Origin of the sequence: Paenibacillus terrae (genome assembly GCF_000943545.1) — a bacterium.
Lineage (GTDB): Bacteria > Bacillota > Bacilli > Paenibacillales > Paenibacillaceae > Paenibacillus > Paenibacillus terrae_A.
This window is the reverse complement of the sequence record NZ_JTHP01000023.1, coordinates 1-57,671: the sequence shown is the minus strand read 5'-3', so window position 1 is coordinate 57,671 and position 57,671 is coordinate 1. Positions and strand designations below refer to the sequence as shown.

Below are 57,671 nucleotides of genomic sequence, written 5' to 3'. Positions count from 1 at the left end.
CTGGTCCTTTACGGTGTATGCAGGAGATGAATTGCACTCCTTCTAAACTCAAATGAGAACTACTCTGCTTATATGCGAAATGGCGAGGGTATCCCCTACAGGTTGGAACATATCCTGTTGATCCCACTGCGCCCATCCTTCTTATGGCTGTCATTATCCGCGTGTTTCTGAGCGTGAGCTAAACCGGCAACAGAACAGTCTTGCGGCGCTCATCCTGAGTGAGCTACATATATGGCGGAGTACGCTTGTTGGGTTATAGTAAACGGTAAAATAAGCCACCTGTGTAGAGGTGGCTTAGGTGAAATCCTCACTCTTATATTGAGTGTTGCAGGAGCAATATACAAAAGTCTCAGGGCGAATGGGTGCTTCCAATCCACATTAAACTCATGCTGTTTAAGAACTCATAACAGGCTGCATCACTATAGCCTATCGAGCCCTACTATTTCAATTGCCTTCTTCACGTGCGACACTACATTGTCCACCGTAAAGCCATACTCCTGAATCAGTCGGTCACCCGGGGCCGACGCGCCAAAGCGGTCAATGCCCAGCATGGTGCCACGATCTCCCGTATAGCGTTCCCAGCCGAAGGAAGACGCCATTTCCAATGCAATTCGCGCCTTCACATCAGGAAGGATGACGGAATCCTGATAAGCCTGCTCCTGCTGTGTGAACAGCTCCCAGCTCGGCAGGCTGATGACGCGCACATGAATACCGTCTGCTGCCAGGGCAGCCTGAGCCCGTACCGCCAGTTGCACCTCGGAGCCTGTAGCCAGCAATTGTGCCACGGGACAGCCGTCCTGTGCTTCTGCCACTACATAGCCTCCGCGCCCGATACCTGTTCGGGCCTTCTCTAGATCAGGCACGGTCAAGGGTAGGTTTTGCCGGGTCAGCACCAGAGCGACGGGGCCTTCGTTGTGCTCCATGGCGTAAGCCCACGCTGCCGAGGTCTCATGGGCATCGGCAGGGCGAATGACCGTAAGCCCTGGAATAATCCGCAGGGAAGCCAGCTGCTCAATCGGTTCATGGGTCGGACCGTCCTCTCCGACGGCTATGCTGTCATGCGTCAGCACGTATACCACCGGCAGCTTCATTAATGCCGCAAGGCGAATCGCCGGACGCAGGTAATCCGTGAACACAAAGAATGTCCCGCCAAATACCTTCACCCCGCCATGCAAAGCCATTCCGTTCATGATGGCGCCCATGCCGAATTCCCTGATGCCGAAATAGATATTCCGGCCAGCATAATTACCGGGACGATACACTGATTCAGCATGCAGATGCGTCATGGTGGAGCTCTCCAGATCCGCCGAGCCTCCCAACAGCCACGGCACAACCGGGCTGAGCGCGTTCAGGGCCTTACCTGAGGCAACCCGGGTGGACAGGGGCATATCAGGCTCCGTATACTCCGGCAGGTGCTGGTCCCAGCCCTCCGGAAGCTGCCCTGATATGGCTTGTCTGAACTTCTGTGCCAGCTCCGGGAACTCTGCTTCATACAGGGCGAAGCTGCCGTCCCATTCCTGATTTGCGGCCACTCCGCGCCGCTTCACCTCCGCGAAGAATTGACGAACCTCCGCAGGAACGTGGAAATCCTCCTCATTGTGCCAGCCATAGGCTTGCTTGGTCAAGCACGTTTCTTCCTGCCCAAGCGGCGAGCCATGAGGTCCGCCGTGGCCTCCCTTTCCTTGCTTGTTGGGACTGCCGTAGCCGATCACGGTCTTGACCTCAATCAATGTCGGACGAACATCTCGCTTTCCCTCTTCAATCGCTGCGGCAATGGCAGACAGCTGATTCCCGTCCTCCACCAGCAGGGTATGCCAGCCGAAGGCCGCAAAGCGCTGCCGGACATTCTCCGAGAAGCTGAGACTCAGTTCCCCATCCAGGGAGATATCATTGGAATCGTACAGCACGATCAGCTTGCCCAGTTGCACATGTCCGGCCCATGAAGACGCTTCGGAAGAGACTCCTTCCATGAGGTCACCGTCACCACAAATAGCAAATGTGTAATGATCCAGCAGATTGTAGCCAGGTTTGTTATATATAGTCGCCATATGCGCTTCCGCAGCCGCCATACCCACCGCCATTGCTATACCTTGGCCTAGCGGGCCTGTGGTGGCATCCACTCCGGGAGTATGTCCGTACTCGGGATGTCCCGGCGTTTTACTGCCCCATTGCCGGAAGGACTGTATATCCTCCATGGATAGATCGTAGCCGCATAGATGCAGCAGAGCGTACAGCAGCATGGACCCGTGTCCCGCCGACAATACAAACCGGTCGCGGTTGATCCATGAAGGGTTATCCGGGTTGTGGGTCATTGTCTTGGCAAAAAGCTGGTAGCCCATCGGTGCGCTGCCCATCGGCATGCCGGGATGTCCGGAGTTGGCCTTCTCGATAGCATCAATAGCCAGGGTACGAATCGTGTCTATAGACAGCTGGTCTATCTCCATCGAATTCAACATTGTATCTCTCCTTTACACAGAACGCGAACTCTACAATACGTTGTTAGTAGACTTCATGTAATGCTTTCACTGTTTATGAAGCGACCCCATCAGGCAAAGGCAGATAATTCGTTCATAATTTTGGCTGTACTTTCCTCCAGATTGAAGCCTTCAACATACACATTCAGCGAGCGCTTGATGCGGTTGATGACGAACCGTTCCCCGTCAATATGACCTTTCTTGAGGTTGTCGATCAGCAAGCCAATCTCCTGTTTGACGGATTCATTATTAAAGGTATAATGACCTGCAATATCGAGAATTTGCCGTGTAAGCTGCTCATTGCTGATAATTTCCTCATTGCTTAAATCACCTTCATTATTCGTCATCCATTTCTGCCACCTGCGGCATTGGATGGCCTCTTGCGCCAGCACCTGGCCTATATTCGATTTGGCGGAGATGACACCATCTGATAGGAGCTGCTCTTCTACCTTGGCCAGTTCCAGATAGGCCCGTGTCTCCTCCGTCCCGAATTGCGGTGCCACATTGGTAGCCGTGATTCCGGTAGCCTGATGCAGCAGCAAGATATCGTCGGCAATATAGTCACCATTATGCTCCTTCAAGCCCACACCCAGCTCTTTGGCCGCGTCAGCCAGCTTCAGTGCAATGCTGGAGTTGAAGGTGCCTACATTTTCGGTCTTTTTGACGAGTGTGCCTGTTTGACCGACGATGAAGATTGGTTTGGGCAATCCTTTTTCCTTGAGTATCTGATTCAGTTGTTTGATAAAAGCCGTGTAGCTATCTGTTGAGGTTAGCCCGCCGTTCGTTTCTTCAGTACCCACCTCATATCCAATTTCCGGTAATCCGCGCTTCAGGCGTTCTTCCTCGCAGTACGCTATCAATTCGACTGTTCTGGTTAGGACAAAGTCCATCGGTACGACCTTGCCCATCACATAAGGGTCCTTGGTAGGGTCAATGTGGAGCAGATCGAAGCCGCTGACGATATCCTCCAGATAGGATTGCTTGCCAAGCTTCATGGCCTCCTCTACCCCCAGATGATCGTTGCGCTCATTATCCCGCTGCCACGGCCCGCCGTGATCGCGGCAGATATAATAGAGACCGTCGAAGCCTACTTCTTCCGCCACCTCCGAGATCGCAGCGACGAAGGACTTCTGATCCCAGTTGCACACATAGCCTCCGCCAAGCTCGCGGGCATCAACCTGATTGCGGCTGGCAATGAACATGAGAGGGAAGCTCTTTTCCTTGCCCAATTCCAGACTGGCCTTGATCAGGTTGTAGGACATCGGTCCAATCCCGAGTAATGTTATCGGCTCCCCTTTTTCACGCAAATTCAGAACGGTGGTGACCACTTGGTTAATGCTGGGTTTTGTCATCTTAATCTCTCCTCTGTGAATGAATGTGAGTTAGTTTACACATGATTCAAGTGTTCGGTTGAAGCACGGTAGACGTACGTAATGATTTCCCTGGATATAGGACAGTTCCAGTACAGGAATACTTGGCACGACAGTCTCCATAGGAGATAGAGGTGACTCAGTTAAATCAAGGAGTGGATTCGGTATCTGACGGAATATTCTTCTTCAGCAGGTTAACCATTAACGCCGTTACCAGAGTTCCGACTATAATGGCTACTACATACCACAGGCGTTCTCCAACAACCGGCAGTACAATGGGGCCACCGTGCGGAGCATGATCCGTTACCTTCGCCAGTGCACCGATTACGGCTCCGGTGGCAGACCCCAGCATGATGGAAGGAAGCACCCGAACAGGATCACCTGCCGCAAATGGTATGGCTCCTTCTGTGATGCCGATCATCCCCATGGCGAGTGCGGCTTTGCCTGATTCCCGTTCCTGCTCCGAATATTTACGCTTGTTCAGGAGTGTAGCCAGACCCATACCCAGTGGCGGTGTACAGATGGCTATGGCAATTATGCCCATTACAGTATAGACTCCCTCAGCCATCAGACCGAAAGCGAACATGCAGGCCACTTTGTTGATGGGTCCCCCCATATCAAAGGCAATCATACATCCGAGGATAATAGCCAGCAGTACCAGGCTGGAATCGGTCATGCCTGTCAAGGTGTCGGTAAGACCTGTCATCATCCAGGAAATGGGGCTGGCCAGCAGATAAATGTAGCCCAGACCAATAATCATGGAGCTGAGGATCGGAATGACGAAAATCGGCATGACTGGTCTCAGCATCGTCGGAACCTTCCAGGTCTTAATCCATTTCACCAGGAATCCGGCGGCCAAACCAAGAATAAGTGCTCCAAGGAAACCCGCCTTGACCCCGCTGCCTTCCAGCGGCGTATTAGCCAGGTACCCTCCAATCATGCCTGGTATTAGAGCTGGCTTGCCCGCGATCGAATAGGCAATGAAGCCCGCCAGAATCGGAATCATCATGGTAAAGCCCGCGACGCCGATGAAGTTGATATTTTTCATGAACTCGTTCGTAATGACCATACCTTTGTCGCTGGCCGTACCAGTAGCAAGTGACAGGGCAATGAATATGCCCCCGACGACAACTGCCGGAATCATGTAGGATACACCTGTCATCAAGTGATCCTTAAGCGCCTTAATTTTATCCTTCATCTGAATGCCCCCTTGTTGGACATAATATGGTGTATTTTCACTGCTGCTTGGCCAGTTGTTCCGCGTCAGAAATGACCTGGGCTGACTTGGAGATAGCGTCCTTGATCTCTACCTTCAGCACCGGCTTGCCTTCAAACCGCTCCAGCTTATCCACGGCACAGCCGACAGCCAGAATCACTACATCCGCTGCAGCGATGTCCTTCTTGCTCAATTCACTCTCAATGCCCATCGCGCCCTGTGTTTCAATCGAGATACTGTGTCCCAACTCCTTGGCCTTTTTCAGCAATGCAGACTGGGCCATGTACGTGTGGGCAATTCCGGTTGGACATGCTGTGATACCGACAATATTCATGGTGTTAGCCTCCTTGATCTGACTGATTTGATTTCTTGATTGATCTGATGCTGATTTACTCGTGAATTTGTCCCAGTAGGCCGTACACCTCGTTGACCGAATCCGACTGAAACAGCCTTTCCCGGAATTCTTCCTCCATAATGTTCCTGCTTAGATTAGCCAGAATCTTCAAATGAATATTGCCTGGATATTTTGGGGGTACCCCCAAGAGAAAAATGGTATTCACTGTAGCATCCTCTTCTTCATGGTTCCATACGATGGAATGCTTCAATTTGCCGTATACCACAAAAGGCTCCTTCACCGCTGAACTTTTCCCATGGGGAATTGCCACGGAATAACCTACGGAGGTAGGATATTCATCCTCCCTTAGTGAAACCGCTTGCAAATAGTTTTCCAAGGAATACAGCCTGCCCAGATCAAAAGCTCGTTGTCCCAGTTCCTGAATAGCCTCCTCCTTGTTCTCTGCCTCCACGTCCAGCAAAATCAATTGTTTGTCTATAACCATGTCTATTCCCCCTTTCCGGCAAGAAGCTCGTAGAGTCTTTGGTGATCCTGACAGATGCGCAGTCTGTTCATGTTGTAGTCGGAGTCCAGCAGATTGTACAGATCGTTCAGAATTTCCTTGGCCGAAAGTTCATCATCGAGCTTGAGTGCGATCAAGAATACGATATATACCTGCTCTCCTCCCCAATCCACTCCTTCGGGAATGGACATTACCGCGATCTTGGATTGGAGAACATGGTCCACCTCTCCATGCGGAATCGCTACTCCATTGCCGAGTGACGTAGGTGTAAGGGCCTCGCGTCTAAAGACGGTTGCTTCAAACTCACTGTTAATAAAACCCATTTCATGCATCCTATTAGTCAGGTTTGCGACCGCCTCTTCCCGGCTGCTCACCTTCGCTCCAGCCACACACAGCTCGGGAAGCAATACCCGAGACAAATATACGGGATTGTAGGTTTGCTTTTCTCGTTCGTACACATAATCCAGATAAAAGTAATTGATATTCTGAATATCTTTTTTGCTGACCAGCGGCGATATCGTAACTACGGGTGTGTCATCATGCAGTTCAATCGGAACGGTGGAGATCACAAAATCTATTCCTGCCAGGTCTGTTTGCTCGAATCGGCTTAATGGTAAAATGTCGGCAATCTGGATTTGGGGAACAAAGCGCTGGATTCTATTGGCAATTAGCTGCGACGTGCCGATCCCCCCGGAACACACAATGATGGTCTTCTTGATGCTAGCATTTCTCTCCATCGCCGCCTGAAAATGGATGGTGAGATATCCAATCTCATCCTCGTTCATGCGAATGCCGTAATTATGCTCGATGGAGGAGCTGATCAGACAGGTAGCAGCAAACATTGCCCCATACTGCTGCTTAATCTCGTCAAGGTGCGGATTCTTCACCCCGGAGGAATGCCGCAGCCGATGGATCATCGGCTTGATGTGCATCAAAAGCCCTTGATACAGTACTGTTTCTTCGCTGAAATCCACTTTCATCATTTCCGAAAATAGCCGAATCATATCCTTTACCAAAATCTTCATGTCCTCATCTACACTCTCAAGCCAGGCATCCTTGGAACTCACTAGCGGATTATCCATACCGGACGACATGAGATAGAAGTTAATGCACATCTTCTCTTTATCATTAATATCCACTTGAAAATGAAGGGCGATCTGGTCAGCTAGGGATTCCGCTACATTTGAAGCGTTTACAATAGTGGTATCGTCAAGCTCTATCTGTCGATTCAGCCTGAGTCTGTTCACAAGAATCAACAATTGAATCAACAGGTTCATATACGAATAGTCGTTAAAGCGGTATGACAGCATCTGCTCCGCATTGTTAACAATCCCTTCAATGTTCATCACCTCGTTGTCACCAAACAATCCGGCAAGCTTATTACGGGTTGCGGTGTTCAGGCGCCCACCTTTTGTGAGATTGTAAGGCTCTCCTGGGCCATCGGCCATTAGCATGACGACTGCGGCATACAGCGCTTTGCGGATATCCTCCTCCTTACCAGCGAGTTGCGTACCAATTCTGTTCTTGACGAGCGTCAGGTTATAATTGCTTCCCCAACGCTCTATCCATTCCAGATCGGCCACGATAGAAGTACGGCTTACATAATAGGCTTCCGACAATTTCTGAACGGAGGTTGTCTTCCCGGTACTTAGCATCTGCATGGCCATCTGGCATCTTCTGACCCCGGTGGACAACGGGTCATCCCCCTCACTGCCAGAGGCGGCCATATTCAACAATCGCAGCCTGGCTGATGCCGTAGCATGAAGCTGTATCCCAATGCCCGGCTGCTTATTCAGAGTGGCTTCCTTCCCGTCCAGTACATTTTTCAATTCATTCAAATCGTTATGGACTGTACGTTCAGAAACCTGCAGGGCTCGGGCAAATAATGATATCGGTCTGTACTCTGTTTCACTGATCAACATTTGCAGCAGCTTCTTCTGGCGAGAAGACAGATCGTTCATGTTCATTCTCCTTTTAGGCGAACTTCTGATAGCCTGAGCCTTATGCATCTCCTCTGTATGACTTGATTATAGATTTGCGACCATGATTCCTGAATACCAAAGCATTGCAACAAGTTCTTGAAAAAAGATAACTCTGCTTCGCTGCATTCAGCCCAGCTAATCCAGTTTCACAGCCATAGGCTTGCGGTTGGCGTACGTAAATACGTAATGGAAGCCGCATTGTTTAGCCAGCGCATAAGCCTCCTTCAGATCGGCACCTGTGTCCTCCACCTTATGCGAGTCAGTGCCAATCGTCAGCAGTTCTCCCCCCAACTGCTTGTACAAGCGCAGTACCTCCGGCGAGGGAAAAGGACTACCCACTCCGCCCCGTATGCCCGAGGTATTGATCTCAATCCCGATGCCGCGGGATATGGCGGTCTTCAGCACCGTCTCCAGCAGCTCGGCATAGGCGGCAAAGGAATAATGTCCCACACTGCCGTGTGCATAACGCTTCAGCAGATCCAGGTGGGCAATGATATCGATGTCCGCATGCCGCACCAGATTCAGCACCTCTAGAAAGTAAGCTTCATACACGTCTACTCCAGTATGCTCATTCTCTTTTAGGAACGTCCGCAGCGTCTTCTCGTTCATGTTATGCACTGAGCCCAGAATCATATCCAGTGGCAAATCCCGCAGCTCATCAGCATATTCGTCCATCATCAGGTGAGGCTCACACAGCTCAATTCCGACCCGGATGGTCAATTGGGACGAGCAGGCCTCACGACAGGCTGTAATATTGTCAAAATAATCAGCAAAGCTCATATGTCCGTATGTCGGCAGCTTCGGATTCACCGCAAAATGCTCCGTAAAGCAGATTTCCGTCATACCCTGCTGCATGGCTGAGCGGCATACGTCAAACATATCCGCCTGCGAATCGAACGAATGGCGGGTATGTACGTGGTAGTCAGACAGGAAAAAGATTGTCATTTTAGTCACTCCACTCTGTTTTTGTCACAAGGATATAAATATTCACTAAAATCGTCAACTTACAATATATGGAACTATTATTCTTCTGTGATCATGTCACCCCGGGGCAGAGGGCAATCACATGGAGCAGACAAGAATTGAAAAAGGTACTCGTCGTCGAAAAGATCATTGCAGGACACATAACCAACTAGGAAGGAGCCATCGCGCTGGGGATTTCCGTTCGGAAAATCATCCAGCTGGAGCACAAGTATCATTCAGAAGGGAGCACAGGGCCTGGCCCACAAAAATCGAGAAAAAAAACCTATACATGCCTTGAGTGAGGATCTCAAGGATCGGGCCGGGGATCTCTAAAAGTCGAAGTATCACGGCAGTAATTGCTGCCATTTTGCCGAGTTGCTTGGGGAACATGAAGGCATCCAGCTTAAAAAGAAAAAGCAGCTCTGCGCAGCCACGCAAACCCGCATACTCGCATCCGTGGAAAGCCACGTATGCCCAAAAACAGCTTAAGCGTAACACAAAACAGAGCGTCTTCCAAGACGCAATGGATTCGTAACATGACTATTATTTCGAGGCCTCCTGGTAAGGCGGCCTTTATTCTAACAAGTGACATTTTCACAGACGATTGACAGAGGATGTTTATGTAAGTCTCACTCCTCACATTCATCATCTGGTGGTGAGAATGGATGTACATATATTTACACAACTCAAAAAACGCTGTAATATAATACCCATCTAGACGGTATCGTACAGAAAAAAAGAAGAGAGGGGGAAGGAACGATGCCCAAAATCATTGTCACAGAAGAGCAATGGATCCAAGAAGGAATTGAACGGTTCGAACAGGGTGGAATCAAGCAGCTTGTTATCGAAAAAATGGCTGTTTCTTTAGGATGCAGCAAGAGCAGTTTTTATTGGTATTTTGACAATCGCAGCAGCTATATTAGACAGATTGTTGAGACGTGGAAGGAACAGACAACACAACAGGTTATTGCAGCGTCCATCATCCATGCTACCGCAGATGAGCGGATCAGAGACTTGCTGACGCAGATGTTCGGTACGACGAAACGGGGAGACTTCCTGTTTTATCTACGGAAACTGTCTTTGAGGGATGACACGTATCGCTCCATTCTGGATGAAGTGGAACAGATGAGAACGGAGTTTATGAAGCAGTTATTAATACAAAAGGGTATGCAGCCAGAGAAAGCCTTCCAGAGATCATGGATGTTGTACCATTATTACTTAGGGTGGTATGAGCGGCACAAACAAGAGACGTTAAGTGATGAAGCCATTCAGCAACATATTCACATGATTTGGACGGAGTGGATTTCAATTTAAGGAGGATGTCACATGTTGGAGTTACTTACATGGGCAGTTGGCGGAATTCTTTTGGTACTGAGCGGCATGCATGTATATTGGGTATTCGGTGGAAAAATCGGCATTAAGGCAGCGATTCCAAGCACAGGAACGGATAGGCTCTTTGAGCCCTCCAAAATAGGTACAGCGATTGTAGCCATTTTACTAGCTTTAGCCGCTTGGTTCGTCTTGGAACTAGGGGGAGTTACACAATTCCTGCTTTTCAACTCCTTCTATTCCTACGGAGCAGGCTTGTTGTCGTGTTTATTTATTTTACGTTCTATAGGTGATTTCAAATGGGTAGGGTTCTTCAAGAGAAAGAAAGGAACCGTTTTTGCAAAATGGGACCGTGTGCTCTATTCCCCCCTTTGTTTCCTTTTGGGATCATCCATTTTAATCATTATGTTCTTGCGTACGGAGTAAACACGGTCTGTAGTCATATTGAAGCTGTCTCTACACTCGCAGAAGCTTATATGTCGTTATCTCGGACAGGGGTTCGACTCCCCTCGCCTCCATTTTGCTAAATCCACAATCGAGTGAGATTGTGGATTTTTCATTTCCTGAATTACCTTCACACAATAGGGAAGATGTGATGGGTATGAGCTGCACATTGAAAACGAGCAATACTACTCTACCAGCTTTTCAGACTTCAGCACCATGTCTCGTAACACGTGAGCGACTCGACTTTTTCGACCCTCTGCATTCTTTTTTATCCATCGTAATGATTTTTTATACGCATGGGTATGGTTTGGTTGAACGAACTGCTTGGCTGCCATTCGCAGTGTTCTCCTCAACAACAGCGCTGACGAACGTGTTTGCTTGGATCGGCTTCCCCTGCGCAGTACCCGCAACGTATTTTTGTAAGTCTCCAAATCCAGGGATGGATGTACAAGGGCGAATAAATTTAACGAGGAGTCATTGAATCCGTAGGTTTCAAACATAATTTTTAGATTTTCCATATTTAAAACGTTTCCTCTGAGGTGGGTTGGATGCTCCTGGTGATATCCGACTACCTCTTTGATGCAATAAAAAGGGATTTTCAATCGATGCAGCCTGTAGCCAAGGTCCCAGTCTTCGAGTCCATAGAGTACAAACCGTTCATTGAAACCTCCAATACGAGCCAAATGGCTGCGTCTGATGGATACACAACGTGTAACTAATAACGTCCAAGGAGCTACATCCGTTTTGGCAAATTGCTTTTTGACATTTGGGGGAACTCTGGAAGGGATCATAACCTTGGACAATGCATCCGTTTGATGAAGGATATCTTCTGGCGTTATTAACGGAATAATTTCATTCGCTGCTTCAAAGTCCGCACTCCATAGGTTGGATTGTGTAAGTGTATTACGAAAATGTTCTTTTTCCGCAGGGGAAAAGTCAGGGTAATAGTGGGTATAAGCATCATCCCACGAGTGAGGGAAGCCTGAAAGCACGGCTTTGGGGTATTTGCGGTGATAACGGCTCACGATTCTAATAAAATCAGGTAACACCAAAAAATCAGCATCACAGAAGATGATGTATAGCCCTTTGGCACGGCGCAGTCCCAAATTTCGAACGGCAGATCGACCGCGTTGTTCTGGATGGGACACATAGATAAGAGGATAGGATGCTTTGAAGCCTTCGACCATTTCTTTCGTTCCATCTGTAGAACCGTCATCAGCTACAATCACTTCGAATAGATGCTTCGAATAGGTTTGTGTTTCAAATGAAGCGAGCGTGAGCAACAGCTGCTGGGCTCGATTATAGGTTGGAATGACGACGCTGTAGCGGATAGCCAATGTGATCTCCTCCCCATTTTTTAGAAAACCTTTAACTAAGATGAATGATAACAATATATTCAATGACTTTAGCCTGGTATAGTCAAACACCCTCTAAAGATTGAAACAGGCTTGATTTTATTGGAGATGTATTTTGGAGCCGATGGGGGGCGGCCAATGATTCCGCTGTATACCTTTATTCACCAGGGTCTATACTAATCTTTTGCAGCAGGGCGATAAGCAGGTCTTCTTCCTCATCAGATAAATTGTGTACAAGATCAGCATTGAACTCATCCAAGATTCCTTGCAAGACAGGATAAAATTCTAATGCCTTGGCCGTTGGGAACAAAAGATGGGAGCGTCGATCATTCGGGTCCGTTTCTCGCTCAATGTAACCCGATTCCTCCAATTGTTTCACAGAACGCGCAGTGGTTGCTTTGTCAAATTTGAGTTCATTTGTCAACTGTTCCTGTGTAATGCCTGGACGCCGCAAAATAAGCTTTAAAAAGCTGTGTTGGCCCCCGCTTCCGATCCCATAAGGAGCCAGTTTTTTGGACAGTATTTTTTGATTTCGCCGGTACAGGTGGGAAATCAGCTTTCCAATCGGTTTTTTTCTCATTAAATACACCTCAGTGGCTTAAAAATGGCAAATCTTCAGGTGGGACCAAGGCAAATTTTACAACATTATTGTTGCGTACGCAACTAATTTGCTGTACACTAGAACCGTCATTTAGTTGCGCATGCAACTAAATAGTAATGGTCAACGATGAAGAGGTGCTAATCATGAGTTCAACCGCTACAGCTGCCGCAACGTATCAGGAAAATAGTGAAATCCAGAAGAAACGTTGGATGATTTTGATTGTATTGAATCTGTTTACGTTTATGTCTACGTTGGATGGAAGCATCGTCAATATTGCTCTACCCGTGTTGTCCCGCACGCTAAATTTACCCGTAGCACAGATTGAATGGGTCACAACAGCCTATTTGATGGCTATATGTACAGCCATTTTATTTTTTGGCAAGCTTGGAGATATTGTCGGCAAAATTAAAATATTCAAGATCGGCACGATCGTGTTCATCCTTGGCTCACTGCTGTGCGGTCTCAGCCATTCGTTGCCCATGCTGCTGATCTCCCGAATCATTCAGGCGCTCGGAGCATCCATGACCATGGCCAACAGCCAGGGAATCGTCACGGATATCTTCCCTTCCACTGAACGAGGCAAGGCACTCGGCCTAATCGGAACCTTCGTTTCCCTCGGCAGTATCGCGGGCCCCAGCTTGGGTGGTATTATCGTCTCTTCGCTAGGCTGGCAATATATCTTCTGGGTCAATGTACCGATTGGTCTGGTGGCCGTTTTTCTCGGCTGGAAGCTGCTGCCAAAGGATCTGATCAAGGTGAAAGACAAGATCGACGTTCCCGGCAGTCTGGTGTTTGCTGTTTTTATCCTCACTTTGTTCGCCGGATTACTGCTGGGACAACAGGTCGGATATGGAGACAGCCGCATCATTGCTTTGCTGGTGATTGCTGTGATTGCTTTTGCGGTATTCCTTCGGGTGGAAATTCGCCGTCCACAGCCATTGTTGCAGCTCACTTTATTCAAGAATCCGTTGTTCTCGCTCAGTATTCTGTGCGCTTTTCTCGTATTCGCCGCTAACTTCTGCTTTAATATCATTTCGCCTTTCTATGCGCAGAATATGCTGAACCTGTCGCCTTTTTATGCAGGGTTCCTGTTGATGCTGTTTCCAATCTCCATGGTTATCGTTGCCCCTCTCAGCGGTGCGCTTTCAGATAAAATCGGGTCTGAACTGCTCACCTTTGCCGGACTGGTAGTCATGGTAGTCGCCCAGATTGGCTTGGCTCGTCTCCATGCAGGCAGTCCCGTTCCGTTCGTGGGTCTTTGGATCGCTATGCTGGGTATCGGCAGTGGTTTATTCCAATCGCCGAACAATTCGCTAATCATGTCCAAGGTGCCCCGCACGCAGCTCGGCTCAGCCGGGAGTGTCAATTCACTGGTCCGCAACGTCGGCATGGTGGTGGGGATTACCTTGGCCACGTCGATCCTGTTTTATATCATGAGCAAAGAGGCTGGTTATCGAGTCACCGGGTTGGTTCCGGGTCACCCGGAAATTTTTCTATCAGGAATGCATGTGGTCTTTATGACTTCCGCGTCCATTTGTCTGGTGGCGGCACTGCTGACAGGCTGGCGGCTGATCGGGTCCAGACGGGCAAAGGTACAGGAGGAAAAGCAATAAAGGAGTCGAGAGGAACGAAAACGCGCATAGACAGAATAGTTATTGTGGAATTAAGATGATGAGTATTCCGTACGAAGTACGAACATGGAATAACAAGCAACATTTACAATTTGAAAATGTGATATAAGGTGGCGCTTAGATGAAGTATTGCTATGAATGTGGAACAAAACTAATGGTGAAAGAGTGTGAAGGCGAAGGCCCTATTCCTTATTGCAATACATGTCAGGTCTTTCGGTTCCCGATATTCAGCACTGCAATTAGCACCGCTGTAATCAATCGGCAGAGAGATAAAGTGTTGCTCATACAACAGTACAATATCAAGGATTTTATTTTGCTGGCTGGTTATGTGAACAAGGGCGAATCCGCCGAGCAGACATTGGTGCGTGAGGTTATGGAAGAAGTGGGATTGCAAGTGGATGAGTATAAATATATGCGCAGCGAGTATTTTGAACGAACCCATACGCTGATGCTGAATTTTGTATCCATTGTGAACGATGACAAGCTGGATGCTCTCAGTGCAGAGGTAGACCAAGCACGTTGGTTTACGCTGGAGGAAGCCAAACAGGCTGTTTTGAAAAACAGCTTGGCTGAATCCTTCCTGCTGACCATTATTCAAAAGATCGAAGCAGGAATCATTTGAATGGATGCAAACCGAGCGGAACTGTGATCCGCAAGAGGGTCACTCCTTTCAGGACTCCATCTTATGGGCCACAGTTTGGTATGCTTGCCCCTACACTTCCACTAAACGTCCATTCTCTTTCCAGGATTGCAGTATTTGTTCGAGGACCCATTGGTTTTTGTACCCGTCCTCGAACAATGGGGCACGATCCACGGACTCTCCCCTTGCCAGCTTCACGAAGTCTCCATAGGCCGTATGATCATAGATTGCAGGGACCGTCCAAGACTCGTATTCGGCATCCGGGTGCTCCAGATCTCGCAGCACAATGCGAACATTTTCCCGGTTGTTGAGACTGGCGTGCAGCGCACCGAGTTCGCCATAGATATCAACTTCGATATCGTGGCGTTTGCCAATGGCATTTTTGTGGGTGATGAACGTGCCGGCGGTATTATCCCCTATGATTCCATGGAAAGCAGCGAAGTCTTCCACATCTACTTTTACAGGCAGACCTGTGACCGGATCAGGCCGCTCGGGTGTAATCGTATGTAGCAGCGCCGCGACGCTTTTAAATTCACCCACCAGAAAACGGGCCAGGTCAATAATATGCGAGGCTGTATCGCCCACGACCCCGGAGCCTGCCTTCGCTAAATTATGGCGCCATGTATACGGATGTTGACGATATGGTGAGAATGCATCCATCAGATATCGAAATTGAATGTTATAGATGTTGCCCAGCCTGTGTTCATCCAGCAATTGCTTGGCATATTGGAAAGCAGCGCCGTAACGATGCTTATAATGAACCAGAAAAGGCACCGGGTTCGCTGTATACAGCTTTTTCAACTGATCCGCTTCCTCCCACGTGAGTGTCAACGGTTTTTCCGCCAGTACGGCTTTGTGTTCTTCCAGTGCAATACGAATAATGTCAAAATGTACATCGTTGGGTGTCAGCGACAGAATCGCATCCACCTTCGGGTCACGGATTAAGGCTTCATAATGGGGATATTGCTTGGAAACAGGCAGTTGCAATTGCTTACCCAGCAGTTGAAGGCGATTGGGGTTCACATCACTAATGGCCACAATAGAAACCCCCGAGATGGTTTGCAGGGATCTAATGTGATATTCAGCGATAAGGCCCAGGCCGATGACACCCATATGAATGGGTTTGGTTGGGGAGATGGAGGTACTCATGTGATCAGAATTCCTTTCTCTTCAATTTGGCTTAATGCCTGTATCAAACTCCTTTTTGCTATGCAGTATCACCCGTAGCTTTGCAGAATAGTCCCCACAGAAACGAAAGTGGTCCATAAAATAAAAAAAGACCTGCAATTCCGATGTCGGTTTCGCAGATCTTTTTCACACCTTCTCTATACCAATTCACATTAAAAATGTACCTACCTGTTCAATTTTTAGAAGATAATCCGGAAGAGTTATTACCCGGACTCGTCACGATCATGGAGACAGCTTCGCTTCATTCGGTTAATGTAGATGATCTACTTGAAAGATTCTCAGAAAAAATTGAGGATTTTGGAAATCTCGAAGACGCTACAAATAGAACTCACTATTTTAGATTGTTATATCATCGGGCTATTTACTATGCTAAACATCTATGCAAGAAGAGAAGCGGCAATTTGAGCAGTTCCCTAGCAGGCAGGACAATATTAGGCAGGCGTATGAGAAGGGGGAAATTTCAACGACGATCGCTCTGAATAAAATAGTCATTCTAGCAACTCATGTTGTTTCTGACATTGAGTTTATCGCCAAGCAGGTTATTTTATCAAGGCAGAAAAACTTGTCTTGCAGGAGGAGCCTCAGCAGATTTTGGAGCGTATGAAAGAAAAAGTATTTGAAGTGCAGATAGAAGAAAACGCCTTGGCTCATGTGCAAGAGCAATATAAAGCAAGCAATATTACAAGTGAAAACGGCGGTGCCTGTGTTCGAATCGTTAGTGATAGCAAGCCGATAGAAGGGGATGTGCGATCCGTAAAGCCGAATTTGGAGGATGTTTATTTATATATGTTTGATCAGGATTCGAATTAGAATTTAGGCTCACGTCATGGTATCATCCCTGTCCAGGACGTGAGCCTTGTTACTATCTATCCGGAATAACAAACGACACGGTTGTTCCTTCATTAACACGGCTCACGATCGACAAGCCTTGACCGTACAGCTGCTGCAATCGCCGATTCGTATTAGGGATGCCAATGCCTGCTTTTTCACTCTGAGCCGCATTTTGCAATTGATTGACCTTTTCCTGCTCCATTCCCTTGCCGTTATCTTTAACTTCAATAAGGGTGAAGCCCTCCCGGCGAGTAATGGACAGCTGAATCGTACCGCCTGCGTTTCGGCTGAGAAGACCGTGTTTGACGGCGTTTTCGACCAGCGGCTGAATTGAGAGCGGAGGAAGCAGCAGCCGCATGCCCGTCTCCACCTCCCATTTAATCGACAGCCGATCCCCGAACCGCGTTTTTTCGATGTATAGATAGGCTTCAACGAGCGCGAGTTCATGGGCCAGCTCTACTAACTCCCCCGTATTGAGATAATCAAAGCTAATTCGTAAAAAGGACGAGAAGGCCTCACCCAGCTTGCGCATGCTTTCCGTATCGATATCGCTTAACGCCATTAACGAATTAAGGGTGTTGAATAGGAAGTGGGGCTGGATTTGCGCTTGCAAATAGGCAGCCTCCATACGTAGACGCTCTTTAATGGATTGCTTTAGGGCTATCAATGCCCTGATCCGATATTTTAACTCCAAAGCGTCTACGGGCTTCGTCACATAGTCGCTTGCCCCTGCTGAAAATCCGGTGTAAATGTCCGATTGCTGGCTGCGTGCGGTAAGGAGCAGCACAGGAAGCTCTGACATGGAAAACTGCTCTCTAACCTTCTGTGTTAATTCATAGCCGGACATTTGCGACATCATAACATCGGCTATGAGCAGATCCCACTGCCTGGTCCCCAGCAATTCCATCGCCTCCCGTCCGGAACGAGCGGTAGTAATGTTATAAGGCTCCGTTGAAAGGATACTGACAAGAACATTTAGGTTGACCGGATTATCATCAACGGCAATTATATAGGCTTTGTCCTCCTTTAACAGCGGCGGCAGTGCGGCGGCAGCTTCCATTTCCCCAATGGAGTGCGGAAAAAGAAAGTCGGCAGGCACCTCATCTATTATTCCCTTCGTTTGTGCCTGAGCAATAGGGACCTGATTGGGTTCAAAATCTGCTGCGTCTGCTAAAGGCAGATTAAAGCTGAAAACGGAGCCCTTTCCCAATTTGGAGCGAACCGTCAAGTCGCCATTATGCAGCTCGACAAGCTGCTTGCAAATGCTTAAGCCCAGTCCGATGCCCTGCTCACCGCTTATTCCATCAGAGCCTTGCTCATAAGGGAGAAAAATACGCGACTGGGTCGCCTCATCCATGCCGGGCCCCGTATCGGCAATATGAATAACAGCCTGCCTGTCCCGAATTTCGGCTGAGACGGAGATGCTTCCCTCCTCGGTATATTTAAGCGCATTATGCAGCAGGTTATACAAAATTTGAACGAGCCTTTTCTCATCCGCCAGTACCAAAGGCAGCGATTCCGGTATCTCCATATGCAGTTCGATTGGCCTGCTTTCCTTCATAAATTGCAGCATTGCGACAACGCCAGGAGCGATGGACTGAATGCTGAGGGGCTCCCGCTGCAAAACAATGCGCTGTTCCTGAAGCCGAACGACATCGAGAAGATCGCCAAGCAGCTGTGACATCCGTCTGCTGATCGTAATGAGCAGCTGCATATCTTCAAGGCTGCTTTTCGCAAGCCTGGTCTTCTCTTTGGTGACAACGTTATATGCGATGTTCATAATACCGTGCAGCGGCGTGCGGAGCTCATGGGACGTATTAGCCAAAAACTGGTCCTTAATTTTATCCGCTTTTTGTAGCTGCTTGTTCAATTCCATGTTTTCTATCGAATTTCGAAAATACTTTTTAAACCAATAGGCCGAAAAGCCGGTAATAGCAAAAATAATGTCGATGGGATAGTAGACGGTCGTAACATCTCTTGCGCTCTCAGCAATACTCCACAGTAAGTTGGATAAGATGTTTGCTGCGGAGAACAGCAAGAAAATGACGTCATTATCTTTATTTTTTTGCAAAATCATCGTTCCTACTATGTATATAAACCAGACGAATGATATGAAATTAATCGTATGAAATACATTGAAATGGACGATTGTATAAGCAATATTGGCTGGTGAGACCAAGAAAATGCCGGTAAGAGCAACATTCGCTGCAATGTAGGTTTGGAGCCATTTTTCTCGCAGCGGGGCCGCGTTGAAACTTTTGAATAGCAGAAGCAGAAACACATTTTGCCACAGCAGAGAGATCAGTCTAATTTTGATTGCCCATGTATAGTTAATCGGCAGCCATAACAAGAGTATATTATCGTGACTTACTAGAATCGTAATGCCAACGGATATCGTTAACAGCGCTGCGATCAACAAGGTCCTCTCTTTTGAGCTGAATAGATAGAGAATGCAAGCATACAGGCAATGAAGCAGCAGAATAAGAAAAATGAACAGCTGAAATCCAATCGAGTACCAGCGCACAAAATCAATAGTGGCCGCAGTGCCAAAGCGAATCGGAGTTACAATGCCGCCCTTATAGGGGTTGTCGAAATTGGCCACACGAATGACCAGTTCAATCTCGGTCACTCCTTCTGTGTCATAAGTAGAGGTAAAAGAGATGCTTTTGGGTGTATATTCATTTGCAGCGTCGGCTAGCTTGCCCATAATGGCAAAATTTTTTCCGTTAATTTCAATTTCCGATGCCGCCTGAATTTTTTTAAACCAGAATGAAACAGGAGTCTGAAGCGAATCAATCAAAATGCGAAGACGATACGTTCCATACCCGTACGAGTTGTTTGAATGCTGCTGAAGCGCGCTCCCCCAGTCACCTGGTACGGTAACATGGCTTGCTTCGGGTTCCTTCTCCAGAAACTCGTCTCCCGTAACAAAATTTTCAGGATAAAACTGCCATTCTCCATTCAAATAGAGCACAGGGGAATTTTCCAGATCAATACCGCGCAGGTCAAGCACGCCGCCAACAGCACGGGGCTGGTGGTCGGATACGGGAAAAACGACAGACCACGCCCATCTCATGCCGACTAATGCAGCAAAAATAAACAGCATGATTGTTATATATTTAAAAAGTGTTATATGCTTTGCCTGCATGACGTTCATCAATTTTGTCATAAATGAATAAAACCTCTTTTGACCGCTCTTTATTGTTAATTCTTTACATTATAGCATAGGATTTAGCCATTCTCTTGCTTGGCTGCTAAAGAGAGCAGGTAACATCAAAGGTATCAAGATTCTGTAGAGCTTATTTTACTGTTTTTAACATCATATAATATGATTAATGATGCGGACTTCAAAAAGTTTGTTGTACTATTTGAAGTTTATCGGCAGTATGCTTCAAATGAGCAAATAGAGCAGTATCAAAACCTTTTTTAGGAGCTGTTGAAGCATGAAGAAGGCATTAGTATCTGTGATGGTGATATTCGCTCTTGTTAGTATTGTACCCCTAAGTGGTTTTACCAGCGGATCAATCACAACTTTTTCACCTTCTAATCACGGTTGGAATTAATATGTGATAGCGGTAAATAAGAACCATCGGTGTGGAGTGAACACCGATGGTTCTTTTATTTTGACGCTTGTCCGAAACAATTCTCGTGCGAATTTTTAAAGTCTCTCGGTTCTTATTCCGCTCTACGATTCTAATGGTCCCCATATTCATCCTAGCCCCCGGAATGAGATCGGCTACGCGAGCCGCCATAGGAATAGCCGCTGCTGCCGCAATCCCCAGGATTACGGCTTTGTTCTCAGCTACTACAGCTTGATATTCTTCTCGTCAAAATATTCCTCCAGCGTCATTCCCTGCTTGGCTACATCCTCCGCGATGTCAGTTCCCACATAACGAATATGCCAAGGCTCGTATACATAGCCAGTCACATCTTCCTTGTCCTTCATATAACGAATAATAAATCCGTATTCCGGCGCATGCTTCTCCAGCCACTCGCCTTCCTTGGAGGCTCCGAAGGATTGCTCCAGCACATTGCCTACGCTTGGACTGGACACATCAATCGCCAATCCTGTCTGGTGCTCGCTTGTACCCGGTACCGCACTGACTTTAGAGGCATATTCCTGCCCCTTTGTCTTCACATTGTTGTTGAAAATGGAAACCTGACGCTTATAGGAACGGTATCCCGATACAGCATGCAGCTCAATGCCGTCCTTCTTCGCACCGTCGAACAGCTTCTCCAGCGCCTCTGCCGCTTCCTTGCGCATATGCCGCTTCTCATGCGGACCTTCGAAGGAAAAAGGTACCTTCGGCTCCACCAGATCGTCCGGGGCATAGCCTACAGGCAAGCTGCGCTTTTTGTTCACCACGACGGTATCAGACGTAGCGTTGGTGACAATGGCAGTCCCCCCATCTTCCTTCACCGTGGCTTGCAGCGCACTCTCGCTTCGTAGCGCCATCACGGGATCTGCCTGTCCGCTTCCTGTACCCACCGAGGCTTGTCCAGTACCCGTTTCAGTACCGCTACTATTGCCCGCATTCGACTGGGTGGCAGGCTGCACGCTCTCCTGTGTCGTCGGGGATGATTTCAGCGGCTCGCTTTCCTGCCCACCCGAACCTCCCTGCTGGCACGCTGCCAACAGCAGCCCCGGCAGGATCAGTCCCGGGATAAGCGCTTTGCTCCAGCGCTGAGGGGTCCGTTTCTGTTGCATATGTTGTTTCATGCGGATATCTCCTCCAATATTACATTTGATGCATGGCTTACTATGGTTTTCCGTTCCCCTATTGTAACTGAACTTCCGACACTCTTCGAAGCCGTTATCCAGTTCGATGAAGCTGAATAGGCCCGAAAAAGAAAGAATAGACCCGAATTGTTAGGGAGTATGACGTTTTTGCGGAATTGTGGCCCGGGCGCGTTCAGCTACACGCTCACGTATGAGCTTCAGTGCCTCTTCCACACGGGGCAGTCCCGGCAGCAATGCCGTAATATCCGCTTCATTCACTGGAGCAAGCTTCTGCGGCAGGCGAATCTCAATGGCATGAAAGCCCGCGCCGGGACGGTGCAATGCTCCTTCGGCGGCAGATTCAGCAATCCATTCGCTGATCGCCGCCGATCCGCTGCGTGCGCCCTCTGACCGCGAGGTTGGCTCATGCGCGAGAGATGCCCCCTGCACATGGGACAGTTCACCTGCCCAAGCACTGAATACGAATTCCAGCAGTGCTTCGCGCGTCATTCCGATCAGGTCCAGACCAAGCAGCGGCTCGCTTTCCAGCCCCGCTTGGAGAGCCTTCTTCGCTTCGTCGGCTGCACCAACGCCGTCCTCCAGATTGGATGTAGCCGCATCGGCTGCTACCTGAACGACCTCATCCAGCGAGAGGCAGGCCTCCCCCTGTATAAAACGGTATATGTCCCAAGGCTCCGCCTTTAGCTGCTCCAGCCAGGCTGTCCGCTGTTCCGGGTCCAGTACAGGCACGGTACCAGTCCAGCGGGCAGCCTGAGCAATCGCCGAACCGTTGTCTGTTCCGTACTCCTCTACTTCCGCCTCCCATTGACCGTCAGTTACTCGCAGCTTCACTCGCGGCCTTGTCATCGTCTTCATCCTTTCTGTGCTTACTCAATCCATATATCATTTTGCAGCGCAATCAGACCACGCAATTCATCGTCAGACATTTCCGTCAGCCAATGCTCACCGGAGCCGACAACCTGCTCGGAAAGCGCCTTTTTGCTCTCGATCAGCTCGTCGATCCGTTCCTCCAGCGTACCTTGGCAGATCAGCTTATGCACCTGCACGTTCCGGCTTTGACCAATGCGGAATACCCGATCCGTCGCCTGATTTTCTACCGCAGGATTCCACCAGCGGTCATAGTGGATAACATGACTGGCACGCGTCAGGTTCAGGCCAACGCCGCCCGCCCGCAGGGAAAGCACGAATATATTCGGCCCTTCCCCCTGCTGGAAGTTGTGGACGATTTCGTCCCGTCTGGTTTTCGCCAGCCCCCCATGCAGGAAATACGGTTCTTCCCCGAAAATCCGGGCCAGCCGTGCTACCAACAGCTCTCCCATGGACACATATTGGGTGAAAATCAGAGCGGATTCTCCATTCTCCCGAATGGTTTCCACCAGTTCCAGCAGCCGTTCCATTTTGCCCGAATTTTCGGTTTTTCCAGTGTCAGCCCGGCCCGGAATGATCAGACCCGGATGGTCGCAAATTTGCTTCAGCTTGGTCAGCGAAGACAGGACAAGCCCCTTGCGGGCGATACCGATCTGCCCGTCCAGTGTCCCCATGAGTTGATCCACCACGCCGCGATACAATCCAGCCTGCTCCGGTGTCAGTACACAATATGATTTCAATTCCAGCTTCTCCGGCAAATCCTTGCGTATATCCGGATCGCTTTTGAGTCGACGCAGCATGAACGGCGAGACGAGACGATATAGCTCGCGCAGCGCACCCCCTCTCTCCTCTCCCGCCATACTGTAGCGCTGACGGAACGAAGATGAGGTGCCGAGGTAACCCGGATTCAGAAATTGAAAAATGGACCACAGCTCACTCAGCCGATTCTCCACCGGGGTGCCCGTCATGGCGATCCGATGCGGTGCTGACAGCTTCATTACGCTCTGAGCCTGCTTTGTCCGTGCATTTTTAATATATTGCGCCTCATCCAACACGATAGAGGACCAATAGACCGCAGATAAATCGCTGCCGTCCCGACCCGCCAAATGGTAGGTAGTGAGAACGATATCATACTCGCGGACGCTTTCTTGAAATGCCTCCCCGTGAAGTCGCTGGTTGCCGTGATGAATATAAAGTGACAAATCCGGCGAAAAACGCTTCAGCTCCCGCTGCCAGTTACCGAGCAGCGAGGTCGGACAGACGATCAACGCTGGACGCTGATCCGTCGCGCCGATGCCGCCATCGAGCAGGCAGGTAATAACCTGAATCGTTTTACCAAGCCCCATGTCGTCCGCAAGGCAGACACCGAAGCCCAGCCCGCGCATGGCAGCCAGCCATTGGAAGCCGCGCTCCTGATAAGGACGCAATGCGCCATGCAGCGTCTTTGGTACAGGGCGCGGCTCCACAGAACGAAGCACGCCGCCCTCAACCAGAGAGGCCAGCAACCCGGCAGATTCCGCGCCGAAGATGGACAGGCCCTTCCATGAGGCCTCGCCTGCACCTTCATTTTCCGCGGCCAGATGCATCCATTCGGACAAGGTCATTTCGCCGTCTTCACCGCGCTTGATAAAACGCAGCACCTGACGAATTTCCTTCGGATCGACCTCGATCCATTCGCCTCCCAGACGTACATACGGCAAATTAGCCGCGACGATGCTTTCCAATTCCTCCATCGTCAAGGTCGTATCGCCCAGCACAGCCTCTGCATCAAAGGAAATCATGCGGTTAATACCGACCGTCGATGTGTCGGTATTCACGCCTTCCGGCGGGGTGCCGCGCTCCGCTGAACGCATTTTGAGCCGCAAGCCTGCGCGGCGGCGACCCTCTCGGCTCCAGCGTGAAGGCATTTGCACGGTGGTTCCGTTCTTTTGCAGAGCGGGTACGGCTTCCGTCAGGAAGCGGAAGAACAGCTCTGGCTCCAGCGTGAGGCCCTCGGGATAAGGGCGACTTAACGCTTCTTGCAGTATCGGCGCCGCTTCGGCCGCCTGTCCAAGCAGCAGCAGCAGCTGTGCCTGCACTTGGCGATACACGATGGTGCCACGCACCAGATCGCGCTCGGGATGCGCCCACAGCGCCAAAGCAGGCAGTCGCAACCCCGGCTCGGCATCGCTTTCCGCCCAAAAGGTAATACGCCATTCCTTCACATTCTCTTCCAGTGAAGGCTCCAGACGAAGACACAGACGAACCTGCCCTTCGATCGGCTCCTGATCCTCCCGTTCCATGACTGGCATCGCGCTTCCTTCAAGAGAGGCCGCCTGGAGAACCAACTCCTCCATCTCGGCAGGCGTTCCCTGTATCGCAACCGGGCGGGAACCTGTTAGCAGACTGTTCCACCACAGTTCTGCCAGCGGCGATCCCCCGCGCCGATACTCTGCGCGATATCTGCTCAGCTCACGATCGGAGGCTGCCAGCACCGCGGTCGTTTCCGCATGGATGACCGCACACAGGAAGGAATAGAGCACAATTCCCGCTGCATCCTCCCGTGTTTCCGGCTCCTTGCCTGCGAAGACGGCGGGAGCCGCCATACAGACGGCTGGCATCGCCGAAGCCAGCTCATGAAAGCGGCGAACGTCCTCCTCCTGGCGCAGCCGGGGAATCCACACCCCAACCGCCGCCTCCGGGCCGCGACGGCGCGGTCCCGATGGACGCGCCTCTGTAAGCGATGGCGCAATTTCGCCTCGCTGCATCAGTTCCAGCGCAAAATAAGCGGCCTTTTGCCAATATTGCATTTCCTCTCCCAGCGTAATGCCCGACGTGGCACAGCCCTTCTCGTCCATACGGGTCAGCAGGGCCAGCGTTTCGCGCGGTTCCAGCGCCAAGCCCTCCAGCGTGCGGCCCAGCATGGAGCGTCTTTTGCCTCCTCTGCCTGCGACTTCCACACGAGCGGTGTTCGGTATCCGCACCTCAGCAAGACGCAACGCAGCCTGCCGAAACGGCCGAAGGTCTCCCTTCAGCGTCAGCCTGCGGACCACACTGCTCCACGCATCAATACGTGGTTCCGACGTCTCACCAGAAAAGCAAAAAAACACATCTCCGAGCCATATTCCATAAAGCGGTTGATTCATATCTGTCTCCCGTCCAGCCTTTTGAATTATTACTCTTCATCATATACGAAAATGGGCTCTTTTCAAAACTTTATCGCAAAAATAAATGGAAACTCATAAGTTAATAACCTTAAATATTCATGTGATTAACTATACAAAAGAGACTCAATCTATAGGATCAAGTCTCTTTTCTTCATCATCAGCTTCCGCATCCTTCAGATAAGGATTCAGGCTGTCTTGCAGCAGTTGCCTGACTCGCATACGCAGCTCTTCCGGATATATAACCTCGGCCTCCGGCCCATACTTTAACAGGAGTCTGGATACATAACTCAATTCCTCGAGCGGAATATATCCCTGCCATTCCTGATGGGAGACATTCTGGAAGAGGGGGTCTGATTCCGCCAGCCGGGCACCAAACGCAGTAAACTTTATTTTTGACGGAATTCCCTGGCGGGAATCATCCGAAGCCATCCATTCCCGGAGTGTGGGAAGGCTGGGTAAGGTTTGTTCCAGCATGGTCATTGCGATTACCCGATCAGAACGGTACAGGATAATCCGGTCTTTGCTATGCGCTGGCATGTACCAATATCCGTGATCAAAATATAGCCCAACCGGATATACTTCAGTCCACTTTTCCCCGGAAGCGGAGCGGTAATGCATCTTCACCCGGCGCTTATTCAACGCAGCCTCCAAAATGAGCGAGGTGTAGGGCGACTCTGCGTGAGTAGGCATCATGCGAAAAGAGATATAATCCTTCAATTGATCAATGCTATCCTGCACATCCTGTGGAAGCCCGGCATAATATTGCTCGGATACATGCCCACGAACCGATCCGAAAGGGATATCAGGAATGTCTTCCAGCAGTTGCAGCATGAGAAAAAGACCCAAGGCCTCGTCGCGGGCAAGATGAAGGGGCGGAAGAAGTCGATTGGGAAGCGCCCGGTACCCGCCATGAGGTCCAGTTTCGGTATAAAGGGGTAACCCGGTCTGCTGCAAATAGTCGAGATCTCTTTGTATCGTCCTGACGGAGACGTCAAAACGCTCGGCAAGCTCACGTGCCGTATATTTTTTTCGGGAATCCAGTATCCTCATAAGGGCAATTCTGCGTTCGTTCATCAGGTACTCCTTTTATTAAAAATTCAATCGGATACGCAATTTAACTACGACATGATATGTCATAAATACATTATATCATAGGAGATAGAAAGGAGCGATGAACGATGAAGGATACAAAATCTCGCAACAAAACTGTGCTGTATATTGCCATGAGTCTCGACGGGTATATAGCGCTGCCAGATGGCTCAGTGGACTGGCTGTATGATGTCAAAGGGGACGGCGGGGACAATGGATATGCCGACTTTTACGACACCGTAGGCACGGTGCTGATGGGCAGGTTAACGTATGAGGAGGTATTGAAGCTTTCAGATGATTTCCCTTATGCTGGCAAGCCGTGTTATGTACTCACCCGGTCATTAACGAAGCATCAGCAAGCACCGCATGTTACGTTTACAGACGAAGCTCTGTCTGAGCTTGTTCCGCGTCTGCAAGAACAATCGGAAGGTGCAGTATGGCTGGTGGGTGGAGGCCAGCTAGTTCAGGCCTTCATGCGAGAGGGACTGCTGGAGGAGGCTATCATTGCGGTCATTCCCAAGGTGCTCGGACAAGGAATACCATTATTTCCAGAAGGAACACCGCCAAGTACGTTTGAACTCAAAGAAATAGAACGCCGCGGGGATATCATTATGCTTCATTATCATATATAACTCTGTTTACAGAAAAGCCTTCGTATTTCAGGATCAAGCAATCTCCCTGACATACGAAGGCTGTATCGCGTGCTTTTGTTCATTATTTGGTCTTCAAATTATCCCACGTGCTCTGGAAATCCTCGAACAGCTTCCCGGCATCCGATTTACCCGCCACATAGGCTTGCATTTGACTGCCGAATTCCTGCTGCGCTCCTTCAGGATAGCGGGCAAAGAACCAGCCCAGCAGCTTATTTTCCTGACTGTATTTCACCACTTCGGCACCCAATTGGCCCATATCGGCCTCTGACCCTTTGATGCTCTTGAACGCCGGAATGAATTTGAATTCCTTGGTGATATACTTTTTACCCTGCTCGGATGTCACCATCCAGTTTAAAAACTCCTTCGCCTCGGCTTTGACAGATGAATTTTTGTTAACCACCCAGTTGTTGGCGACTCCTACAAACAGCTTATCTCCGGCTGCTGCGTCTTCACCAATCGGCATAGGCAAAATACCCAGATTCAGCTTTGGATTAATCCCGTCAATTTGTACTTGGGTCCAATTCCCTTGCTGCATCATGGCGGCCTTGCCCGTAGCAAAATTCGTTACCTGAGTATTGTAATCCGTCGTCAGCGGTTTGGAGTTGCCATACTTGAGCGTCAGATCGAACAGCTTGATCCACTCGGCGAATACAGCGTTGCCCGGGATTTTCGCTGTTCCATCATTCAGTCCCTTCACGAAAGCTGACGGGTCCGGCTGATTGGCAAATGCCACGTTCAGCAAATGATTGCCCAGCACCCAAAACTCCTGATATCCATTAGAAAAAGGGGTAATTCCTGCGGCTTGGAGCTTTTGGGCAGCCCCTTCCAGCTCGGACAGCGTTTTGGGTGTCTCGGTAATGCCCGCTTTCTTGAATAAATCCTTGTTATAAATAAAGCCGTAGCCCTCCAGATTCATCGGCTGACCGTACAGCTTGCCGTCCTTGCTCATGGGCTCCTTGGCGACATCGACCACGTCACCGACCCAAGGCTGGTCAGACAGGTCCTCCAAATACTCCAGCCACGTATCCAGCTCCCGGTAGCCTCCTACGTTAAAAATATCCGGTTGCTCCCCGGAGGCAAACTTCGCCTTCAAGGCAGCCCCATAGTCGCTACCTCCGCCCACGGTCTGAATATCGAGCTTGATTCCCGGATGGGACGCTTCATATTCCGCCTTCATGCGATTGAGCGCTTCTGCAATTTCCACCTTGAACTGAAAAATATGAATCGTCTTTTCCTTGGCTTCCTCTTTTCCTGCATTTTGTTCACCACCGCTACTGTTACAGCCTGCCAGAACAAGTGCAAAAGCAGCGAGAAGCAGAATCAGAGCTTGGGCTTTCTTTTTAAAAGTATGCGTTTTCATAATTATGTTCCTTTCTATCCAAAAAGTGATAGTTATTTTCAGGGTACACTCAGCCTTTGACTGAGCCAGCCATAATACCTTGAATAATATATTTTTGCATGGCCAGAAAGAATATGATCACTGGCAAGATACCCAGTACCAGTGCAGGCAATGCCAAATCCCACTGCTTGGTGTACTGTCCGAAAAAGGCATAGGTCGCGATTGGAATCGTTCGCAGCTCCGCCTTTTGCAGCACAAGAGAAGGCAGCAGATAATCATTCCAAATCCAGAGCGTATTCAAAATAATAACCGTTACCATCATCGGCAGCATCAACGGATATACAATGCGGAAAAACACACCGTAAGGCGTACAGCCGTCTACCGTTGCCGCCTCCTCCACCTCAACCGGTACGCCTTTAACAAACCCGTGAAAGAGAAAGATGGACATAGGCGCCCCGAATCCCAAATAACAGATAACCAGACCACCGATGCTGTTCATTAAACCCAGTGTACTGACCACCTTGACCAAAGGAATCATCACGGATTGAAAAGGAATGACCATGGCAGCCACGAACAGGGTGAACAACACCCGGTTATAACGCGTCGGATGCCGGACCATCCGGTAAGCAGCCATCGAGCTGATCAGCGCAAGCGACAGATTACTGACCACCGTAACCACGAGCGAATTCCATAAGGCCTCAGGAAAACGTGTAATGCTCCATGCTCTGGCATAGTTACTCCATACAAACGTTTGCGGCCAGGCTGCCGAATCGGTGAGCAGATCACCAAAGCTTTTGACCGAATTGACGAACAAAAAATAAAACGGAACGAGGAATATCAAAGCGACGAGAATCATGACCAGCTCGGTCACCCATGTTCCGGCACGGTAACGCTTGCTTGTTTCCATTTACGCCTCCACCTCCCGGCTTTTCGTCAAACGCACCTGAAGGCTCGTAACAAGCGCAACAATGATAAAGAATATAAGTGCTTTGGCCGTTCCCAGCCCATAACGATTATTCACAAACGCTTCATTGTAAATATTGAGTGCGACTGACTCCGTGGAACCGAAGGGCCCCCCTTTGGTCAGTGACAAATTGAGATCGAACATTTTAAACGACCACGAGATCGCCAGGAAAAGACATACCGTAACGGCAGGCATGATCAAAGGCAGTATAATTGACCTTAATATTTGCATCCGGCTCGCTCCGTCAATTTCAGCTGCTTCCAGCATATCCCGCGGCACATTGGTCAGGGAAGAGATGTAGATGACCATCAAATATCCGGCGGTTTGCCAGATAAACACGATCACAATACCCCAGAAAGCCGTGATCTCATCTCCCAGCCAGGGCAGATTGAAGAAAGACAAGTCCGTACTCTCTCCAATCGCTGCAAATCCTTTGACGAAAATAAACTGCCAGATAAATCCCAGCAACAGCCCTCCAATCACATTGGGCATGAAAAAAATAGTCCTCAGCACATTTTTTGTTTTCAGCGGCTTGGTTAAAAAATACGCCAGCAAAAAACCAATCATATTCGCAGCCACTACTCCAATCACCGTAAAACGGACCGTAAACCAGAACGCTGTCCTAAACTTGTCATCATCCAGTAAAATGTGACTGAAATTATCCAATCCGACCCACTTCGCCTGATTAGCAACTCCATTCCACTCTGTAAAAGAATAGTACATTCCTAGCATGAAAGGGATTACAATAATGATAACGAAAAATAACGTCGACGGCCCTACGAAAATCCATTGCTGGAGCCATTGCGACGATTTGGCGCGGTTCAAGCCGATCCCCCCTTTTTTGTCTGTTGGCGTCTGGAGCGCTCCTTACGGCTTCCTCAAGCAGCATGGGCGCTTTGACCATTCGATTTGCGGTTCACATGTTCATTATGTCGAATAAGCGCTCTGGAGAACACGCAAGATCGTGAACCATTCAGGGGGAAAATATTGACCTCCGGCTTGCCTTGAATTGTGAAAGGAGCTATTCGCATGAAATTCCACAGCATTCGTTCTCGCCTGATCTGGTTTCTCTTAATTGCGGTTACTCTGCCGCTGCTGCTGTCGATGACCATGACCTTCATTCTTACCAAGCAATCCTTGCGAGAGCAGGCCACACAAGAAAATGAACGGCTTATTTTTCAGGGAATTACGAATCTGGATAACTATTTACAAGGATTAAACCGCGCGTCCATTGGAGTCTATAATGATCCTCATTTCCTGCGCAACCTGGCTAAAATTCCGAATGATTACCGGGCCGTTGCCGAAATTTACACCACGCTGCAAACGATGATGAATGCTTCGTCAGGCATCGATCAGGTGTATTTGCACTCTTTTGAGGCCAGGCAATCTACGCTGATTACCAGCACAGTCCCTCTACGGGAATTCCGGCTGGCACCCTTTCCCGGTTCAATTCATTACGGCTCTTCCGGATTGTTCATCCAGCCTTCACATACGAAGCATTTGTACGGCTTTTCGACGGTTTCCTATGCAGAACACGACACACAGCGGCAGGTATTTACACTCCATCGGGCGATTCGGAACATTCCTTCCTCAGAGATGCTTGGGGTGCTTGCTATGGATGTTCGTCTGGACCCGCTGCGTAGCATTTGCCGTCAGTTGTACGATGCAGATACAGAGGAACTGTTTTTGATCGACCGGAACGGAACGATCATATATAGTGGGCAGGAAGCGTTGATTGGAACACACTGGAAGGAATCTGGTCTGCTTAATCGAATTTCTAAAGAAGGCGAGCATGGAGTCATTGAAGACGATACGGCATTGCAGGTGTATGGCAAGCTGGATGCCAACCTGTCAGGCTGGACGATCGTCAAGAAAATCCCTAATCGCACGCTTTATTTACGGGCCACTCGCCTGACCCAGATCAATGCAGTCATTACAGGCGCAGCGTTGCTGCTCGTCATTGTCGCCACCTTGTGGATTTCCATCAAAATCACGGAGCCCATCAAACGACTGACCCGCTACATAAACCAGATTCAGTCCGGTCAACTGGATGTAGACATCCGGGCCATGAGCAATGATGAGATCGGAGTGCTGTCACGCCGTTTCAGACAGATGATGGATACCATCAACAATCTCATTTTACGGGAATACAAGCTCGAACTGGCGAACAAGACACATCAATTGAAAGCGCTTCAAGCACAGATTAATCCTCATTTTTTATACAATACGCTACAATCTATCGGAACGCTGGCTCTACAGCATGAGGTGCCGCGAATCTATTCTCTGCTCTCTTCCCTTGCCAAAATGCTGCGCTATAACATGCGGGATCATACGGTCGTAACACTTAAGGAAGAGGCCGAGCATGTAAAGCAATATCTTGATTTGCAAAAAGAACGCTTTGGCGAGCAATTAGAGGTCACTTACCAGTGGGCAGATGGAGTCCTGGATGACCAGGTGCCCAAAATGATTCTCCAGCCATTAGTGGAAAATTACTTTAAACACGGTGCTGATCCGCGGCTGGGACATGGTGAAATTCGAATTGCAGGCTGCCGAATTCGGGAAGGAATCGTGAAGATAACAGTGGAAAATAACGGAACTTCCATTCCGCAGGCTGAGTTGGAGCAGCTCCAGCATATGCTGAAACGTCCGCTGAAAGCCTATGAGGAACCGAACACTGGCGAGTCGGATTCTATCGGACTCCGTAATGTGCTGCTGCGCATCCAGCTTCACTCCGAAGACGGCTCTAATACCCTGTATGTAGACAATATTCTGCCTCATGGCGTTCGTTATACACTCGAAATTCGTACCGAAGCCCATACCGAAATTCATATTAAGGGAGAGTGACCTGTCATGAAAGTGCTGATTGTGGATGATGAAAAGCATGTGCGCCATGCCATTCGAATGCTTGTACATTGGGAAGCTTGTGGCGTGACTGAGGTCATTGAAGCTGAGTCGGGAGATCAGGCGATTGAGGTCATCACCGCCCTTTCGCCACCTGTTGTACTCACGGATATGCGGATGCCTGGCAAGGACGGGGTGGCCCTAATGGAGTGGATTCAGGTGAATTCCCCCGCGACCAGAGTCGTGGTGGTCAGCGGCTATGACGATTTTGAGCTGGTCCGGCAGGTCATCCGTCGGGGAGGCATGGACTATATTCTCAAGCCTGTGGACCCGGTGGAGATTAACGAGGCTTTAACCAAAGCCACTCAAGCCTGGCAGACAGCGGAGCAAGACCGGAACAGGCACACGATGCAGGCGATTGAGGTGAACCGGATGAGGCCGCACTATGCCGACAAGCTCCTGACCGAGCTGGTGTCCGGCACGGCGAATACCCATCTTTCCATCACGCCTTTACGTGAGGAACTGCATCTTCCTGCGGCTATTCATATGTGCAATGCAGCGGTGATGAGCACCACTCAACTGGATGCCGATATACTGGACAAATACAAAACGCGGCACACGCTTCTGGGCTTTTCCCTGATTAACATCTGTAACGAGTTTCTCGGGAATTCCCAAACCGGGATTGCGTTCCGTCATCTGGAGCGTATGGACGAAATTATTCTGCTGTATTGGGGCGAACCGTCCCGCTGGCCGCTGCTCTTGCAGGATATACACACAGGGATAAGAACGGCGTTGCGGTGCTATATGCATATTGGAATCGGCTCTTTCGGTGCCTTTCCCGTGACGGCGGCCACAGCCTACCAGGAAGCGCGGCAAGCATTGTGGAAACGGGATGTGCTGCAAGCCGCCGACTGGCTGCACCATAGCTCTCTTGCACGGCAAGCCGTACGTCTTCCCCAGCTTCCCGAGATGGAGGAGGAGCTGCGGCTTAGTGCACTCAGCTGCAACGCCAGTCGTATAGCTGCGGCGGCTGGCCGCTGGATATCAGCCGTAGCCGAGCTGCCTTCGGTTACGGCAGAGCAACTGGTCGGCTGGAATCAGGAGCTGGACTGGATGCTGGCCCGCTGGCTGAACGACAGACCCGGCGATGCGGCAGGGGAGGAACTGGCAGACGAGCACGGCTCCATCCCTGCCCTGCCGGTCGACAACCGGGGCTTGCTATCCCTGCCCCTATGGCAGAAGCAGGTTGAAAACCGACTGCTTGCGGCCGGTCAGGCCCTTACACCAAGCCATAGCCCAAGCAATCCTGTTATCCGTGATATTGCCCGCTATCTGGACGCTCATTACGATGAGGACATTTCCCTACAGGATATGGCGAGCCGTTTTTACCTCAGTCGGGAATATATCTCTCGTAAATTCAAGCAGGAATACGGCGTTAATCTGTCCGAGTATCTATGTCGGATCAGGATGGACAAAGCGAAGCTGCTGCTGTTAAACGACAAGCTACGCCTTCATCATATTGCCGGTATGGTTGGTTATCAGGACGAAAAATATTTTGGCAAGGTATTCAAAAAACTGGAGGGCATCACGCCCGGCGAGTTCAGAAAACGCCATTCTGTAGATCCTCAGCCGTTAACGCATACAGCACATGATCTTCCCAGACACCATTAATCTTCAAAAAGTTTAGAGCCAGCCCTTCCCGGCGAAATACGGCCTTTTCCATCACTCGATTGGATGGCGTATTTCTCGGCATAACCCCGGCCTGTATACGGTGCAATCCCAATTCATTGATGGCGTAACGTACAACATCCTTTACTGCTGAGGTGGCGTAGCCTTGTCCGTGATGTGCAGGATCTACGAAGTATCCCAGATTCGCATTTTGAAAAGGGCCTCTGGCTACGCCCGATAGCTCCATTCTGCCGATCAGCTTATCATTTTCCGGCAAAAAAAGTCCAAACGTATATCCCTGCCCGGTTTGCACAGCTTCAAGGCCGATGGAAATCAGGCGGGCCTGTTCTTCCAGCGTAAAGTAAATTTCAGACCGTTCTGGCTCAAATGGCTTAAAAAAATCAAAATTTTCGCGTCTAATCTCCAATAATCGTTCTGCATCACTTACTTGTAAAAGTCGAATCCGTAACCCGGGATGGGTGGACTCTATTGAAAACGAACCATTAGCTTCATGTAACATTGTCATTTTCCTTCTTTCTCGCTATTCATATGTTTCGTACTCACGGGACACAAGACAGGAAAATACCCCGGATGCTTGGCAGCAACCCAGGGTATCCCTTCAATTCAAAAATTAATCCGTAAAAGTCACCCAGCCGGGTGTCATCGTCAACGCACCCCACAGGTAGTCCGGAATGACCAGCTCCTGTTGAGCTTGCTTGGACAATGTCGTGCGGATCGTATCTTCTGTTCCGTTTTGCACCTTCTGAACCCATTGCGGCTCCTTCAGAAGCGGACGTCCCAGTGAAACCAGCGGTACACCTGTCTCCAGCGCTGCAAGCGCCTCGTTCGGTGTATTCAGCGACCCAACTCCCATAATCGGCACGCGATTTCCAACTTTCTCATGAATGAGAACAGTACGTGACCGTTCGTCGCTACGGTCACGGAACGAACCACCGAAGAAATGCATGACGGCAATGTGCAGGTAATCCAGCCCTTGATCCGCCAAGCGGTCTACGAGCACCAGCGTATCGTCCAATGTAATGCCTGGCGTGTGTCCCTCTTCGGGAGACAAGCGATAGCCGAAAACGAACGGCTGCTTCGCATGCTCTGCGATCACTTTCTTCACTTCGTGAACAACCGCCAGCGGGAAGGTCAAGCGTTTCTCAAGGCTTCCTCCCCATTCGTCGGTACGAAGGTTGGAATGCGGGGAGAAGAACTGCTGCACCAGATAACCGTTCGCGCCGTGAAGCTCCACACCGTCATAGCCCGCTTCAATCGCGCGGCGAGTCGCTTCGCCATAGGCACGGATAACACGGTGAATATCATCGGTGGTCATTTCACGCGGCACAGGTGCGCCTTCTTTTTCCTCAGCCACCGCGCTTGCGCTGATCGGCTGTCCGTCCGGTATTTGATCCGGTGGGCACGAACGACCGCCATGATAAATTTGCAGAATCGCTTTTGCGCCCTCCTGATGAATCGTGTCGGCCAGACGACGCAGGCTCGGAATCATTTCATCCTTGTCCGCGCCAAACTCATTTACAAAGCCTTTACCGTCTGGAGTCACGTACACGCAAGCGGTAATGACCGCACCTACACCGCCGGAACGTTCACGGTAGTAAGCCAACTCCTGGTCACTGACTTCACCATTTTCATGAGACGCAAAGTTGGTCATAGGAGCCATCGTGATACGGTTTTTCAATGTAACGCCAGATGGCAGAGTAAAAGTATCAAATAAAGGTTTATATTTCGGGTTCATTCGTTTTCTCTCCTTCAGTTTAAGTCAGATCAGATGAGGCTGTAAACCATGAAACCTGCCTACTGTGACTTGCTTTAATTGCTTACTTTAATACAGTGGTTATAATAACCACAGTATAATGATCCGCCTCCATAAAGTCAAATCTAACCTTTTGACCTTCCTTAAACTGTCCGGAAAATCTGAACCTTAGCCACTTGTCATAAGCCACCGACAGTAATTCAATTGTTCCTGGCTGTGCTGTCCTTTTCTTCCCGACGGGAAAACCAGGTCGCAAGCAGCGAGCCGGAAATATTGTGCCACACGCTGAAAATGGCACTCGGAACAGCAGCAACCGGATTAAAATGAGCCGCTGCCAGCGCCGCGCCCAACCCGGAATTTTGCATCCCTGTTTCCAGTGTAACGGCTTTGCGTTTGGAAAGATTCATTCCGAACATCACGATGCCAAGGAATAGCTGTATGTATCCCTTCAGCCCTGTAAACGCCGCAGGAAAGAAAAATCCCAGACATGCAAATAAAAGTACCCAGATCGAAAAGGTTCCTCCTACGAACTTCCCCGCTTTTTCCAAACCATTCATTCTCCTATCTTCTCACTTCTAGTGCTTAAAATTTTTATCATTGGATTACATATGACTGCATATAAATACACCTTTTTAATAAAATATTTGTAGCATGAAACTTTTCCCGGCAAGGACATATTTGGTAGCAAATTGGGTATATTCATAGTAGAAGATTGTGACCAGTCGGTCATTCCACGGTTCATTATTCATTGAGGAGGAGATGCCCTATGGCACAAAGCCATTCATTGAAATGGTGGAATATCATTGCGTTTATCGCTGTCATCGTCATTAACATTCTGGCTTCCACACTTCCCATCGGCGGAAGAAGCACTGCTGCCGTATCCAACATGTACCCTACCCTGCTGACACCTGCGGGTTATGCCTTTTCCATCTGGTCGGTTATTTACTTGCTGCTTGCCTGCTTTGTTGTGTATCAGGCTACATCGGCAGGACAAACCAAGACGAGCGTTCAGTCTATCGGGGTTTTCTTTATTTTAAGCTGTATCTTCAACATGATCTGGATTTTTTTGTGGCAGTATGTATATGTAGAGTTGTGTGTGATTGTCATTATCCTGTACTTGCTCTCTCTGGCTGTCGTATATGTGCGCACTCGTACGCCGCAACCAACCCTCGGGGAAATGTGGTTCGTCAAGCTCCCGTTCAGTCTGAATCTTGGCTGGGTATCCGTCGCTACCATCATCAACATCACGGTGGCACTGAAAAAGAACGAGTGGAGCGGCTGGGGGCTCAGCGATACTACTTGGGCGATCATCATCCTGGTCATTGGCACCGTGCTTGCTATCATGGTCAGCTTCCCATATCGTGACAGCATTTATCCACTTGTGTTCGTGTGGGCTTATGTCGCCATCGCCATCGAGCATCCGAACAATGAAAACGTGCGGTTGGCTGCATTCATTCTGGCCGCAATCATCCTGGTGTACTCGCTTTGGCTGTTCTTTGCCCGTAACCGGGACCGGGACTAAAGGAATCTCATCACGTATACCACAGGCATAAAAGAACTTCCATTTCCACATCATGTGTGGATTTTGGAAGTTCTTTTATATTCCTCAGCCTATTCGCCTTTCAAGGCGATAACTTCAATCTCCACTAGTGCATCCTTCGGCAGACGTGCTACCTCCACCGCACTACGAGCCGGATACGGCTGTTCGAAGAAAGAGCTGTATACTTCATTTACGCTGACAAAATCGTTCATATCTTTCAGGAATACGGTCGCTTTCACGACTTGGTTCAGGCTGCTTCCAGCCGCTTCCAGAATAGCCTGTACGTTGCTCAAGGACAGACGAGCCTGCTCCTGTACATCTTTACCGAACTCACCTGTTGCCGGATTCAGTCCAAGCTGTCCTGAGGTGTAAATAAAACCACCCGCCTCTACAGCTTGGCTATAGGGTCCAATAGCGCCGGGAGCTTTTTCAGTGGCAATTGTTTTTTTCATATAGGTTGAATTCTCCTTCCTGATACTGGTTCTCCGTATTATAGCATGGCACCCGTTTCTGTGCCGGTTTCATCCTCACCGGGTGTCAGCTCAGCTCCGATGACCCGAATGATATCATTCGGATAAATATGTACGCCGCTCGCATGCGCGAGAGCGATTCGTACCATAGCCCGTGCGATCACCGAGGCCGGGATGGCGCGGTAGGAAGCCAGTTTGCCTGTCATCACGCCATCCAGTGCCTTCATCACGACGGCCGCGGCGGCTTCGCCAAAACGACGTTCGGGCCTTGTGCCTAAAATCAGCGACGGACGGAACAAATGCAACGCAGGCAAGCCAATATCGGTAAGCGCCTCCTCAGCCTCACCCTTCGTACGGTTGTAAAACACGCGCGATTCCGGGTCCGCTCCCATCGAGGAGATGGCGAGCATCTGCACCGCACCGGCCTCTTTGCCCAACCGGGCGGTCAGAACCGGATAGTCCAGGTCCACCTGACGAAACTGCTCCTTGGAGCCAGCCTTTTTCATCGTCGTCCCGAGGCAACAAAAAACATCAGCAACCCCCTCGAAGGCGGATGCCGCTTCCATCGGCTGCTCCCAGTCGATGAGTGCCTGCTCCAGCTTGGGATGCTTGATTTCCAGTGGACGTCTGCCCACAACCATGACGCGGCTGTATTCCTTTTGCACCAGCAGCTCCCGTACAACATAACCCCCGACAAGCCCCGTTGCACCCACAACGACCGCTTTACGTTCCACGATAGACCTCCTTTATGCCTGTAACCTACCTGCTCCTGTGCTATTAGGCTAATTTAAACGGCTGTTCGCCCGCCTCCTTGCTTTCAGACGGACACATGGGCAGGTACAGGAAAAATGTGCTCCCCTTGTCCTCCTCACTCTCCAAACGGATAAAACCGCCCAATAAGCGGGATAAATCACGGCTAATCGACAGTCCCAGTCCGGTTCCTCCATATTTTCGGTTAATGGAACCGTTTGCCTGCTGGAATGCCTCAAAAATAACATGCTGCTGAAGCTTGGAAATACCGATGCCCGTATCTTTTACCGCAAATACAACCCAATCACCCTCCTGCCCTTTTCGTTCCAGATGCTGAGTGCTGATTTCCAGCAGTACACGTCCTTCATGAGTGAACTTAAAAGCGTTAGACAACAGGTTGCGCAAAATTTGCTGTACACGTTTGGGATCGGATCGAATTTCATCCGGTATATCACCATGCTCCTTCAAGCTGAATTCAAGCTTCTTGTCCTTGGCAGTGACTTCAAAATGCATCATCATCACCTGCGCAATCTCGCGTACGCTGACCGGCTCACTGACGATTTCCATCCGCCCCGCCTCAACTTTGGACAAGTCCAGAATGTCATTGATCAACTGGAGTAAATCATGCCCCGAGGCATAGATCAGCTCGCTATACTGGTAAAGCTCGTCCTCATCCAGTTCTTTTCCCTGTTCGTTGATGATCTGCGCCAGATTAATAATGCTATTAAGTGGTGTACGCAGCTCATGCGACATCGTTGCCATAAAATCCGATTTATATTGGGAAGCCACCATTAACTGTCTGGCCCGTTCTTCCAAAATGATTTTCGTCTTCTGTAGCTCATCACGCTGCTCTGATAATAGCTGATTCGCCTGTATAATCTGATAATTACGCATCTGCTCCATCTGAAAATCACGTAAAATCAGCGCAAATAAAAAGCTGAGTACAATGCCGATAGGCAAAGTGAGAGGGACAACTTCCGCCACATAATAGCGCCATGGAATGACGCCCAGAAAGGCAATATTCAACGTATTTACGATATTAACCGCTAAAATGGTCACCGATGCCTTAATAATCAGACGGCAGGTGGAACGGCGCATCCAGTAGTTCAATCCGGCGCACAGCACGCCCAGAATGCTCATATTCAGAAAGCCGGCCCACGCCGCCATATTCACACCGAAGGTAAATCTCGTAAGCCCGATCGCTACCCCGATAATAACAAGCGTATAGGAGCGGGGATACACCAACGCCGCGATAATTAACGGCACAAAGCGCAGATCAAAAATAACCGTCTCGCTAAAGTTAAAACCGAAGCAAGAGCTAACCCATCCGCCAAATACCACCAGCAGTACCGAGCTGATATATTTAAATCGCGAAGAAGTACGACTCAACCCATATTTATAAATCACGTTCGCCACATAGGCAACGGCAATCAGCATCCCCAAATTCATTAGAAACATTATTGAAAATTGCATGGACTCACACTCCCATAGCGAGAAAAATTGGATGCCAGGCCTATGCCGACCGCTTTTGCTTTTCTCGTATATCATAACATGAAGCTTCAGCTTTCGACATGTCAAAAGCTGCGCACATCCCTATATAAAAAAGGCGAACCGCAACGGCTCGCCCTGGTGGATATACAGTATAGGGTCAACTCATGATGCCCTTGTTTCGGCGCCATTCTTCGACAAATAATTCAGCAAAGTAAGGGTCCCACTGGGTTCCTTTTCCCTCTTCCAATATCATAACCGCTTTTTCTTTCTGCATACCCTTCCGGTATGGACGGTCAGACGTCATCGCATCATACGCATCCGCTACCGCGATGATCCGTCCAAATAGCGGGATATCCTCCCCGCAGAGCTGGTCTGGATATCCTTTGCCATCATAACGCTCGTGGTGCGAACGCACGCCGGGCAAATAAGGAGCCATGGCATCGGCCGGCTCCACCTGGCGGAGAATGCTTTCTCCCATGACCGGGTGCATTTTAATCTGGTCAAATTCCTCATCCGTCAGCTTGCCATCCTTGAGCAGCACGGCATCGGCTACGCCGATTTTGCCGATATCATGCAGTAATGCCGTTTTGCGCAGCAAATCGAGGTCTGTCTCATTCAAACCGCCCCGCCGTCCAATGATCACCGAGTATTCAGCCACACGCAAAGAATGTCCTGCGGTATAAGCGTCCCTCGCATCCAGTGCTGCCGCCAAGGTGGCGAAATAACTTTCCTGTAGCTGACTGTTTTTGTCTTCCCGTTCCTTCAATCCCTCAACCATGATGTTAAAGCCTTCAACCAGCTTCGCAAATTCGTCAGAGTACAAATCGCTAGCCTTATCGTTCAGGCGGCCTTCCTTCACTTCATTCATTTTTTCCAGCAGATGGTGAATTGGCTGCTCAATCTCACGGGTTAACAGCCAACCTCCCAGATAAGCAAAGGCCACACCAAATAGTAAAATCGTGCCCGCCCATAACCAATAGGAGCTGGAAAGTGCCTCATCCAGATGTTCCAGCCGAATCTGCGTAGCCAGGCAAAACAAAAACAGCGGAAAAGCACCAATCAACGTTGCACTCAGCTGAAATTTGTGCCGGAGCGATAGTAATACCCGTCCCCGAAGCGATATGTTAATTCCATATTTCTGATAAGTTCGGTCTCTAATTTCTATCAGCAACGGACGGATCGCCCTCATCGTCAGGAAAAATTCAATCATCGCGTGCATCGAAGCAACCAGACAAGCCCCTATACAGGCAATTCCCACATAATAGAAGGGCAGGGTGAGCTGTCTGGTATGAATCATCCATATGGCCATACCAGCTGCCGGGATGGAAAAACCGAGTAAATGCGGTCCCATAATACGTAACACAGACAGATTAGGCAGACGGTGAATCCGTATATACATCGCTTCTACATCCTCGAACGTCGTCCGCTTATCCAGAAAAAAGTGACGAACTGGTCCCAGATGCATCCTAAATACCAGCGTTTCGCAAGCTATCATAATAATACTGGAAAAAGCAATGATCTTCATAAGACCTAAAAATTCATAATGGGCTACATTTAACGTGGAAAATATAAAAATTGCGCCTACCAACAGAACAGCTATAAACGAACCTATAATATAGTTCAGGATAACATGCTGAATAAAACGCTTATAGATCGGCAAAATGCTACCCCTCTTTTCATCCGTACACTCACAAAATATCTTGTTTATTCAATATCGGAGTCCGGTCGGCAAAAGTTAACCTTCTTGCTTGAGCAATCTGCACATCAAAACGGTCTAGTTTGTCTATCTATTGTACTTTTAAGCGTTGGGAATCGAATGATGCAAAATGCTGTAACAAAAAAACCGCGTATCCCAAGATACGCGGTTGCCATGATGCGAACGGGTGGAGGATTACAAGAATGATTTACATGAAAAAATTATTATGTTCGATTTTGTTAGCAGCTCTTGTTTTAGTTTTTCCTACTCAATCTTTTGCAGAGGTTACACAATCTGAAGGAAAGCTGAACTCAACTGCTTCATCATCAGGACAACATGTTACAGTCAATATTCCATTAGAAATCACGGATAACTCTGTAAGTAATTCGGTGTATGGAGACTTTTCTACTCAAAAAACGAAAGTTCTGTATGCAACTTTAGATTTCTAGGTTGATGTGGATGGAAGCACTGCATTGGGAAATTGGACTATTACAATGGATGATAAAAAGAATAAAATAATTCATGTTAATATTTCTTTAGTTTGGTCTAATGGACAATTACTCCTCACTTCTTGTGTTCTCTTTTTGTCTTTAGTACTAAGTATTTGTTATTGTGTTTTTATAGAGGAGGAATAAAGATGAAACTATTTGAAGAGATTTTAAATAATCAAGAACAAACAACTATCGAAAATAACAACAAGACCACTATTTTTGATAGACCTAGCATTAAAAAAATTAAAACAAATGAGAGCAGTGAGAATAATCTATCAGTATTGGCTCAATTTTTTCTTTTGCCATTCGAAACAGGTGATTCAAATGCCGTTTTACATATTCCAGTTTTTGATGAAGATACTAAAGTGCAAGTATTACAAGAGATAGGGTCACATTTTGAAGAGTGTACAATCGTTGAGTATAAGGAGCAAGCTCAAATTATGTTAAGTAAAGTAAGGGGTATTTCAAAAAGGTTTATTGAAAAAGTGATGGACTCTGGTGAAATAAATCCAATTGTATATAGTTTGTACAGAAATAATTCTGTGGGTATTAATTATTCGGAAGAGAAAGAATACAAAGTCAATATTGAGTTGATCCAGAGGTCATCTGAAAAATCAATCATTGAGTTGTGGACATTCTTAAACAATACCTTTATAAGAGAGGCGGGGGAATTAGTTTTACTACCGCACCAATGGTATCTAGGTGAAGCATTTAAGGATTATTTAGCAGTAAGATGTTTTGCAAGCGTATGTAAATCAATGAGAGTATCTGTAAATCCTGTCGATAAAGCAATTATGTATATATCCATTAGTTAGAATCAAAATATTATGACCTTTTTTTGAGCGGAATTTGACCGCTTTATGATCTGCCGTTGGATTTCATGTGGTAAATTTGTATCATGAAAATCAAATAAGGAACACACCACAGCTTTCGAGCCTTGGTGATCAGGTTGGCCAATGGGCGTTGTCTACTATGTCCGTGAAGACAAGGCTTATGCCAAAGGCAACAAGTTGGATGGCCAACTCAACACCGCCAGTGCTCAAGCAGTTTGCGGCTCTGGAGCGCTCATACAGTCTTATCCGGTTTTTTTTCCAATCTATCATAAAAAAAACCAGAAATGCCTTGCATTTTTTAATCGTTCTTGCTATAATATTAAAGTATGTATTAAACCCCATAGGATTCCGCGCAACAAGCTATTACTCCTAATCACCGCATGGAGCTTCTCCAAATTTTATGTATAACCCTAATGTAGAATTTTGAGCTTTTGCCGAAGATTTTCACATTCACACTGGCGCGGTCATCGGAGCCGCAAGGACGAAAGAGAGGTAGGGCTTTTGTCGTTTGGAAAATGAGCAGTGGAATCGGACTGCCCCTTATGAACATGCTGACCATATTATGCAAGGCAGCAGGGGTTGAATATATATTATGCCGTCGAACCATGAAGTTCGAGCAGGCCGTGCAGTTCACGCAAGCTGCACCCATCCTCCGGATGATCCCCGGGGGATTTTTAATGTACATATGTATCTAGCAAGTACCGCCGAGAGCATCTATGAACAAAAAAATGACCCCACCGATACACCGGCAGGGCCTATAGCTTGATCAAAAAGGGGTTAATAGAGTCATTATAGTCCCCCTTTCTTAAAACTAAATGATATGCACCTTAAAAACTCATTAATTTTCCAGCTTTGTGTTCTACTCTAATAATTCGTCCAGTATTCCGTGCCGCCCTGCGGCGTGGTTGGCGTAGTTGATCGCCCTGTTTCCGGGCGGGTGCCCCTGTCCGCCGAAGGCCGCTCCCACCCTTCCAGCAAAACCACATGCTGAGTACTGGAGTTATTTTCCCATGTAATATAACGCTCCTCTTCCATATGCCGCAAAGCGGCTGTAATCTCGCTGTCCCTCTTCCCCGTTTTGACGGTCAATTCCGTCATCGTCGGCATATGGCGATGCTGGGCAAAATAGTTATACAGAATCCGTAACAGCTTTCGTTCCAAATCAGGCAACATCATCTTTCCTCCCTTTCCAGGTTCCCCAAGCAACCAACGGCCAGGATCACCATCACAAAGAACATATGTTCCCATTATAACACATAAAAATGCACCCTCCTACTGGAAGCTGCATTTTGGACTTTCACGGTCCGGTTCAAATTCAGTTTTTTTTTTCTCCTGACGACCGATAGAACGCAGCCACCAGACGATTCCACCAACGCTTCCTAATGCCAGAACCGTCAGGAAAATAATGTAGAACAGATGAAATGCACGATCACTCATGGCAATCGCCTCCTTACTATATGTATACACTTCCCAACTAATCCTGTAAACCTCTTTTTGGAATCCAGCTCTATTTTTTTCCAAACGCTCCACAACAGGTATCTTCTTGAGGTAAATCGGTACATGCTAATTAAATACAAAAAGGGCTTTCGGCAAATGACCGCAAGCCCTAATTCATCTGAGGTTAAGGCTGAATTACGCCTTGTTCTTCTTGCTATATTTAACGAAAGTAATCACAATCGTCACAGCAAACAATATTCCGGTGACTACCCAAGTTGTTAAAAATGCCATGCCCGAACCAACATTAGCTCCCATCGTCGGGTGCTTCACCGCTGTAAGTACTGAACCTTGCACCATAAATATCGTACAAAATAAAACGATGGGCACCAGAAGAATTGTACTCGCCGTCCTCCGGCTACCTGATACCACAATCACGCTTAGAGCAGAAATTACCAAAATCACAAAATATATAGTTGCTTCCCAAAGCATAGAAATGCTCACCGTCCGATCTTTTTTCTATCCATTCGTAAATGTCCCTTCTATTGTAACAGACGTCACACAGTGAACCAAGCCATAATTTGAAATGAAAAGGGGTAAACCCTGTAGGCAACGTAAATAATGTATTGTAACTACATAAAGACCTAAAAGGAGATGGAACCATGAGAAGTGCAAGTCCTTTTGTCATTGTGAACGATGTCCAGCAAACGGTGGATTATTATCAGTCTGTTTTGGGCGGAGAAATTAAAGTGCTGAACAAGCAAGAAGGCAAGCTTTTACACGCTGAGCTTCACCTGGGCAGCAGTCACATCCATTTTTCCGATTCCTACGGTAAACCGCTAAAAGCTCAGCATGTACAAATCATTCTCGACTTTGACAGCGAAGAGGAGCTTAAACAGGCTTACCATGCACTGGCGGAAAAAGGTACCGTTGACGTAGAGCTTCAAGATACTTTTTTTGGTGCCCTGCATGGCGAAGTGACAGACCATCTCAATCACATTGGATGGGTTATGAACTATTTTAAAAACCGTCGTCCTTGATCTGTGGTTAAAAAGGACAGCATCAACGTTGTCCTGCTTGTATTCTTTTACTGCCAACTATTGGCTGTTAACAGCAGGCGACTTGCTGGAACCTTTGCGCACTACAGCCTTAACCTTGTCATGAGACACTCCCAGAGATTCCAGCGTATTCCCGGTTTTGAGGCACCATGCTTCAATATCTCTCGCAAAACCGAAATCGGTTGCTGTAACCTCCAGTTTTTGTCCTTCTTCCATAGCCTTAACGGCTTCATATACCTTGAGAATAGGACCGGGACATTGCAATCCACAGGCATCCAGCAGGGTTAGCTCTGTGTGGGGACTTACGGATTCTTCCGCAACTCTCGAAGGAACGCCGGATCCGTCTTTAGCTTCCTCGTCCAGTTCGCCCCCTGTAGGCAGATCAGAATCAGAATCCCGTTCAGCCATAACTGAATATGTCTTGTAGCCACCATCAACGTTTCTCACCTGATAACCATATTGGGTCAGCATTCGAGCCGCAATATAGCCCCTCAAGCCAACCTGACAGGATACCGCGATCTCCAGATCATGGGGGATTTCCGACATCCGTTCTCTCAGCTCTGGCAAAGGAATATGGATAGAACCCGGAATGACTCCTGCTTGCAGCTCCACCTCATCCCTGACATCAATAATGACGCCGCCTGTGCGGTAAAAATCATCGACTTCATGCCATTGCATCGTTTGGACCAGCCCATCCATGATATTCGAAGCCACATAACCAGCCATATTGACAGGATCTTTAGCCGAAGAATACGGGGGTGCATAAGCGAGTTCGATATCAGCCAACTCACGCACCTCCAAATGTCCACGAATGGCGGTCGCAATCACATCAATCCTTTTGTCTACTCCATCGACTCCAACGGCCTGTGCCCCATATATCATTCCCGTCTCCGGGTTAAAGAGCAGCTTCATGGAAATTGGCGATGCCCCGGGATAATAACCTGCATGCGAAGCGGGATGAATATGAACAGCCTTATAGGGAACGCCCAGCCGCAGCAATGTTTTTTCGTTATTGCCTGTAGATGCTGCGGTCAAGGCAAACGTCTTAATCACGGACGTTCCGAGCGCGCCATCATAAGAAATGGCCTGACCGTTCATATGATCCGCCACCAAACGCCCCTGCCGATTGGCTCCCCAGGCCAGCGATACCATGGTCGCAAACCCGTGATTGCGGTCTTTGACCTGAATGGCGTCGCCTACCGCATAAATGGCCGGATCACTGGTTTGCAGTTGAGCGTTCACCTGAATAGCCCCGCGAAAACCAAGCTCCAATCCGCTTTGCTTGGCCAGCTCATTTTCGGGAACAACACCAATCGCCAGAATAACCAAATCCGTCTGAAGCATACCCCCGGAAGCCAAACGGAGCCGTGTACCCTGATCTTCAAAAGCCGCGACCCCTTCCTTTAAACGCACCTCCATCCCGTTCAGCTTCATATGCTGTTCCACCAGTTTAGCCATTTCAGGATCTAGCGGATTAAGCAATTGTTCTCCCTGGTCGATAATCGTTACCTTAAGTCCACGGTCCCGCAGATTCTCAGCCATCTCCAGCCCGATAAATCCGCCGCCGATTACAGTGGCATGTCGCGGATGCTTTTCATCTACATATGCCTTAATCACGTCCGTGTCAGGAATATTTCTTAGCGTAAATAGATTAGTGGCTTCGTTTAATCCGGGAATATCAGGTATCATCGGTTTGGCCCCTGGGGACAAAACCACCAAGTCGTACGGTTGCTCCCCCATTGTTCCTGTCATTACATCACGGAAGCGGATGAGCTTCTGCTCCCGGTCTATTTCTATAACTTCGGTAAATACCCGTACATCTATATTAAAACGGTCCCGAATCCCTTGAGGTGTCTGGAGGAACAGCTTCTCCCGCGCATGAATCGTGCCGCCAATATAGTAAGGAAGACCACAGTTCGCAAAAGAAACATGCTCTCCGCGCTCAAACATCATAATCTCGTCTTCCTCGTTCCATCTACGCAATCTCGCCGCAGCAGAAGCTCCACCTGCTACCCCGCCAATAATAACTATTTTTCTGCCCATTTCTTCCCCTCCTTATATACCCTATGGGGTATAATATATACCTATGGGGGTATATTGTCAACGTTATTTCTCCATGACATGGACGCAAAAAAGGTGGAGGTTACCCCCACCTGATCAACCACGGACCGAAAACCGATCCGGTTTGAAAAACCACTTATGAACTCCTGCACGAATGCCCTGTCACACTTTACTTAACAAGCCAACGACTCTGGCCTCTGCTAACTTAACTACTGCTGGCTGGCCGCGATCGCCTGCTCCAAATCGTACAAAATATCGTCTATCGCTTCCGTCCCGACGGACAAACGCAACAGCTCTGGCTTGACTCCGGCAGCAACCTGTTCCTCCGCATTCAACTGCTGATGCGTTGTGCTAGCCGGATGAATGATCAGAGATTTGGAATCACCTACATTCGCCAGATGGGAAAATAGCTTCACATTTTCAATCAGCTTGCTTCCCGCCTGACTGCCGCCCTTAATACCGAAGGTCAGGATCGCCCCTTGCCCTTTCGGCAAGTATTTTTGGGCTAATTCGTAGGATGGATGGCTTGGCAATCCGGTGTAGCTGACCCACTCCACATCCTTGTGGCTTTCGAGATATTGCGCTACCTTCAAAGCATTCTGGCTATGTCTTTCCAGCCGCAGATGGAGTGTCTCCAAGCCCTGAAGCAGCAGCCATGAGTTGAACGGTGAAATAGCTGCCCCCAGATCACGCAGCAGTTGTACCCGCGCCTTGATAATATATGCAATAGGCCCCACCGCCTCGGTGTATACAACCCCGTGATAGCTCGGGTCCGGCTCGGTCAGTCCCGGGAAACGGCCGCTTGCTTTCCAGTCAAACTTGCCGCTATCCACGATCACCCCACCGATGGACGTTCCGTGTCCGCCAATGAACTTCGTCGCAGAATGCACGACAATATCCGCTCCGTATTCGATAGGACGCAATAAGTACGGGCTTGGGAACGTGTTATCCACAATCAACGGAATACCGTATTCATGCGCAATCGCCGCCACGGCTTCCACATCCAGCACATTGCCCTGCGGATTGCCAATCGTCTCGGCATATAACGCCTTCGTTTTATCCGTAATGGCTTTACGGAAGTTCTCCGGGTCATCCGAATCCACAAAATGCACCTTAATGCCCAGCTTGGGTAGCGTCGTGGAAAACAAATTATATGTACCGCCATACAGACTGGATGCCGACACAATTTCATCCCCTGCTCCCGCGATGTTCAGGATGGAAAAGGAAATGGCTGCTGCTCCCGAAGCCGTTGCCAACGCGCCAGCCCCTCCCTCCAGAGCTGCGATCCGCTGCTCGAACACATCCGTGGTCGGATTCATCAGGCGCGTATAAATGTTGCCGAACTCTTTTAGCGAAAACAAATCAGCCGCATGCTCGGCATCCCGAAATCCATACGAGGTGGTTTGGTATAACGGAACGGCGCGGGCAAAGGTAGTAGGATCAATTTGTTGTCCGGCATGGACAGCGAGAGTTTCGAATGACAGCTTGCGATCTTCTGACATGGTTATTTCCTCCCTTGTTATACGTGCTGTAAAGCGCAATCATGGATGATTTTTCATTCATTCTCGCACAAAAAGAACGAATTGGGAAGATAATTCTCATTATTCAGGTAGGAAATTATAAATTTCCAATTTGACTCATGCTGTTTATACCACTTTGCGCAATACACCCGACACCTTCGTAGTAATGCTCTATTTCTAACTCAACTACCTTCAGGTTTCAGACCGGAAGGTTTTGCCCAACTGCTCACCAAGGCCGAAATAATGGCGGGTTCTCCGTTACCGCAAAAGGGAAGGCGTTCTTCGCTGCCTTCCAGATCAATCTTCCAGCAACGAAAAAAAGCGCCGCTCCTTCTCACATAAATGCATGGATTGGAGTGAACGATGCCACCATCTGGCCGGAGCCTTGGGGAATGCTCTTTTGGGCAGATTATTCGAATTAAACTGGATTCAACGTCTGCCCAAAACCCGAGCAATATACATTACAGCAAATAGGTGAAAGAGGTTTTAAAGAAGTATTTTCGGAGAGATCGGGAAGGATAATTCTGAGCTGTAGTCCTTTATTTAGCGTATATTCGTTTACGTTGTTCTTCCACAAGCTGAGCCAGTTCAGGAGTAGCATATCCGGCAGGATAGAAGGCTTTAGATTGGATATGATAGGCAACGTAATCAATAGTTACATTTGAACACTCTTTTTCGTGCTTATCCGATGGCCCCACTTGTGTGGATTCTACAGACGATTTTTCATGTTCCTCGTCCTTCGCTGGCGTGCAGCCGGATAATAGTAACACTGCGGTACTAGCTACTGCTATAGTTCGTCTAAACAACGTGAAGCTGTTCATTGATCATCCCCCCTGAATACTCAGACGGGTTCACATCCTGAATGGTTACTAACCACTGGACTGAGACAGCCATTGCAGCACACGGGAAGCACAGACTAAAGGTGTTTCTCTTCCCAGTAGATTTGGACAAATGACGTCATAACCCTGATCCGATAATTGGGGTATATATTCTTTTGGATGGAATCCCCTTATTAAAACACAGAAATAAAAAAGGAACGCTTTTCAGCGTCCCTATATGACAATAACCGTAATTTCAAAACTTTTTACAGCCTCCTGTAGCCACGGCCTTTGGTAATGAAATCTCACCTTTCTCTGACCTGCTTCATTTGCCGTATACGTCCAAGCTCGGACACCAGATCCTCCAATTACAGTGTGGTTACCAACATAATCTTCTTTCTCAAGCAAAACCACATTTTTCTCTGAAACGATTTCTTCCAACCATGTATATCCTGTAGATGCATTTTCAAGTAGGGTAATCTGGAAGGCTTCGCCTTTTTTTAGACGGAGGATTTTACCATTGTCCTTCTCTTCAATGGAAATGATCATTAAATCACCTGACTTTCTAGTGATATTTAATAACCTGATCTCCTCCCCAATGATGAAGCTCAATCTCTTCTTTAAACTCTTCACCCAGTTGCTGCAGTATTTTCTCCTTAGCATTGACTAAGGCGTCAACATTGTCGATTAGATCAGTTGCGCTATATGCTTCGAAAAAGAAATGTTCAGCTTGGGTTTGAACACGATAATCATAAGGTAAGTAGCCAAATCCATTATCTCCCCAAGGAGTTCCCCATGAATTTTTAAATTTGAACATTTGGGTGTCATCATCGAAGCCTACAATACATATGGCATGTCCACCTATAAATTCACTACTTCCGGGTAAAGGTATTTTACCTGTAGCTGCTACGTTTGGATCCATCCAATTTTTATACACTGATGTTCCGACTACAAAAGGGCCGTTTACAACTAAGCTTCTCTGCATTGCTTTTATCGTATCCAGATTTGCATATGCTTTTATTTTATATTTTGCTGCATTTGTATCTGCTCCAGCTTGGGGACTACCAGGATTACAGGCTTCATACTTCCAAAAGCTTTCTTCACATACTCCCTGTTTTTTTAGTATATCCATGGCTACCCTAATAGATGTCCCGTCTCCATCAGGAGTACATCGAGGTGTATTATCTGGAGCTGAATCTGCTGCTTTTGCCTTCTCGTAAAGGTACCTGGGTGAGAGTCCGACATGTTTATCTCTCTCTTGCCACTCTTTCATACCTACAGCGCAGGAGAATCCAACGCACGTTCCTTCGTGTCCCTGATCTCTTACAGGAGTTATTCCTTTAACTTCAAATTTTGATGGAATAATAAAAGGCGGCAAAATAGAAGACATAAAAATATCCCTTTTATCTATTGGAGATGGGGTTAAGCCCAATCCCTTAACCTCTGACATTTTTGTTTCCTCCTTTGTTTATTAAATACTGAGTTATTGTTCCATTTTTCAAAAAAATTTATAATCCCTAAATTACCCAACATAAAAACACAAATATAAGACACGCTAGAAAATGTAAAAAATTAATTGCAAGGAGACTATAACAATGCCCATTAAATACGGTGTGCTAAAAGCAATTCCTAAAGAATTTAAATTAGGAAAAGATGACCAGCATCTAGAAGTGCTCATGGAAGTATCGCATAGCAAAGAAAAGTTCAGATTAGCCATTAATATCCAATCACAAGCTTGGCCGTCAGAAGTTCTTTATTTGATTGGCGAAAATTTTAATTCCTCGCAAATTACCCATCTGCAAGGTATGGCAGAAGGCTTCACTGGAATCAATAAAAACAATCGGGAGATTGCCTTGGATTATGTCAGGGGCCGTCTGTTTGATCCTAAACAAATGACACCACTCCCAAATATTAAACCTGGTCCCGACAACGATTTGTACGAAAAGTTAACAAACTATGTTCAAAAAGCCATTGATGAAGAAGCTGTTATATATGCTTATGGAGAACGATTTGGCCCTGAACATAAGGAGGATGAATACTTTCATTTCAAACCCGGAAATGGAGTTCACGATATTCATATGAATCAAGGAAACTCAGGAAATCCCAAATGGGAAAAAGATAATGGAGTTTGGCAAGACGGGGGATTGCTAATTCAGTTTAAAGACCGTTGGGCCGCATTATTCTTGGCTTTTCAATCTCAGTCATGGTGTACTAACGATGATACAGGTTATACACTTAAAGTATGTAGTCACGAAGAACATGAACAGAAAAACACTGTACATTCATAGTTGAGCATTTTGCATAAATCCCAAGAGCGATTTCAAATCAGCAATATATAGATCAAAACGGTCTAGTTTGTCTATATATTGTACTTTTAAGCGTTGGGAATCGAATGATGCAAAATGCTGAGTTAAAATTACGAATCGACGACAATATAAAATGATCTCTACAAAGTAGAGAAACCCGCTTTACACAAGGCAGGGTTTCTCCTTTTTTTGAGATATAGGAAAAGGGCCCAACGTAATGATTTATAAATTTCGACACCTGATTAGGATTTAAAAAGATATGGTCTTGGCACACCTCCTGTTGGGGAATACTGTGTCCCAGTCTGAAGGATTACGTTTTAATTATTTATGCTACACAGCAGCGACAGCATATCAGTGCATGATTTCTTTCTTATTCACCTTAACACCTGATAAAGATTGATCAAACATATCGAGAATAAAAAGGAAGCGCTCAGCTTCACGAAATACATGATCGGCTAATAAAGGATGGATAATACTTTTTATTCGGCATTCGTCGATTAAATCACGCGCTGTTTTCTTAAAATCACGCAAGGACTTAACAGAGACACGGTTTTCATCAACAAATTGACTCAAGAGTGGAACGGTCTGCGACTGTGGCCGCATATGACTTAAATCAATTGCTTGAAACATCAGTGTATCAAAATCATTACTAAACTCCCTAGCTTGTTCAACCAGTTTACGTTCGGATGGATCAAGCAAATGGCCTATAAACTTTGCGTGATCGGCCATAATTTTTAAGAAAAATACATTTTCATCAATAATTGCATCGGGTAATGGTTCGAGCTTTCCTGAATTGAGTTCCTCTAAACGGTTTCTGAAATAATTCGCTTCCCGGCTTATATGATCTACCAGTAAAGGGAAATTGGTTTGTCCGGGAAGCTTGCATTGCAATATAAGGCCCAATACCATTCTCTTAAACGCCCAAATATGGGTCGCTGCATTCTGGACCTCCGTATTAAACTCTTTGATTGTGTGAGGGTCTGTATCGATATTAAATTCGTGTGATCTTCTCTCAATATCCTCGAAAATAGTGTGAAACTGATTGGCTTCTGTAATGAGTTGAGTATCTTCCGCTCTAAAACCTAACCCCAGAAAAAATGAATGCTCCTTCATGATCCTGGACCAAAATCGTATCTCATCTAATGAGCGCGCAACGAATGCATCCAATCATATCCCTCCTCTATGTGAGCAAAAAGCACTTACTTAGTCATATGGAATATGCCTTGTCATTATGATTATCGAAGTCCCGCGTCTCATACTAATCTAATTCCGAAGTTGTTTAGAAGTTCTGCTAGAAGATGACTTTTTTTATGGACATTCACCCAACAATATGAGTTCGAATAATGTAGCACTATATATGCAGATACAAGTGGTATACAAATTTATCGAAACAAGGAGTGAAAAAGTATGTTTCCTTATTCAACGGGTGTATTTTCTCATGTAATACAACCATACGATCATTATTGGCGATCGGATCAAGTAACACCTGCTCATCTAATGACCAAAAATCCTCATTGTGTAAGCAAGGCGAAGGTTGAATTGAAAAGCTTCATGCGTATGCTGTGGGAACAACATATAGCCTGGACCAGGATGACCATCCTTAGCTTGGTCTTTCATTTACCTGATGTGAACGTGGTTACCGCCCGGCTTCTTCAAAATGCAACAGATATGGGGAATTCACTTCGACCTTTTTATGGTGATCATGTTGCTCAAACATACAGTAACTTAATTAGGGAACATTTAGTCCTTGCTGCGGATCTTGTTAAAGCAGCCATAGCAGGAGATCAAAATCTGGTTGCAGCTACAGAAAAAAAGTGGTATTCCAACGCCGATGAAATTTCCGAGTTTTTAAGCCGTATCAATCCCTATCTACCTAAAGAAGAATTCAGGAAAATGTTCTACGAACACTTAGCTTTAACAAAGTCAGAGGCTGTCTCCATGATCACCAAGGATTATAAAACAAGTGTTCAGGTATATGATAAAATCGAGGCGGAAGCGCTAGAGATGGCGGATACGATCACTGACGCAATCGCTAAACAGTTCCCTGTAATATTTATGTAATTACACTCATTTCAACAAAAAGGTACAGCCTTCAAAAGGCTTGAAAGGCGTCCTTTGTCCGAAGCAATTCCCGAACGCAGCACTGAATTTACAGCCTAAGCCTTTCTTGGGCGGGAAACTAAAACGAAAGGACTCCGTACCTGGCTATAAGCCAGCGGAGTCCTTTAAGTTTGCCCGAAATTCAAACTGTTCTCGTATAAAATCTTTACTAGCAACCCTAACCGACTCCCACGTAATCTCCTCCACCACTCCCCCATAATCTTCAAATGTCACTCGTAATTCCTCATCAACGGATACAACGTACACGTGCAACTGAGTCAACGCAGCTCCAAATAGCTCCATGTCTGTTTTTAATACCTTATATGTATGCTTCAAGACGATCACCTCAAATATTCCATTCGGTGAACAGTATAACAATTCCTTCTACGACAAAAATCTCTGTTGCGGATTAACTTGCTGTACAATAACGAGATTATTGCCATGGCCATAAATTAATATCCCAAAAATCCACATTTATTTATAGATATAGACTTTAATGTTTAGACAATCCTTCTAACCCCATTTTATAATTCAGTTGTCACTACATATATTAGGAGGAAGTCATGAAAAATATCATGTTTAAAAAACTAGGAACAATCATGTTAGCTCTTATCATTGGGGTTTCAGTGTTCTCATTGTTCCCTACCGTTACAAAAGCTGAGACTACAAATGTAACTTGGAAAAACGGATCTGTAGTAACTTCTCTAGGGAGCGTAGGACAAAGCGACAAAGCGACAGTGGGAAAAACAAAAGGAAAATGGTATTGGGAAGTAAAGGTTAGCCACAGTATTTCATTAGTAGGAATAACAGGTGAATCTGGTCCGAAATATCAAGGATACTACGGTTATAGTGGTCAAATTATAAATAACATTACATCAGACGTACGAACAGCTTATGGTCCTACGTTTGGACTTAATGATGTTATCGGTGTTGCACTGGATTTAGATAGCGATAAAATTGTTTGGTACAAGAATGGTGTTTCCCTGGGAGCCAACACCGTTAAACCATCTGAACTAGAAGGGTCTCAGGTTTTCCCGATGGTCATGAATGGAACATCTGGAACAATGACTTACGAAGCCAATTTTGGAGCAAGCGCTTTTAAATATTCTGTACCAGAAGGTTTTTTACCTTATCAAGCTACTGGCGAATCTACAAAACCTGACCCATCTACAAAGCCTGATCCATCTACAACACCGGATCCGTCTACAAAGCCTGATCCGTCTACAACACCGGATCCGTCTACAAAGCCTGATCCGTCTACAACACCGGATCCGTCGGATACAGATGGGTCCTCCCAACCAACTGGTGACCGCGCTATTCTGACTGTAACAATGGACAATGGATTGGATAAAGAGTTCGATCTGAGTAAGAAAGAACTGAGTGCCTTCATCGCTTGGTATGATGCAAAAGATGCCGGCAGAGGCGCTTCATTCTTTGCCATTGATAAGCATAATAACAACAAAGGTCCATTCAGCAACCGTAAAGACTACGTAATCTTCAATAAAATTCTCACATTTGAAGTAAGCGAATATTCAACTAAATAACCATTATAAAGGACTTCATATCGGCTAACATGCCAATGAAGTCCTTCTTTACAGTTACTCTAATCTCGAAATCACGCCTAAATTGCTGTACTGGACGATACATTTTTTCTAGACCAAAGGTTTCAAACTGTTTGCAAATCGCTTATTTCAACAAAAAAAGCGCGGCTTCCAAAAAACCTGGAAGCTGCGCCTAAGTTTAATAAAATACTCTCGAATGAGTGTCCGTGACGTATTCAGTAGTCTTTTTCAAACAGATAGAAACCTACACTTGGCCCCCAACTTTGTTTGGATTTAGATCAATATTTCTAGTGTACACTTTGTTATTAATAAGACTAATGATGCTGTTAACTATAATTGAAGTAAGTACCGTTAACAACGTTAACCACAACAGGATCAAGATAGATACCTTGGGGAAAAAGACAATACTCTGAAAATAATAATAACAAAAAAAGGTGTGAGTTAACCAAATATTCATTGAATTTTTACCTAGGTAAGCAAAAGGTCTGGTTAGTTTTAATTTATTCATTAAATGAATACTAACGAGGATAAATACAGGGGCTATTATAATATCAATCGTTGTCTTCTCAAATATTTGACTCGTAGTACGAAAGCGAAATAACACTACAATTATTATAATATCAAATAGTATATTATTGAATATTATGGAATTATAAATCTTACTCATCCATGAATACAATTTATATTTAGCAAAGAACAACCCTATCATAAACGGCAACTGCCAATACATAATACTGTAATAATTTCCTTGTGAATATGAATTATAAAAAATAAGACCGGCAATTAGTAGAGTTACCCACGCGTTACGTTGAAAGGCTTGGAAGGTGACCGGAAAAATTAATAGCAGCAGAATATAATCATATAAAAACCACCACTCACCATTATATGAACTTGATAGTGCTATAAAATTCCGCAAAAAATCCATTATTGAATTATTTTGAAATCTATCGGAATTTCCAAAGAAGTATAGACCGGCTGGAATAAAAAGCAAAAAAACAACCCAGTAATTTATCATTATTTTGCTTAATCTCGTAAAGCTTTTCTGCAATAAATGATGTGGATTTTGGATATTGCTCTTATATAACCCATAACCACTTAAAAATAAAAAAATAGATATTGCTATTTGGCCAAAATGTCCTAGATAGAACTCCCCTCTTTCATGAAATAAACTAAATAATGAAACATAGTCGTACTTTATTCTGTCAGGAAAAGCAAAGAGGTGATGAATCAAAAGTAGTATTACAGCAATACCTTTTGCAATATTTGTTTCTGCAAGCTTTAATTCCTTATCATGGTGCACACAATATCCTCTTTTCTAGTTGTAATTGAATAGAGATATATTAGCACAAACAAAAAATATAGAATATTTATTTTTTTAATACCATCACACCCTCCATTTTTATACAAAAAAACACGGCCTCCAAAAGCGTAGAGATCGCGCTGTGCTTGAGTTTGTAATGTGTTGGTGAAGGGAATTAAACTCCCAGCTTTGCGACATAGTCTGATCTGACAGACTGAATCATTTATACAATTTTTAGCAATGCAGTACGTCCGATATCACATATTAATGAAATGCCT

General features: G+C 47.3%; 52 protein-coding genes and 2 pseudogenes (1 of these 54 running past the window's edge). 17 read left to right on the top strand and 37 right to left on the bottom strand.

Annotated features, from left to right (window positions below; genetic code table 11):
* The 8 genes from QD47_RS31620 to QD47_RS13110 all read right to left on the bottom strand — a co-directional run.
* On the bottom strand, positions 1-52 hold the 5' portion of the coding sequence (locus tag QD47_RS31620; RefSeq protein ID WP_152643805.1) for a hypothetical protein. 128 nt of this gene lie to the left of the window's left edge; 52 of the gene's 180 nt are visible here — the first part of the coding sequence; the start codon lies at positions 50-52; its stop codon lies off the left edge, out of view.
* A 367-nt stretch (positions 53-419) separates the two neighbouring features.
* Positions 420-2,456: a transketolase gene (gene tkt / locus QD47_RS13140; RefSeq protein WP_044646558.1), complete on the bottom strand. Its 2,037-nt coding sequence runs from the start codon at positions 2,454-2,456 to the stop codon at positions 420-422.
* 89 nt (positions 2,457-2,545) lie between these two features.
* Positions 2,546-3,826 carry a class II D-tagatose-bisphosphate aldolase non-catalytic subunit gene (locus QD47_RS13135; RefSeq protein ID WP_044646557.1) on the bottom strand — a complete coding sequence of 427 codons (1,281 nt, stop codon included), beginning with the start codon at positions 3,824-3,826 and terminating at the stop codon, positions 2,546-2,548.
* 166 nt (positions 3,827-3,992) lie between these two features.
* The gene (locus tag QD47_RS13130) at positions 3,993-5,042 is read right to left on the bottom strand and encodes a PTS fructose transporter subunit IIC (protein WP_044646556.1); all 1,050 of its coding nucleotides are present in this window, start codon (positions 5,040-5,042) and stop codon (positions 3,993-3,995) included.
* A 37-nt stretch (positions 5,043-5,079) separates the two neighbouring features.
* The gene (locus QD47_RS13125; RefSeq protein WP_044646555.1) at positions 5,080-5,394 is read right to left on the bottom strand and encodes a PTS fructose transporter subunit IIB; all 315 of its coding nucleotides are present in this window, start codon (positions 5,392-5,394) and stop codon (positions 5,080-5,082) included.
* A gap of 55 nt (positions 5,395-5,449) precedes the next feature.
* Complete coding sequence (locus QD47_RS13120; protein ID WP_044646554.1) at positions 5,450-5,899, bottom strand: PTS sugar transporter subunit IIA; 450 nt, start codon at positions 5,897-5,899, stop codon at positions 5,450-5,452.
* A gap of 2 nt (positions 5,900-5,901) precedes the next feature.
* Complete coding sequence (locus QD47_RS13115; protein WP_044646553.1) at positions 5,902-7,878, bottom strand: BglG family transcription antiterminator; 1,977 nt, start codon at positions 7,876-7,878, stop codon at positions 5,902-5,904.
* A gap of 156 nt (positions 7,879-8,034) precedes the next feature.
* On the bottom strand, positions 8,035-8,844 hold the full coding sequence (locus QD47_RS13110) for a histidinol-phosphatase HisJ family protein (RefSeq protein WP_044646552.1): 810 nt from the start codon (positions 8,842-8,844) through the stop codon (positions 8,035-8,037).
* A gap of 68 nt (positions 8,845-8,912) precedes the next feature.
* On the opposite strand from QD47_RS13110, the pseudogene QD47_RS34385 reads away from it, so the two are divergent.
* From QD47_RS34385 to QD47_RS13095, 3 genes and pseudogenes are all read left to right on the top strand, one after another.
* Positions 8,913-9,267, top strand: a pseudogene (locus QD47_RS34385) (hypothetical protein); the annotation flags it as partial.
* Positions 9,268-9,621: 354 nt separating this feature from the next.
* Complete coding sequence (locus tag QD47_RS13100) at positions 9,622-10,176, top strand: TetR/AcrR family transcriptional regulator (protein WP_044646550.1); 555 nt, start codon at positions 9,622-9,624, stop codon at positions 10,174-10,176.
* Between the two features lie 12 nt (positions 10,177-10,188).
* On the top strand, positions 10,189-10,617 hold the full coding sequence (locus QD47_RS13095) for a DUF3995 domain-containing protein (protein WP_044646549.1): 429 nt from the start codon (positions 10,189-10,191) through the stop codon (positions 10,615-10,617).
* Positions 10,618-10,820: 203 nt separating this feature from the next.
* Here QD47_RS13095 and QD47_RS13090 read toward each other — a convergent pair whose 3' ends face one another.
* Both QD47_RS13090 and QD47_RS13085 read right to left on the bottom strand, forming a co-directional pair.
* Positions 10,821-11,972: a glycosyltransferase gene (locus tag QD47_RS13090; protein WP_044646548.1), complete on the bottom strand. Its 1,152-nt coding sequence runs from the start codon at positions 11,970-11,972 to the stop codon at positions 10,821-10,823.
* Positions 11,973-12,147: 175 nt separating this feature from the next.
* Positions 12,148-12,570 carry a MarR family winged helix-turn-helix transcriptional regulator gene (locus QD47_RS13085; protein WP_044646547.1) on the bottom strand — a complete coding sequence of 141 codons (423 nt, stop codon included), beginning with the start codon at positions 12,568-12,570 and terminating at the stop codon, positions 12,148-12,150.
* A gap of 164 nt (positions 12,571-12,734) precedes the next feature.
* On the opposite strand from QD47_RS13085, the gene QD47_RS13080 reads away from it, so the two are divergent.
* Together QD47_RS13080 and QD47_RS13075 are read left to right on the top strand one after the other, a co-directional pair.
* A complete protein-coding gene (locus tag QD47_RS13080) occupies positions 12,735-14,204 on the top strand; it encodes an MFS transporter (RefSeq protein ID WP_044646546.1) in 1,470 nt (489 codons plus the stop codon).
* Positions 14,205-14,343: 139 nt separating this feature from the next.
* Positions 14,344-14,844: an NAD(+) diphosphatase gene (locus tag QD47_RS13075; protein WP_044646545.1), complete on the top strand. Its 501-nt coding sequence runs from the start codon at positions 14,344-14,346 to the stop codon at positions 14,842-14,844.
* 90 nt (positions 14,845-14,934) lie between these two features.
* Here the strand turns inward: QD47_RS13075 and QD47_RS13070 are convergent, their stop codons facing one another.
* Positions 14,935-16,011: a Gfo/Idh/MocA family protein gene (locus tag QD47_RS13070; protein WP_044646544.1), complete on the bottom strand. Its 1,077-nt coding sequence runs from the start codon at positions 16,009-16,011 to the stop codon at positions 14,935-14,937.
* A 630-nt stretch (positions 16,012-16,641) separates the two neighbouring features.
* On the opposite strand from QD47_RS13070, the gene QD47_RS13065 reads away from it, so the two are divergent.
* Positions 16,642-16,860 carry a hypothetical protein gene (locus QD47_RS13065; RefSeq protein WP_152643803.1) on the top strand — a complete coding sequence of 73 codons (219 nt, stop codon included), beginning with the start codon at positions 16,642-16,644 and terminating at the stop codon, positions 16,858-16,860.
* 52 nt (positions 16,861-16,912) lie between these two features.
* Here the strand turns inward: QD47_RS13065 and QD47_RS13060 are convergent, their stop codons facing one another.
* From QD47_RS13060 to QD47_RS13040, 5 genes are all read right to left on the bottom strand, one after another.
* Positions 16,913-20,050 (bottom strand): hybrid sensor histidine kinase/response regulator, encoded by a 3,138-nt coding sequence (locus tag QD47_RS13060; RefSeq protein ID WP_044646542.1) that lies wholly within the window; start codon positions 20,048-20,050, stop codon positions 16,913-16,915.
* A gap of 636 nt (positions 20,051-20,686) precedes the next feature.
* The gene (locus QD47_RS13055; protein ID WP_044646541.1) at positions 20,687-21,601 is read right to left on the bottom strand and encodes a M15 family metallopeptidase; all 915 of its coding nucleotides are present in this window, start codon (positions 21,599-21,601) and stop codon (positions 20,687-20,689) included.
* 150 nt (positions 21,602-21,751) lie between these two features.
* Positions 21,752-22,468 carry a hypothetical protein gene (locus tag QD47_RS13050; RefSeq protein ID WP_044646540.1) on the bottom strand — a complete coding sequence of 239 codons (717 nt, stop codon included), beginning with the start codon at positions 22,466-22,468 and terminating at the stop codon, positions 21,752-21,754.
* 20 nt (positions 22,469-22,488) lie between these two features.
* Positions 22,489-25,614, bottom strand: coding sequence for a DEAD/DEAH box helicase (locus QD47_RS13045; protein WP_044646539.1), 3,126 nt, complete (start codon positions 25,612-25,614; stop codon positions 22,489-22,491).
* A 144-nt stretch (positions 25,615-25,758) separates the two neighbouring features.
* Positions 25,759-26,709, bottom strand: coding sequence for a helix-turn-helix transcriptional regulator (locus QD47_RS13040; RefSeq protein ID WP_044646538.1), 951 nt, complete (start codon positions 26,707-26,709; stop codon positions 25,759-25,761).
* 104 nt (positions 26,710-26,813) lie between these two features.
* On the opposite strand from QD47_RS13040, the gene QD47_RS13035 reads away from it, so the two are divergent.
* Positions 26,814-27,356: a dihydrofolate reductase family protein gene (locus QD47_RS13035; protein ID WP_044646537.1), complete on the top strand. Its 543-nt coding sequence runs from the start codon at positions 26,814-26,816 to the stop codon at positions 27,354-27,356.
* Between the two features lie 82 nt (positions 27,357-27,438).
* Here the strand turns inward: QD47_RS13035 and QD47_RS13030 are convergent, their stop codons facing one another.
* From QD47_RS13030 to QD47_RS13020, 3 genes are read right to left on the bottom strand one after another with little or no spacing between them, the layout of a single operon-like run.
* Positions 27,439-28,737: an ABC transporter substrate-binding protein gene (locus QD47_RS13030; RefSeq protein WP_044646536.1), complete on the bottom strand. Its 1,299-nt coding sequence runs from the start codon at positions 28,735-28,737 to the stop codon at positions 27,439-27,441.
* A gap of 49 nt (positions 28,738-28,786) precedes the next feature.
* Positions 28,787-29,623 (bottom strand): carbohydrate ABC transporter permease, encoded by an 837-nt coding sequence (locus QD47_RS13025; RefSeq protein WP_044646535.1) that lies wholly within the window; start codon positions 29,621-29,623, stop codon positions 28,787-28,789.
* Complete coding sequence (locus QD47_RS13020; protein WP_044646534.1) at positions 29,624-30,505, bottom strand: carbohydrate ABC transporter permease; 882 nt, start codon at positions 30,503-30,505, stop codon at positions 29,624-29,626.
* A 204-nt stretch (positions 30,506-30,709) separates the two neighbouring features.
* On the opposite strand from QD47_RS13020, the gene QD47_RS13015 reads away from it, so the two are divergent.
* Positions 30,710-32,524: a sensor histidine kinase gene (locus QD47_RS13015; RefSeq protein ID WP_044646533.1), complete on the top strand. Its 1,815-nt coding sequence runs from the start codon at positions 30,710-30,712 to the stop codon at positions 32,522-32,524.
* 6 nt (positions 32,525-32,530) lie between these two features.
* Positions 32,531-34,192, top strand: a complete 1,662-nt coding sequence (locus QD47_RS13010) for a response regulator (RefSeq protein WP_044646532.1) — start codon at positions 32,531-32,533, stop codon at positions 34,190-34,192.
* Here QD47_RS13010 and QD47_RS13005 read toward each other — a convergent pair.
* The 3 genes from QD47_RS13005 to QD47_RS12995 form a co-directional block, all read right to left on the bottom strand.
* A complete protein-coding gene (locus tag QD47_RS13005; RefSeq protein WP_044646531.1) occupies positions 34,122-34,709 on the bottom strand; it encodes a GNAT family N-acetyltransferase in 588 nt (195 codons plus the stop codon). The two genes, QD47_RS13010 and QD47_RS13005, sit on opposite strands and share 71 nt — an antisense overlap.
* A gap of 111 nt (positions 34,710-34,820) precedes the next feature.
* Entirely contained in the window at positions 34,821-35,945 is a 1,125-nt protein-coding gene (locus QD47_RS13000) for an NADH-dependent flavin oxidoreductase (RefSeq protein ID WP_044646530.1), read from the bottom strand.
* A 218-nt stretch (positions 35,946-36,163) separates the two neighbouring features.
* A complete protein-coding gene (locus tag QD47_RS12995; protein ID WP_044646529.1) occupies positions 36,164-36,520 on the bottom strand; it encodes a hypothetical protein in 357 nt (118 codons plus the stop codon).
* Positions 36,521-36,729: 209 nt separating this feature from the next.
* Between QD47_RS12995 and QD47_RS12990 the strand changes: the two genes are divergently transcribed.
* A complete protein-coding gene (locus tag QD47_RS12990) occupies positions 36,730-37,485 on the top strand; it encodes a tryptophan-rich sensory protein (RefSeq protein WP_044646528.1) in 756 nt (251 codons plus the stop codon).
* 89 nt (positions 37,486-37,574) lie between these two features.
* Here the strand turns inward: QD47_RS12990 and QD47_RS12985 are convergent, their stop codons facing one another.
* The 4 genes from QD47_RS12985 to QD47_RS12970 form a co-directional block, all read right to left on the bottom strand.
* The gene (locus QD47_RS12985; RefSeq protein WP_014279543.1) at positions 37,575-37,955 is read right to left on the bottom strand and encodes a RidA family protein; all 381 of its coding nucleotides are present in this window, start codon (positions 37,953-37,955) and stop codon (positions 37,575-37,577) included.
* A 38-nt stretch (positions 37,956-37,993) separates the two neighbouring features.
* The gene (locus tag QD47_RS12980) at positions 37,994-38,707 is read right to left on the bottom strand and encodes an NAD(P)H-binding protein (RefSeq protein ID WP_044646527.1); all 714 of its coding nucleotides are present in this window, start codon (positions 38,705-38,707) and stop codon (positions 37,994-37,996) included.
* A 43-nt stretch (positions 38,708-38,750) separates the two neighbouring features.
* Positions 38,751-40,196 (bottom strand): ATP-binding protein, encoded by a 1,446-nt coding sequence (locus QD47_RS12975; protein ID WP_044646526.1) that lies wholly within the window; start codon positions 40,194-40,196, stop codon positions 38,751-38,753.
* Positions 40,197-40,371: 175 nt separating this feature from the next.
* Positions 40,372-41,874 (bottom strand): HD-GYP domain-containing protein, encoded by a 1,503-nt coding sequence (locus QD47_RS12970; protein WP_044646525.1) that lies wholly within the window; start codon positions 41,872-41,874, stop codon positions 40,372-40,374.
* Between the two features lie 239 nt (positions 41,875-42,113).
* Here QD47_RS12970 and QD47_RS12965 point away from each other — a divergent pair, with 239 nt between their 5' ends.
* On the top strand, positions 42,114-42,359 hold the full coding sequence (locus QD47_RS12965; protein WP_044646524.1) for a hypothetical protein: 246 nt from the start codon (positions 42,114-42,116) through the stop codon (positions 42,357-42,359).
* A 188-nt stretch (positions 42,360-42,547) separates the two neighbouring features.
* On the top strand, positions 42,548-43,216 hold the full coding sequence (locus QD47_RS12960) for a hypothetical protein (RefSeq protein WP_044646523.1): 669 nt from the start codon (positions 42,548-42,550) through the stop codon (positions 43,214-43,216).
* An 882-nt stretch (positions 43,217-44,098) separates the two neighbouring features.
* Here QD47_RS12960 and QD47_RS12950 read toward each other — a convergent pair.
* The 3 genes from QD47_RS12950 to QD47_RS12945 form a co-directional block, all read right to left on the bottom strand.
* Positions 44,099-44,407, bottom strand: a complete 309-nt coding sequence (locus QD47_RS12950) for a LexA family transcriptional regulator (protein WP_044646577.1) — start codon at positions 44,405-44,407, stop codon at positions 44,099-44,101.
* A gap of 99 nt (positions 44,408-44,506) precedes the next feature.
* On the bottom strand, positions 44,507-44,671 hold the full coding sequence (locus tag QD47_RS32535; RefSeq protein ID WP_200893430.1) for a hypothetical protein: 165 nt from the start codon (positions 44,669-44,671) through the stop codon (positions 44,507-44,509).
* A 195-nt stretch (positions 44,672-44,866) separates the two neighbouring features.
* Complete coding sequence (locus QD47_RS12945; RefSeq protein WP_044646521.1) at positions 44,867-45,160, bottom strand: hypothetical protein; 294 nt, start codon at positions 45,158-45,160, stop codon at positions 44,867-44,869.
* Between the two features lie 170 nt (positions 45,161-45,330).
* On the opposite strand from QD47_RS12945, the gene QD47_RS12940 reads away from it, so the two are divergent.
* The gene (locus tag QD47_RS12940; RefSeq protein ID WP_044646520.1) at positions 45,331-45,708 is read left to right on the top strand and encodes a VOC family protein; all 378 of its coding nucleotides are present in this window, start codon (positions 45,331-45,333) and stop codon (positions 45,706-45,708) included.
* 57 nt (positions 45,709-45,765) lie between these two features.
* Here the strand turns inward: QD47_RS12940 and QD47_RS12935 are convergent, their stop codons facing one another.
* Positions 45,766-47,769 carry an FAD-dependent oxidoreductase gene (locus QD47_RS12935; RefSeq protein ID WP_161797177.1) on the bottom strand — a complete coding sequence of 668 codons (2,004 nt, stop codon included), beginning with the start codon at positions 47,767-47,769 and terminating at the stop codon, positions 45,766-45,768.
* Positions 47,770-47,996: 227 nt separating this feature from the next.
* A complete protein-coding gene (locus tag QD47_RS12930) occupies positions 47,997-49,289 on the bottom strand; it encodes a homocysteine synthase (protein WP_014279530.1) in 1,293 nt (430 codons plus the stop codon).
* 269 nt (positions 49,290-49,558) lie between these two features.
* Between QD47_RS12930 and QD47_RS33165 the strand changes: the two are divergent.
* A pseudogene (locus QD47_RS33165) lies at positions 49,559-49,810 on the top strand (transcriptional regulator); the annotation flags it as partial.
* A gap of 36 nt (positions 49,811-49,846) precedes the next feature.
* Here QD47_RS33165 and QD47_RS12925 read toward each other — a convergent pair.
* The 3 genes from QD47_RS12925 to QD47_RS12915 form a co-directional block, all read right to left on the bottom strand.
* On the bottom strand, positions 49,847-50,128 hold the full coding sequence (locus tag QD47_RS12925) for a hypothetical protein (protein ID WP_044646519.1): 282 nt from the start codon (positions 50,126-50,128) through the stop codon (positions 49,847-49,849).
* A 231-nt stretch (positions 50,129-50,359) separates the two neighbouring features.
* Positions 50,360-50,674, bottom strand: a complete 315-nt coding sequence (locus QD47_RS12920) for a protease inhibitor I42 family protein (RefSeq protein WP_044646518.1) — start codon at positions 50,672-50,674, stop codon at positions 50,360-50,362.
* Between the two features lie 16 nt (positions 50,675-50,690).
* A complete protein-coding gene (locus QD47_RS12915; protein ID WP_044646517.1) occupies positions 50,691-51,575 on the bottom strand; it encodes a C1 family peptidase in 885 nt (294 codons plus the stop codon).
* Between the two features lie 145 nt (positions 51,576-51,720).
* On the opposite strand from QD47_RS12915, the gene QD47_RS12910 reads away from it, so the two are divergent.
* Positions 51,721-52,413 carry a YukJ family protein gene (locus tag QD47_RS12910; protein ID WP_044646516.1) on the top strand — a complete coding sequence of 231 codons (693 nt, stop codon included), beginning with the start codon at positions 51,721-51,723 and terminating at the stop codon, positions 52,411-52,413.
* Between the two features lie 369 nt (positions 52,414-52,782).
* Here the strand turns inward: QD47_RS12910 and QD47_RS12905 are convergent, their stop codons facing one another.
* The gene (locus tag QD47_RS12905; protein ID WP_044646515.1) at positions 52,783-53,598 is read right to left on the bottom strand and encodes a DUF2935 domain-containing protein; all 816 of its coding nucleotides are present in this window, start codon (positions 53,596-53,598) and stop codon (positions 52,783-52,785) included.
* Between the two features lie 240 nt (positions 53,599-53,838).
* Between QD47_RS12905 and QD47_RS12900 the strand changes: the two genes are divergently transcribed.
* Positions 53,839-54,492 (top strand): hypothetical protein, encoded by a 654-nt coding sequence (locus QD47_RS12900; RefSeq protein WP_052646770.1) that lies wholly within the window; start codon positions 53,839-53,841, stop codon positions 54,490-54,492.
* Between the two features lie 144 nt (positions 54,493-54,636).
* Here QD47_RS12900 and QD47_RS12895 read toward each other — a convergent pair whose 3' ends face one another.
* Complete coding sequence (locus QD47_RS12895) at positions 54,637-54,867, bottom strand: hypothetical protein (protein WP_152643802.1); 231 nt, start codon at positions 54,865-54,867, stop codon at positions 54,637-54,639.
* A 227-nt stretch (positions 54,868-55,094) separates the two neighbouring features.
* Between QD47_RS12895 and QD47_RS12890 the strand changes: the two genes are divergently transcribed.
* Positions 55,095-56,075, top strand: coding sequence for an SPRY domain-containing protein (locus tag QD47_RS12890; RefSeq protein WP_044646514.1), 981 nt, complete (start codon positions 55,095-55,097; stop codon positions 56,073-56,075).
* 262 nt (positions 56,076-56,337) lie between these two features.
* On the opposite strand, the gene QD47_RS12885 is transcribed toward QD47_RS12890, so the two are convergent.
* Positions 56,338-57,393 (bottom strand): acyltransferase family protein, encoded by a 1,056-nt coding sequence (locus tag QD47_RS12885; protein ID WP_044646513.1) that lies wholly within the window; start codon positions 57,391-57,393, stop codon positions 56,338-56,340.
* Positions 57,394-57,671: the final 278 nt, after the last annotated feature.

Bases quoted from the DNA above. Each gene is read 5' to 3' on its own strand.
- QD47_RS13080 (WP_044646546.1), top strand. From the start codon at position 12,735: ATGAGTTCAACCGCTACAGCTGCCGCAACGTATCAGGAAAATAGTGAA.
- QD47_RS13095 (WP_044646549.1), top strand. From the start codon at position 10,189: ATGTTGGAGTTACTTACATGGGCAGTTGGCGGAATTCTTTTGGTACTG.
- QD47_RS13000 (WP_044646530.1), bottom strand. From the start codon at position 35,945: ATGAACCCGAAATATAAACCTTTATTTGATACTTTTACTCTGCCATCT.
- QD47_RS12985 (WP_014279543.1), bottom strand. From the start codon at position 37,955: ATGAAAAAAACAATTGCCACTGAAAAAGCTCCCGGCGCTATTGGACCC.
- QD47_RS12910 (WP_044646516.1), top strand. From the start codon at position 51,721: ATGCCCATTAAATACGGTGTGCTAAAAGCAATTCCTAAAGAATTTAAA.
- QD47_RS12925 (WP_044646519.1), bottom strand. From the start codon at position 50,128: ATGAACAGCTTCACGTTGTTTAGACGAACTATAGCAGTAGCTAGTACC.
- QD47_RS13050 (WP_044646540.1), bottom strand. From the start codon at position 22,468: ATGACAAGGCCGCGAGTGAAGCTGCGAGTAACTGACGGTCAATGGGAG.
- QD47_RS12920 (WP_044646518.1), bottom strand. From the start codon at position 50,674: ATGATCATTTCCATTGAAGAGAAGGACAATGGTAAAATCCTCCGTCTA.
- QD47_RS13030 (WP_044646536.1), bottom strand. From the start codon at position 28,737: ATGAAAACGCATACTTTTAAAAAGAAAGCCCAAGCTCTGATTCTGCTT.
- QD47_RS13115 (WP_044646553.1), bottom strand. From the start codon at position 7,878: ATGAACGATCTGTCTTCTCGCCAGAAGAAGCTGCTGCAAATGTTGATC.
- QD47_RS13025 (WP_044646535.1), bottom strand. From the start codon at position 29,623: ATGGAAACAAGCAAGCGTTACCGTGCCGGAACATGGGTGACCGAGCTG.
- QD47_RS32535 (WP_200893430.1), bottom strand. From the start codon at position 44,671: ATGAGTGATCGTGCATTTCATCTGTTCTACATTATTTTCCTGACGGTT.
- QD47_RS13035 (WP_044646537.1), top strand. From the start codon at position 26,814: ATGAAGGATACAAAATCTCGCAACAAAACTGTGCTGTATATTGCCATG.
- QD47_RS13130 (WP_044646556.1), bottom strand. From the start codon at position 5,042: ATGAAGGATAAAATTAAGGCGCTTAAGGATCACTTGATGACAGGTGTA.
- QD47_RS12990 (WP_044646528.1), top strand. From the start codon at position 36,730: ATGGCACAAAGCCATTCATTGAAATGGTGGAATATCATTGCGTTTATC.
- QD47_RS13085 (WP_044646547.1), bottom strand. From the start codon at position 12,570: ATGAGAAAAAAACCGATTGGAAAGCTGATTTCCCACCTGTACCGGCGA.
- QD47_RS12915 (WP_044646517.1), bottom strand. From the start codon at position 51,575: ATGTCAGAGGTTAAGGGATTGGGCTTAACCCCATCTCCAATAGATAAA.
- QD47_RS12945 (WP_044646521.1), bottom strand. From the start codon at position 45,160: ATGCTTTGGGAAGCAACTATATATTTTGTGATTTTGGTAATTTCTGCT.
- QD47_RS12965 (WP_044646524.1), top strand. From the start codon at position 42,114: ATGATTTACATGAAAAAATTATTATGTTCGATTTTGTTAGCAGCTCTT.
- QD47_RS12935 (WP_161797177.1), bottom strand. From the start codon at position 47,769: ATGGGCAGAAAAATAGTTATTATTGGCGGGGTAGCAGGTGGAGCTTCT.
- QD47_RS13040 (WP_044646538.1), bottom strand. From the start codon at position 26,709: ATGAACGAACGCAGAATTGCCCTTATGAGGATACTGGATTCCCGAAAA.
- QD47_RS13045 (WP_044646539.1), bottom strand. From the start codon at position 25,614: ATGAATCAACCGCTTTATGGAATATGGCTCGGAGATGTGTTTTTTTGC.
- QD47_RS13135 (WP_044646557.1), bottom strand. From the start codon at position 3,826: ATGACAAAACCCAGCATTAACCAAGTGGTCACCACCGTTCTGAATTTG.
- QD47_RS13075 (WP_044646545.1), top strand. From the start codon at position 14,344: ATGAAGTATTGCTATGAATGTGGAACAAAACTAATGGTGAAAGAGTGT.
- QD47_RS12890 (WP_044646514.1), top strand. From the start codon at position 55,095: ATGAAAAATATCATGTTTAAAAAACTAGGAACAATCATGTTAGCTCTT.
- QD47_RS12975 (WP_044646526.1), bottom strand. From the start codon at position 40,196: ATGCAATTTTCAATAATGTTTCTAATGAATTTGGGGATGCTGATTGCC.
- tkt (WP_044646558.1), bottom strand. From the start codon at position 2,456: ATGTTGAATTCGATGGAGATAGACCAGCTGTCTATAGACACGATTCGT.
- QD47_RS13060 (WP_044646542.1), bottom strand. From the start codon at position 20,050: ATGACAAAATTGATGAACGTCATGCAGGCAAAGCATATAACACTTTTT.
- QD47_RS12940 (WP_044646520.1), top strand. From the start codon at position 45,331: ATGAGAAGTGCAAGTCCTTTTGTCATTGTGAACGATGTCCAGCAAACG.
- QD47_RS13070 (WP_044646544.1), bottom strand. From the start codon at position 16,011: ATGAGTACCTCCATCTCCCCAACCAAACCCATTCATATGGGTGTCATC.
- QD47_RS13120 (WP_044646554.1), bottom strand. From the start codon at position 5,899: ATGGTTATAGACAAACAATTGATTTTGCTGGACGTGGAGGCAGAGAAC.
- QD47_RS13015 (WP_044646533.1), top strand. From the start codon at position 30,710: ATGAAATTCCACAGCATTCGTTCTCGCCTGATCTGGTTTCTCTTAATT.
- QD47_RS12930 (WP_014279530.1), bottom strand. From the start codon at position 49,289: ATGTCAGAAGATCGCAAGCTGTCATTCGAAACTCTCGCTGTCCATGCC.
- QD47_RS12900 (WP_052646770.1), top strand. From the start codon at position 53,839: ATGTTTCCTTATTCAACGGGTGTATTTTCTCATGTAATACAACCATAC.
- QD47_RS13110 (WP_044646552.1), bottom strand. From the start codon at position 8,844: ATGACAATCTTTTTCCTGTCTGACTACCACGTACATACCCGCCATTCG.
- QD47_RS12960 (WP_044646523.1), top strand. From the start codon at position 42,548: ATGAAACTATTTGAAGAGATTTTAAATAATCAAGAACAAACAACTATC.
- QD47_RS13055 (WP_044646541.1), bottom strand. From the start codon at position 21,601: ATGAAACAACATATGCAACAGAAACGGACCCCTCAGCGCTGGAGCAAA.
- QD47_RS13005 (WP_044646531.1), bottom strand. From the start codon at position 34,709: ATGTTACATGAAGCTAATGGTTCGTTTTCAATAGAGTCCACCCATCCC.
- QD47_RS12995 (WP_044646529.1), bottom strand. From the start codon at position 36,520: ATGAATGGTTTGGAAAAAGCGGGGAAGTTCGTAGGAGGAACCTTTTCG.
- QD47_RS13010 (WP_044646532.1), top strand. From the start codon at position 32,531: ATGAAAGTGCTGATTGTGGATGATGAAAAGCATGTGCGCCATGCCATT.
- QD47_RS13100 (WP_044646550.1), top strand. From the start codon at position 9,622: ATGCCCAAAATCATTGTCACAGAAGAGCAATGGATCCAAGAAGGAATT.
- QD47_RS12950 (WP_044646577.1), bottom strand. From the start codon at position 44,407: ATGTTGCCTGATTTGGAACGAAAGCTGTTACGGATTCTGTATAACTAT.
- QD47_RS13125 (WP_044646555.1), bottom strand. From the start codon at position 5,394: ATGAATATTGTCGGTATCACAGCATGTCCAACCGGAATTGCCCACACG.